A 56,919-nucleotide genomic window follows, 5' to 3' on the forward strand; every position below is an offset into this window, starting at 1 on the left:
GCGACGGCGATCCCGATGCCCGCCCGGCCGGCGCGGTCCTCGACGCCGCCCAGAGAGACGACCCCGGGCTCCGCGGCGAGCACCTGCCACATGCCCGCCTCGACGTCGGCCGGTACCACGGTGAACGTGTGCAGGTACTCGACCGACTGGGCCAGGCACGCCGCCGGCGACTCGAGGGCGGGGTCGTCGCACCCGAGCGCCTCGGCCATCCGAGCGCGCAGCGCGGCGGGCTCGCTCGGCAGCCCCTGCAGAAGTGTCGGGTCGATCGTCCCGGCGGGAAGCTCGTCGGTGGCCGCGTCGGGGGCGATCCAGGCGCGGGACGCGTCGATCCCGCGGCCGTCCTCGGTGAGTGCCTCGCCGCGCTCCTGGCGCACGGTGACGGCGCCGTCGGCCTCGGTGAGCACCTGCGTCCTCGACGTGACGAATGCCGTCTCCTCCGCCTCGCTGTCTCCCTGTGCGCCCCAGCCGGCCGTGACGATCTCCTGCACCGTGAGGGCGGCGCTCGGGCCGGGAACGCTCGAGGCGTCGGCCGCTGCCGCGAGCACCGACAGGTCCTCCTGCGGGGCGACGCCGGAGGCCGGGCTCAGCTCGGCGCCCTCCTCGGCGAACTCGAGCCGCGGAGGCCCGGCCTGCGCCGGGGCGGGGGGCTGCAGGGCGACGACCGCGACGACGGCTGCGGCCGCGGCCACCGCCATGGCGGGCAGGAGCCGCCGCGGCGTGAGCGGCGCACGGTGCATCCGCGGTGCGGCGACCTCGCCCCGGACGATGCTCCGCGCGAGGTCCCGTGCGGACTCGCTCCGACCGGGAGCCGTGTGCGCCGGCGCCAGGCCGGCGCGGCGCGCCTCCACCTGCAGCGCGGCGACGGCGTCGGCAGCGCGTTCCATGGTCGTTCCGGTCATCCCGGGCCCCCTTCGGTCGCCCCGCCCAGCAGGCGGCGGTCCTCGTCGTTCAGGTCGTGGTCGACGTCGTACGCGTGAGCGCGCAACAGTGCGGCGATGTGGCGACGCACCCGCATGAGCCGGGTGGTCAGCGCGGTCACGGAGCATCCCAGGACGGCCGCGGCCTCGGCGGGCGACAGCCCGTCCCAGACCACCAGCCCGAGGACCTCGACGTCCCGTGGGCTCAGGCGCCGCAGGATGCCCGCCGCCTCGTGCGAGTCGACGACCCGCTCGGCGACGTCGGGTTCGACGATCGGCAGCCCGGCCATCACCGCCGCGTGCATCCGCACGCCCAGGTTCAGCTGCCGCGCCTTCGCACGCTGCGCGTGAGCCAGCACGTGCCGGGCGAACCCGAACACCCACGCCCGACGCTCGGTGCTGTCCGACGGCGCCGCCGCTCGACGCCGCCAGACCGCAGCGAACGTCTCGGCCGCGACGTCGTCGGCCGTGTGCGGGTCGGTGCGCCTGGCCGCGTACGCATGGACGGCCGCGTGCAGGACGACGACGAGCTCCTCGAACTCGGAGTCGTCCACCACGCCTCCCCGAGCCCGCGCGATCCTCCCGGCGCCGAGAGCGCTCGGATTGGGGACCAGGGTAGCCGCGGACACGGGGAAGCTCCGGTGTTTCTCAGCAGGGCCGCGACGACGAGACGGTGATCCGGTCCGCCTGCCGCGGCCAGCCGGAGACCGTCGAGACGCGCTCGCCGGGCGACACGCACATGCCGAGGCGGCCGGAGTACAGGAACGCGCTCGTCGAGCTGTTGTTCCAGTACGAGCCCACGACCGAGACGTAGCTGGGGATCGTGCCTCCGCTGGCCGTGCCCCAGAACGAGCCGGTGTACGAGCCGCCGCTCCAGACGCACATGCGCCCGGACGCGCACTGGTTCAGGGACATCGGGCTCGCGACGTCGGCAGGGGCGGCCGAGCTCTGGGCGGTTGCGGTGAGCGGCGCGACGGTGAGGGCGAGGGCGGCGCCGACGACGGCGGCTGCTCGCCGCAGGCGGGAGCGCCCGGCGGATCTCGGGGACGCGGGCAGGGCGGAACGAACGGACATGGGGGGCTCACTCTCAGGGCAGGTCTGACTGGACATTCCCAGGATGCCCTCCGGGATCACACCAGCCCGCTGTGAGTTAGGTCACACCCTGTGATCCGGGAGGGGTACCCGGGAATGAGTCAGTTACGGGGTGTCATACCCGTCGTGGGCCGGCGCAGGGGGCCGGCCGACGAGCACGTGTGGTGAGGACGACGGCGTCCCACCGCGCTCAGCGTGCGGTCTCGTACGCCGCGAGCTGGTCGATCCGGCGCTGGTGGCGCGCGTCCCCCGAGAACGCCTCAGCGAGGAACGCCTCGACGAGCTCGATCGCCTCGTCCACCGAGTGCTGCCGGGCGCCGATCGCCACGACGTTCGCATCGTTGTGCGCCCGCGCGAGAGACGCCGTCGTCGTGCTCCAGGCGAGGGCGGCGCGCACGCCCCGCACCTTGTTCGCCGCGATCTGCTCGCCGTTCCCGCTGCCCCCGATGACGATGCCGAGCGTGCCCGGCTCGGCGACGACGGCCTCGCCGGCGGCGAAACAGAACGCCGGGTAGTCGTCGAGCTCGTCGTACGCGTCGGCGCCGTGGTCGACGACGTCGTGGCCCGCCGCCCGGAGGTGCTCGGCGAGGACGGACTTCAGCTCGAAGCCGGCGTGGTCGGCGGCGATGTGGATGCGCATGGGGCCATCCTGCCGCACGGCCGCACGGGTGTCCGGACGCACCTTAGGCTCGGACCATGACCACCACCGAGGCCGCACCCTCGCCGGCCGCCGACGACCCGACCGCCGCCGCCGACCCCGCGGTCCGGCCCCAGGACGACCTGTACCGGCACGTCAACGGCACGTGGCTGCGCACCCACGAGATCCCGGCCGACCGGGCCCGCGACGGCGTCGTCTTCGACCTGCGGGACCAGGCGGAGCTCGACGTCCGAGCGATCGTCGAGGAGTCCGGGGCCGGCACCCTGGACGCACCGGACGCGGACGAGGCGCGGAAGATCGCCGCGCTGTACCGCTCGTTCATGGACACCGAGGCCATCGAGGCGGCCGGGGTCGCACCGCTCGCCCCCGACCTCGCGCTCATCGAGAACGCCACGGACCGCTCCGCGCTCGCCCGCGCGATGGGCACGCTGCAGCGCACCGGCGTCGGCGGCGCCCTCGGGATGTGGGTCGACACCGACGCCGACGACCCGACGGCGTACCGCGCCTACCTCTACCAGTCGGGTCTCGGGCTGCCGGACGAGTCCTACTACCGCTCCGAGGAGCAGGCGACGACCCGCGAGGCGTACGTCGCCCACGTGGCTCGGATGCTCCGGCTCGCCGGTGTGGCCGCCGACGCCGAGGCGGACGCCGTCGCCGGCCGGATCATGGACCTCGAGACGCGCCTCGCCGCCGCTCACTGGGACCGGGTGCGCGACCGGGACGCCGTCGCGACGCACAACCCCACGGCGTGGGCGGAGCTGGCCGACGTCGCGCGCGGGTTCGACGCCGACGCCTGGGCGGAGGGGCTCCGCGTACCCGCCGACGCCTTCGACGTCGTCGTCCTGCGGGAGCCCTCGTTCTTCGCCGCGCTCGGCGAGGCCTGGACCGACGTCCCCCTCGAGCAGTGGCGCGAGTGGCTGACGTGGCGCGTGGTGCGCTCGCGCGCGCCGTACCTGACGGACGAGATCGTGACGGCGAACTTCGACTTCTACGGGCGGACGCTGACCGGCGCGCAGGAGCTGCGCGAGCGGTGGAAGCGGGGCGTCGCGCTCGTCGAGGGCGCCCTCGGCGAGGCCGTGGGCAGGATCTACGTGCAGCGCCACTTCCCGCCGACCCACAAGGCGCGCATGGACACGCTGGTGGCGAACCTCGTGGAGGCGTACCGGCGGTCCATCACGTCGCTCGACTGGATGGGTCCGGACACGCGGGAGCGCGCGCTGGCGAAGCTCGCGGCCTTCACGCCGAAGATCGGCTACCCCGTGCGGTGGCGCGACTACTCCAGCCTCGAGCTGGTGCCCGGCGACGTCGTCGCGAACGTGCGAGCGGCGTCGACGTACGAGCTGGACCGCGATCTCGCGAAGATCGGCCGGCCGGTCGACCGTGACGAGTGGTTCATGCCCCCGCAGACGGTGAACGCGTACTACAACCCCGGTATGAACGAGGTCGTGTTCCCGGCAGCCATCCTGCAGCCGCCGTTCTTCGACCCCGACGCGGCCGACGCCGCGAACTACGGCTCGATCGGCGCCGTCATCGGTCACGAGATCGGGCACGGCTTCGACGACCAGGGCAGCCGGTACGACGGCGACGGTCGCCTCGCGGACTGGTGGACCCCTGAGGACCGCGCGGAGTTCGAGACCCGCACCGCGGCGCTCGTCGCCCAGTACGACGCCTTCTCCCCCGCCCAGCTCGACGGCTCCCGCCACGTGTCGGGGGGCCTCACCGTCGGCGAGAACATCGGCGACCTCGGCGGCCTCGCGATCGCCGTCGACGCGTACGAGATCGCCCTGGGACGCCGTCCCGACCGGGCCGAGCTGCGGGAGCTGTTCGCGTCCTGGGCCGTCTCGTGGCGGGAGAAGGGGCACGACGCCGAGGTGATCCGGCTGCTGACGATCGACCCGCACTCGCCGCCCGAGTTCCGCTGCAACGGCGTCGTGGCGAACCTCGACGCGTTCGCCGAGGCGTTCGACGTGCAGCCGGGCGACGGCCTGTGGATCGACCCGCAGGACCGCGTGCGGATCTGGTGAGGCCGTTCGCGGCCGCGGCTCAGGCCCCGCGCAGGTCGACGTAGGCGAGGTCGCGCTGGATCGCCGTCCAGGCGGTGGCTCCCCGCCCGCTGGGGACGAGTCGCGGCACCGTGTACCAGTTGGTGCCGATCTCGGGGTACAGCACCTCCGGCACCTCGAGTCCCGGTCCGACGCGGTACAGGGTGTCGCCGTGGTTGGCCCCGGCGTACACCCGGCCGCGATGGCTCGTCATCACGCCGTACCCCGTGAGCTGACCCGAGGCGAGAACCGACTCGGCCGCCAGGTCCCATGCGACCCAGTTGCCGCTGACCCTCTTGTAGGAGAGGTACAGCACGCCGTCCAGGACGGCGATGCTCTGGATGCTCGGATGGTTCGGCGCGGGTGCGATCCGGTCGACGACCTCCATCGTGGACAGGTCCACCACCGCCACCTGGCTCGTGGGCTGGGTCGGCGTGATCCCTCCTCCGCCCCAGGTGTCGCCGGCCACGTACGCGTAGGCGCCGTCGAGAGCGATCGACGTCAGTCCCTGGTCGGGCAGGACGTCGGTACGCACGTCCATGGACCCCGAGACCGGGTCCAGGATCGTCAGTGCGCCCTGCAGCGCTCCGGTCCCGGGGGCGCTCGCGACGAGCACGAGCCCGGAGCGCGGGTCGCGCACGACGGACCAGGGCCGCTGCTGGTCGTGCAGGATCCGCCCGAAGCTGCGGATGCTCCCGCGCGCCGTGTCGAGATGGATCAATTCCGTGCTGGGGTAGAGCGCGGCGATGACGCCGTCGCGCCACGGGATCATGTCCTTGGGCTCGCCCGCGACGTGGTGCCGGCGGCTCGTCCCGCGCCGAGGCTCGTGCACGGTGATCGAGAAGTGGCCACCGGCGCAGACCGTGCCGTCCGGACCGAGGCTCAGCGACTGGAGGAGCTCGGGTCCCGCGGCCTCCGGGGCGTCCACGAGGTCGCTCACCTCCAGGGCCCCGGTCGCTGGGTCGAGGGTGTAGACGAGCCCGCTGCCGCACGCCCCGAGGATCGTCCCGTCCGGGAGCACGTGCAGGCCGCGACCCTCGTCGCCCTCTGGCCCGGTGCCGACCACGACCATCGCGTCGCCCTGGCGCTGGAGCACGTCTCCCGTGCGACGGCCGAACGCCGTCAGGGTGCCGTCCGGGCCGATCGCCAGCGAGTCGACGAGGTACTGGTCGGGGGCGGGGAGGTCGACGAAGCCCGTCCCGTCGCGATCGATCTCGATGACGCCGTCACCCACGGCGGCGTAGACCTTGCCGTCGGCCACCGCGAGGGCGCCGAGGCCGGTGCTCAAGGTCGTCCCCGCGGGCAGGATGTCCACGCGCTCGCCGCTCACCCGGTCGATCCGCATGACCCGCCCGGGAATGGTGCCTGCGTACACGTACGTCTCGTCGGCCACGAGGAGCCGCGCGTACTGCGAACCGGGGTGCGCCTTGCCGAGGTTGCGCAGCTCGCGGGTCGCGGGGTCGAACGACCAGACCTCACCGCGCGGATAGGTGCCGAGGTACACGACGCCGTCGGGCGCCGTCGTCGCCTGGAAGACGATCGTGCCCACCGGGCCGATCGTGCCGAGTGTGGTGGCAACCCTCGTGGCGGGGTCGTACTCGACGACGTCGCCGAACGAGTACGTCCCGATGTAGACCTTGCCCCCGGAGAGCGTGCACGCCCACGCGCCGTCGCCGCGTTCGAGCGGGACGACGTCGGTCACCTCCCGGGTGCCGATGTCGAACGTCACGACCTTCGGCGGCGTCTGTCCGCGCGTGACGAACCATGCGGTCACCCCGTCCGTGGCCATCCCGACGATCGCCGCGCTCAGCGAGGCGGGGCCGAACAGCCGCGGATCGCGCGGCCCGGCGTGCGCGGTCTGCGTGGAGAGGAGTCCGGAGCCCCCGGCCGCGAGCGCGGCGACGCCTGTGTACTGGAGGAACCGACGGCGGTGCAGCGTGCTCATGACGTGCTCCTTGCTGTCCGAGGTGGGAGGCGTGCGGGTCACGCGCGAGGGTCGATGTCGATCCGCACGAGGTTCCGCTTGTGGAGGCCGAACAGCGCCGAACGGGACGGGTCGAGCGCGAGCTTGGGCTCGCCCCCGAACCACTCGCCAGCGAGCCCGGTGACGATCGCCGTCGCTGTGAAGGTCCGCAGGTCGAGCCTGTAGACCGCGTCGCCGTCGGTGCAGTAGGCGACGTCGCCGACGACGAACAGCTCGCTGCCCTTCGCGCCGACCTGCACGGTGCGCGTCACCTCCCGCCGGCGCACGTCGACCTCGAACACCTCCCCGCTGCTGGCCATCCCGTACAGGTAGCGGCCGGCCAGGCTCAGGCTGGTGATGGTGCGCACGTTCGCGAACGGCTCGAGCTCCCACAGCAGGGTGCGGTCGGTCAGGTCGAACGCGGCGACCCGCGCCGTCGGCGTGACAGGTGGCAGGTCCAGGCCCTCCTGCGTGGTGGTGCCCAGGTAGGCGACGCCGGCGCGCGCCGCGAGCGAGTACACGGTCTGCCGCTCGACCACCGGGCGCAGCGTCTCGAACGTGCCCTCCCGCGGCGAGTAGAAGGAGAGCGCGCCGTTGACGTGCCCCGGCTCCGGCTGGGTCGCCATGAGCACCACGCCGGTCCTCGGGTCGTACGCGAGGTCCCGCGGCCGGTCCTGCTGGTTACCGGCGCGCGCGAGGAGGACGGCGTCCTCGTCGCGCGCCCGGTGCGAGTAGAGGGCGGCCTGCGTGTAGATCCCCAGGTACGTGGTGCCGCCCACGGTGAGCATCGTCTTCGGCTCGCCGGCGATGTCGAGGTGCGTGACGTCGCCCGTGCGCAGGTCGTGGACGTCGGCCCCGTTCTTGCCGCCGACGTAGACGCGCCGCCCGTCGGAGTGCACCGACATCGGCTGCTCGGGAGCCGTTCGGAACCCGCGGTCGACGAGGTTGCGGTACTCGAGGGCACCCGTCGCCGGGTCGAAGACGAAGACGGCGCTGTCCTGGATGCCGTAGATCTTGCCCTCGTGGGCGAGGAGCCGGTGGGTCAGCGCCTCGAAGTACGGGACGCCGAGGACCTCGACCTCACCGGTCGCCAGGCTGGCGCGGTAGAACGTGCCGGACGGACGACCCGCGGCGTAGACGTACCCCTCGTGCAGCAGGACCACGACGGCGTACTTCTCGCCCGGTGCGGACAGCTTGACGAGCAGGTGGTCGGTCGGGTCGGCCTTGTTCACGACGACGACCTCGGCGAGCGAGTTCATCCCGCCCGCCACGTGGGTGTCCGAGACGGACAGGCAGGAGACCCAGTCCCGGTCGGCGAGCTCGGCCGGGAGCAGCTCGCGACGTTCACCCGTGGCGCGGTCGATGGCGATCAGGTGCGCGTTCGAGCCGATGCCGCAGTAGACGTAGCGCTCGTCGGCGGCGATGCCGCGCACGTACTGCTCGCCCGGCGCCGGCTCGCCGAGGTCCCGGCTCACGCCGGTGGCCGGGTCGTACTCCCACACCCGTCCGGGCTCGGAGCACCCCAGGTAGACGATGCCGTCGGGCGCCGCCGCCGCCGTCCAGATGAAGTGGTCGGGGTAGTCGCCCACCTTGACGGCCGTCCCGGTGAGCGTGTCGAGGCGGTACAGGTCCGACTCGGCGTGGGTGCCGACGTAGACGTCGGTGCCCACGGCACACATGGCCCAGATCCCGATCCCGGTGGGGATGTCGATGTGTGCCGTGACGGCGTCCTGCACCAGGTCGTACGCGCCGACCACGTTCGGTGACAGGCCGCGCGAGCCGGCGTACAGGACGTCGCCGACGAACACCCCGTTGCCGAGCGGGCTCGCCACGCTGGCCGGGCCGAGATCGGTGAGCGTTCCCTCCGGCGGGGTCTCGCCCCCCGCGGCGTGCGCCCGCCCCTGCGGGAGGGATGCTGCGGCCGCGCCGACGGCCGCGACCTGGAGTAGCTGCCTGCGTGTGATCACGTGTGCCTCCCTGACCGCCGAATGATCCCCGCACCGTATTCGGGAGGTCCCTAACTGTCTATAGCGCCGGACTCAAACAAGGTTCGCTGCTGACCCGACGACGTGGGCACAGTGAGCCGGGCAATGACCTCGACGCGACCTCCTCGGCAGGGAAGGATGCTCGGGTGACCAGCGACACGAGCACCGCGACCGAAGCCTCGACCGGCCCTGTCATCCCCGCGCCCGACGGCTACCGTCAGGTCGAGCTCGACGTCGAGGCCGATCGCGACGCCATCCGCGACGTCGACGAGTGGGGGTTCGCGTTCACCACGCCCCCGGAGGTCCTCGAGCAGCTGGCGTTCCCGCTGGAGGCGGGCCGCACCGTCGGTATCCGGACGGATGCCGACGGCGAGCTCGTCGCCGTGCACGGCTCCTACGCGTTCGAGATGCCCGTCCCCGGTGGCGCGCGCCTGCCCACCGCGGGTCTCACGTGGGTCGCGGTGCACCCGCAGCACCGCCGTCGCGGGCTGGCGAGGGCGATGCTCACCGCGCACCTTCGTCGCACGCGTGAGCGCGGCGAGCCGCTGTCGGCCCTGTTCGCGGCGGAGGAGGCGATCTACGGCCGGTACGGGTACGGGCGGGCGGCCTTCGCCGCGCGCGCGACCCTCCCGCGCGGCACCGTCCTGCGGGACGTGCCCGGGGCGGACGCGCTGCGGGTGAACCTCGAGCGGTTCGACGCCGAGCGCCACGCTGCCGTCGCGCTGGCGGTGCACGACGCCGTCGACCGGCCCGGCTGGATCACGCCGACGACCGACGCGCTGCGCGCGAACCTGCTCAGCGACATCGCGCAGTGGCGCGACGGCGCGGAGACGCGACGCATCGCCGTCGTCCGGGACGCTGCGGGATCGCCGCGAGCGTTCGCCACGTTCGCTCGCAAGGAGCACTGGGACGAGGTCGGACCCGCGGGCACGGTGCGCGTCAAGCTGTCAGCGGCGCTCGACGGCGCGGCGGCGCGCGCGCTGTGGGGCGTCCTGGTCGACCTCGACCTCATGGCGCAGGTCGAGACGGGCATGCTCGCCACCGACGACCCGGTGCTCACGCTGCTCGTCAACACGCGGGCGGCGAAGGTCCGCACGGCCGACAACCTGTGGGTCCGGATCGTCGACGTCGCCGGTGCCCTCGCCGGTCGCCGGTACGCGGCGCCGCTCGACGTCGTCCTCGAGGTCCGCGACGACCTGCTCGGCGAGAACGCCGGCCGATGGGCTCTGCGCGGTGGCCCGGACGCGGCGTCGGCCGAACGGACTGACGCGGCGGCCGACCTCGTGCTCGACGTGCGGGACCTCTCCGCCGCCTACCTCGGCGGGCCGACGCTGGTCGCGCTCGGTGCGGCGGGGCTCGTCCAGGAACTCACCCCCGGGGCGCTCGCGGCGGCGTCGGCCGCGTTCGCGTCGCCGCTCGCACCCGCGTGCAACTGGGTGTTCTGAGCCTCAGAACTCGGTGAGGGCCGCTCGCGCCAGCACGAAGCCGTGCCCGGTCTCGAGCGAGAGGCACCGCAGACCGGTGCGCTCGCTCGTGCAGGCGTAGCCGCCGACGGCGCTCGACTCGCCGTAGTCGAGCACGGCGGCGTCCGGGGCGCTCACGGGCGGGACCTCGGCGACGCACGGGACGTCGGTGCCCTCGGCGTCGAGCTCCACGACGCCGCCGACCGTGCCGGTGCAGCCGTCGGCCGGCGGCGGGGTGAACGTGTAGTCACCGATACGGCACGTGACGCCGTCGCCGGACATGTCGCAGCCGATGTTCCCGCTGGGCGTCACGAACGACGCGATCTCGACGGCGCCCTCCGGTGGCGTGGCCGACGGCGTGGGCACGGCGCTCGCCCCCGCGTCACCGCTCGCGGTCTCCGTCGGGTCGTCGCCCGGGTCGCCGCCGGGGCCCTGCCCGAGGAGCAGCACGAGGAGCACGATCAGCAGGACCACGTCCACGGCGGCAAGTATCGCGACGGTGATCACCCGTCGTCGGCGCTGGTCGGCCACCTGCATCCCCTCGTCGTCGGCGCGCCCCTGCGCGGCCCTTACGGTACCCGCCGCGCCGGAGCGCCGGCACCGGGGGTGCGAGCGTTCGCCGTCACTCGTATGGTGAACAGGCCCCGCGCAACCTGCGGAGCGATACGGAACTGGATCCACCACCTCTCACGCAAGGAACCGATACCGACGTGGACATGAACGCAACCCCCCGATCAGGTGCGACACCGAGGAAGGACGCACGATGAACGTCACACAGGCAGCAGGACGCTCCAGGCGACGCGTCCTCGCATCGGGGGTCGCCGCGCTCGCGAGCGTTGCTCTTCTCGCGGCCTGCGGCGGCGGGGGCGACGGCGAGGAACCGACCGGCGAGGACACGGCCGGCGAGGAGACGGGTGCGTCGGGCGACTGGCCCGACCTGTCGGGCACGACGCTCGACGTCGTCTCCGACTGGTCCGGTGCCGAGCAGGCCAACTTCGAGGAGGTCCTCGCGGGCTTCGAGGAGGCGACCGGCGCCACGGTCCAGTACACGAGCGCCGGCAACGACGTGGCCACCGTGCTGGGGACGCGCGTCGAGGGTGGCGACCCACCCGACGTCGCACTCATCCCGCAGCCGGGGCTGATGGACCAGTTCGCCGCGGACGGCGCGCTCATCGAGCTGCCGGAGGACGTGCTGGCCTCCGTGCAGGAGAACTACTCGCAGTCGTGGCAGGACCTCGGCACCGTCGACGGCACGCCGTACGGCGTCTGGTTCAAGGCCGCGAACAAGTCGACGGTCTGGTACAACGCCACCGTCTACGACACGGCAGGGGCGAGCGCACCCGAGACGTGGGACGACTTCGTCTCGACGCTCCAGCTCGTCTCCGACTCCGGCACCCCGGGGCTCGCCGTCGGCGCCGACGTCGGCTGGCCGCTCACCGACTGGTTCGAGAACGTCTACCTGCGGGTGGCGGGCGAGGACATGTACAACCAGCTCGCCGACCACGAGATCCCGTGGACCGACCCGACGGTCGTCGACTCCCTGACGATCCTCGGCGAGCTGTGGGGCAACGACCAGCTCGTGCTCTCCGGCGGCGCGCAGCGCACGTTCCCGGAGTCGGTCACAGCCGTCTTCGGTGACCCGCCGCAGGCCGGCACCGTGTACGAGGGCGACTTCGTGGCCGGCAACATCGCCGCCGACACGGAAGCCGTCGTCGGGACCGACGCGCTGTTCTACGCGTTCCCGTCGATCGAGGACTCGCCGCCGTCGGTGATGGGTGGCGGCAACGTCGCGATCGCGTTCACCGAGGACGAGGGCACGATGGCGCTCATGCGCTACCTGGCCTCACCGGAAGCGGCGAACATCTGGATCGAGCTCGGCGGGTTCACGTCGCCGAACATCAACTCGGACTCGAGCCTCTACCCGGACGAGACGTCGCAGGCGATCGCCGAGCAGCTCACCGGCGCCGAGGCGTTCGTGTTCGACCTGTCCGACCTCGCTCCGAGCGCGTTCGGCGGCACCCCGGGCCAGGGCTTCTGGCAGATCATGATCGACTTCTACAACGACCCGTCCGACCCGGCCGGAACGGCGCAGCAGCTCGAGGACGCAGCGGCCTCGGCATACGGAGGCTGAGTCCATGGCCGTCGCGGTGACGGCGGGCACGCCCCGGCCTGGTTCCGCCAGCGCCGGGGCGCGCTCACGCAACCGGCTCGTCGCGGCGCTGTTCCTGGCGCCCGCCACGATCGCCCTCGTCGCGCTCGTGCTGTACCCGATCGGGTACTCGGTGTGGCGGTCGCTGTTCAGCGCCCGCGGCGACGAGTTCGTGGGGTTCGGCAACTTCGTCGACATGTTCACGGACCCCGCCACGTTCCAGGCGATCCGGAACAACATCATCTGGGTGCTCGTCGCGCCGCTGGCCTGCACGATGCTCGGCCTCGTGTTCGCCGTGCTCATGGAGCGGATCGGCTGGCGGACGGCCTTCAAGCTCATCGTCTTCATGCCGATGGCGATCTCGATGCTCGCCGCCGGCGTCATCTTCCGCACCGTGTTCGACGAGAACCCCCAGACCGGCGTCGTCAACGCCGTCGTCGTCGCCGTCCGCGACACGTTCTCGCCGTCGGCCGACTACGCGGGGGCACGCCCTCGCCCGGAGACGGGGCTCGTGCAGGAGGGCACAGCGGTCGCCACCGACGGCCCCGTCGCGACCGGGACGGTGGTGGACTTCCCGCTCGTGGGGATCCCCCCCGACACCGTCCCGGCGGACGCGGCCGAGGCTGTCGCCGCCGAGCCGGGGGGCGACGACGTCGTCACCGGCACCGTGTGGCTCGACTTCATCGCCGGTGGGGGCGGGACGAACGGCGAGGTCGGGGACGGCAAGCCGGGCCTGACCGGTGTCACCGTCCAGGCGCGCGCGCCCGACGGCACCGTCACGGCGAACGCCACCACCGAGGCCGACGGCCGGTTCGAGCTCTCCGGGCTGGACCCGGGGACCGAGTACGAGATCGTGCTCCCGGAGTCGAACTTCACCGAGGGCGCGGGCGGGATCTCGTGGCTCGGTCCGAGCCTCATCACGCCCGTCGTCATCCTGTCCTACGTCTGGATCTGGGCCGGCTTCGCCATGGTGATGATCGCGTCCGGCCTCTCGGCGACGGACCGGTCGCTGCAGGAGGCCGCGCGGGTCGACGGCGCGAACGAGTGGCAGGTCTTCACGAGGATCACGATCCCTCAGCTGTACCCCGTGCTCATCGTCGTGATCGTCACGCTCATCATCAACGTGCTGAAGATCTTCGACCTCGTGTACGTCATCCCACCGGGCGAGTCGAAACCGGCGGCGAACGTCATCGCCGTCCAGATGTGGAACGTGTCGTTCGGCGGTGGGAACAACCAGGGCCTCGGCAGCGCGCTCGCGATCTTCCTGCTGGTGCTGGTGCTGCCGGCGATGATCATGAACATCCGCAACTTCCGGAAGGGAGGCCGACCGTGACCGCCGACGCCGTCACCACCGCCGACGCGGCCCCGGTCCGGGCCACTCCCCCGGGTGCGCGGAAGAAGCAGAGCGCCGTCTCCCGCGTGCTCGGGAACACCGTCGTCAACGTGGTGCTCGTGATCGTCGCGCTGTTCTGGATGATCCCGACGATCGGGCTGTTCATCGCGTCGCTGCGCACGTCGACGGCGAACACGTCGAGCGGGTGGTGGACCGTCTTCACGGCGCCCGCGCAGCTGACGATCGAGAACTACGCGAACCTGCTGCAGAACTCGACGATGGTCGCCTCGTTCTGGAACAGCGTGGCGATCACCGTGCCGACGACGATCCTCGTGGTCGTGATCGGGGCGCTGGCGGGTTATGCGCTCGCCTGGGTCGACTTCCGGGGCCGCGACGTCGTCCTCGTGGTGATCATCGCGCTGCTCGCGGTGCCCCTGCAGGTCGCGTTCATCCCACTGGCCCGCATGTTCGGCCAGCTCGGGGTCTTCGGCTCGATCGGCGGCGTCATCGCGTTCCACGTGGCGTTCGGGCTGCCGTTCGCGATCTTCCTGCTGCGGAACTTCTTCACGCAGGTGCCGAACGAGCTTCTCGAGGCGTCCCGGCTCGACGGCGCCGGCGAGTGGCGGATCTTCTCGCGGATCGTGCTCCCGCTCGGGCTGCCGGCGATCGCGTCGCTGGCGATCTTCCAGTTCCTCTGGACCTGGAACGACATGCTCGTGGCGCTGATCTTCTCGTCGCCGTCGTCGCAGCCCCTGACGGTGGCGCTGCAGTCGCAGCTGCGCCAGTTCTCGTCGAACCTCGACATCCTGGCGTCGGGCTCGTTCCTGTCGATGATCGTCCCGCTGATCGTGTTCTTCGCGTTCCAGCGGTACTTCGTCTCCGCGCTGCTGGCCGGCTCGAACCGGTAGGTGCCCCGGCCGCCCGCGTGGAAGAACCGTTGCCCCGTCGGCAACGGTTCTTCCACGCTGACGCAGCGGCTCAGTCGAAGATCGGCCCCTGCGTCCTGGTGCGCTTGATCTCGTAGAAGCCGGGGAACTCCGCGACGAGCACGCAGCCGTCCCAGAGCCGCCCGGCCTCCTCGCCCTTCGGTGCGGGCGTGATGACGGGCCCGAAGAACGCCGTCCCGTTGAACGCGACGATCGGGGTGCCGACCTCCTCGCCGACCTGGGAGATGCCCGCGTCGTGCGAGGCGCGCAGCGAGGTGTCCAGCTCGTCCGAGTCGGCGTAGCGCGCGAGGTCGGCCGGGAGACCCACCTCGGCGAGCGCCTCGGCGATCACGGCGTCGTAGTCCTTGCGTGCGCCAGGGTGGATCCGCGTGCCGAGCGCCGTGTACAGCGGCCCGACGACGTCGTCGCCGTGGAGCTCGCGTGCGGCGTTCACGACGCGCGCCGGTCCCCACGCGTGCTCCAGGAACGCCCGGTAGCCGGCGTCGATGTCCTTGTCCTCGTTGAGCACCGCGAGGCTCATGATGTGCCAGCGGACGGAGATGTCGCGGACCTTCTCCACCTCGCGGATCCAGCGGGAGGTCATCCACGCCCAGGGACAGAGGGGGTCGAACCAGAAGTCGGCGACCGCTGCCGCTGTGTCCTGCTCGTCGGTGAGTCGCTCCTGTGTGGTCGTCATCGCCGTCCTTCGTGGTTCGGGGTACGCGGCGCCGTCATCGGACACCGGCTCGTCAACGCCAACCCTGACGAGCAGCGGTCTGTTCCCGTGACAGGGTCCAGCCGGGCCGGCGGAATCCGCTCCCGGGCGGCCGGGACCGCGTGAAAGGATGCGCGGGGCGCCCACCCGGCGCACCGTCGTCGGACCAGAGCAGGAGTACCCAGTGCCCGGAGAGAACCTCACCCGCGTCGAGGCGCAGCAGCGCGCCGCCACCGTGCGTTCGCGCAGCTACGACGTCGAGCTCGATCTCGCGCGCGGGGACAAGGTCTTCGGGTCCCGCACCACGCTGAGGTTCGACGCCGAGCCGGGGAGCACCACGTTCGTGGACCTCATCGCGCCGACCGTCCACTCGGTGACACTCAACGGGCGCGAGCTCGACGTGGCAGACGTGTTCCACGACTCCCGCATCACGCTGGACGGCCTCGAGGCGAGCAACGAGGTCGTCGTCGACGCCGACTGCGCGTACATGCACACCGGCGAAGGCCTCCACCGGTTCGTCGACCCCGTCGACGGCGAGGTCTACCTGTACAGCCAGTTCGAGGTGGCTGACAGCCGCCGGGTGCTCGCGGTCTTCGAGCAGCCCGACCTCAAGGCGACGTTCGCGTTCACGGTGCTGGCGCCGTCGCACTGGGTCGTCGTCTCGAACTCCCCCACGCCGCAGCCGGAGGTCGTCACCGAGGGCGACGGGCACGACGGCGGCACGAGCCGCTGGTCCTTCGAGGCCACCCCGGTGCTGTCCTCGTACGTGACGGCGATCATCGCCGGCCCGTACCACGGGGAGTTCAGCGAGCTGACGAGCTCCGACGGCCGCACGATCCCGCTGGGCGTGTACTGCCGCGCGTCGCTCGCGGAGCACCTCGACTCGGGCAACATCGTGGACATCACGAAGGCCGGGTTCGCGTTCTACGAGGAGGCGTTCGCCCTCCCCTACCCGTTCGCCAAGTACGACCAGCTCTTCGTCCCGGAGTTCAACGCGGGCGCGATGGAGAACGCGGGCGCCGTCACGTTCCTCGAGAACTACGTGTTCCGTTCCAAGGTGCCCGACGCGATGGTCGAGCGCCGCGCCGTCACCATCCTGCACGAGCTCGCGCACATGTGGTTCGGCGACCTCGTGACGATGCGGTGGTGGAACGACCTGTGGCTCAACGAGTCGTTCGCCGAGTACGCGTCGACGCTCGCGACGGCGGAGGCCACCTCCTGGACGCAGGCGTGGACCACGTTCTCGTCGCTCGAGAAGTCGTGGGCCTACCGCCAGGACCAGCTGCCGTCCACGCACCCGATCGTCGCCGAGATCACCGACCTCGAGGACGTCGCCGTCAACTTCGACGGCATCACCTACGCCAAGGGCGCGTCGGTGCTCAAGCAGCTCGTCGCGTGGGTGGGGCGGGACGAGTTCCTCGCCGGCGTCCGCGCGTACTTCGCGAAGCACGCCCACGGCAACACGGAGCTGCGGGACCTGCTCGCCGAGCTCGAGGCGACGAGCGGGCGCGACCTGACCGCCTGGTCGGCGCTGTGGCTCGAGAAGGCCGGCGTCACGCTGCTGCGGCCCGTGGTCGAGACGGACGACGCGAACGTCATCACCTCCTTCGCGATCGCGCAGGAGGTGCCCGCCGAGTGGCCCACGCAGCGACCGCACCGGCTCGCCGTCGGCGGTTACGACGTGGCCGACGGTGGCAGCCTGGTACGCCGCCTGCGTGTCGAGCTCGACGTCGCCGGCGCGCTGACCCCGGTCCCGGAGCTCGTCGGCGAACGGCTCCCCGATCTCGTGCTCGTCAACGACGATGACCTCGCCTACGCCAAGGTGCGCCTCGACGACGCCTCGCTCGCGACGGCGCTCGAGCACCTGCGTGGCTTCGATGACTCCCTGCCGCGCTCGCTCGTGTGGGCGGCCGCATGGGACATGACGCGCGACGGCGAGTGGCCGGCCACGCAGTTCGTGGACCTCGTCCTGCGCAACATCGACGCGGAGACCGACTCCACGGTCGTGCTGGTGCTCCTGCGCCAGCTCGCGCAGACGATCGAGACGTACGTCGACCCGTCGGCCCGCGAGGAGGTCGGTTCGCGCGCGGCAGCACGGCTGTGGGAGCTCGCCCAGGGCGCGGCTCCGGGGTCGGACGCCCAGCTCCAGCTGGTCAAGGCGTACGCCGCCCGGGCGCGCGGGGAGGAGGCGCTCGCCGTGGTGCGCGGCCTGCTCGACGGCGAGATCGTGCTCGCCGGCCTCGCCGTGGACGTCGACCTGCGCTGGGAGCTCCTGACGGCCCTCGCCGCCGGCGGCGCCGCGACCGAGTCCGACGTGAGTGCCGAGCTCGAGCGTGACGCCACGGCCACGGGTCAGCGCGCCGCCGCCGCCGCACGTGCGGCGTTCCCGACGGCGCAGGCCAAGGCGGACGTCTGGGCGGCGGTCGTGGAGGCGGACGAGCTGCCGAACGCCGTGCAGTCTGCCGTGATCGCCTCCTTCGGCCGGAGCCATGACCGGTCGCTCCTCGTGCCGTACGTCGAGGGGTACTTCGCCTCGCTCGAGCGGATCTGGGCCGAGCGCACGAACGAGATGGCGCAGAACATCGTCACCGGGCTGTACCCGAGCCTGCTCGCGGACATCGACTCCAGCCACGGCGTCGACGTCCTGGCCGTCACCGACACGTGGCTCGACCAGCTCGGCGAGCGCACTCCGGCGCTGCGGCGGCTCGTGGTCGAGGCGGAGGACGGCGTCCGGCGCGCGCTGCGGGTCCAGGCAGCCGACCGGGCGTACCGCGCGGGCTGACACGCCGACCCGGTTGAGCCGGCGCGTGCCGGCTCAACCGTTGGCAGTCCGCCACTCCTGCGCGAGCATCGCGTAGCCGAGCCCGTCCAGCCAGGCGCCGGACCGGTGCAGGGAGTCGGCGACGGTGTGGCTCTCGCGCCGCATCCCGACCCGCTCCATGAGGCGCCAGGACGGCGCGTTGTCCGCGAAGCACTGCGCCTCCACGCGGCGCAGGCCGAGGTCGGCAAAGCACACGCGGAGGAGTGCTCGGACCGCCTCCGTCGCGTACCCGTGGCCGTGGTGCGCCGGGTCGAGGGCCCACCCGAGCTCCGCCTGCGCCTGCTGCGCGCGGTCGGCGACCTCGTGCTGCGCCCATGCGTCCTCGAGACGCAGCATGAGGTCCCCGATGACGGTGCCGTCCCGCTCCACGACGAGCGTGCGGGCCAGACGGTCCGCCTTCGTGATGTAGGTCCGGAACTCCTCCCAGTCGTCGGTGAGGAGCGGCAGCCACTCCGCCACGTCCGGGAGGCGACGGTAGCGCCAGAAGGCCGCGGCGTCGTCGTCCGTCGCACGCCGCAGCGAGAGCCGCTCGGTCACGATCGGCCAGGTGAGCTCATCCAGGGTTCGAGGCACGAGCGCCAGTATCGCCGCCCGCCGCCCCGTTCAGGGCCAGGTGAACATCAGCGCGCCCGCGTCCACGGTGTCGCCGGGCGCCACGCGCGCCTCCAGCGCAGCGGCGTCGGCCTGCATGGCGACGACCGGCGAGACGGCGCTGCGCCCGCCCGCGCGGACCGCCGCCGGCGACCACGTGAGGAGATGGCCCCCCGCGGCGACCTCGTCGCCGTCGCCGGCGAGGACCGTGAAACCCTCCCCGTGCAGCTCGACGGTGTCCAGGCCGAGGTGGACGAGGACGGCGTGCGCCCCGACGGCGACGACGACGGCGTGCGGGTGGATCTTGACGATCCGGCCGTCGCACGGGGCGAGCACCGCCACGTCGGCGTCGCCCACGGGGTCGAGCGCCAGGCCGGCCCCGACGATCGACTGGGCGAACACCGGGTCCGGCACGTCCTCCGGCGCGATGACGCGACCCGCGAACGGGGCGCGCACCAGGGTGGGCATCAGCCGAGCTCGTCGGCCCGGGTGCGCAGCTCGCCGTTGATCGCCGCCACCAGCGAGGCGAGACGCGCCGACGCCGCCAGATCCTCGACCCGGACGACCTGCTCGGCGGCGTCCGCGAGCGGGACCTTCCAGTTCGGGTACTCGGTGTGGGTCCCGGGCTGGTTCTGGGCGCGGCGTTCGCCGACCGCGTCGGCCAGGGACACCCCGAGCAGGCGCGACGGTGTCGCCACCAGGTAGCGGTGCAGCGCCTCCACGACCTCGCGCTCGGTCGGGTGGTCGGCGAGAAGGCCGCGCCGCCGCAGGGCGCTGAGCATCGCCTCGCGCTCCGCCCGGGCCGCCTGCCGGACCACCTCGACGGGCTCCGTGAGCAGGCCGAGGCTCGCGCGCAGGTCGACGTGGTCGCCGTCCAGGTACCCGGCGGTCGGCGGCAGGTCGTGCGTGGTCACTGTCGCCAGGGCCAGCTCACGGTAGTGCTCGGGCGGCAACGGACCGCCGTCGTCGTCCTTCTCGAACCACAAGACGGACGTGCCGAGGATGCCGCGGTCCTCGAGGTAGTCGCGCACCCACGGCTCCACGGTGCCGAGGTCCTCCCCGATGAGCAGGGCGCGAGCCCGGTGCGCCTCGAGCGCGAGGACGCCGACCATCGCCTCGTGGTCGTACCGCACGTACGTGCCCTCGTCCGGCTGGGCGCCCTCCGGGATCCACCACAGCCGGAACAGCCCGATCACGTGGTCGATGCGCAGGGCCCCGGCGTGCCGCAGCACCGTCCGCACCATGTCCCGCAGCGGTGCGTAACCGGACCGGGCGAGCGCGTCCGGGCGCCACGGGGGCTGCGACCAGTCCTGGCCCTGCTGGTTGTACATGTCCGGCGGTGCGCCCACGGTCATGCCGGGGGCGAACAGGCGCCGCGACGCCCACGTCTCGGCGCCGACCGGATGCACGCCGACGGCGAGGTCGTGCATGACGCCGACGCGCATCCCCGCACTGCGGGCGACGCGCTGCGCGGCGGCGAGCTGGGTGTCCGCCACCCACTGCAGCCACGTGTAGAACTCGGCTCGCTCGCGCAGCTCGATGCGCAGCCGCGCGACCAGGGGCGAGGTGATGTCGTCCGCCTCGGCGGGCCGGTCGCGGCCCTCGAAGTGCTCGGCGATCGCGCACCACAGCGCGAAGTTCGCGAGCCCGCGCCCCTGCTCCGCCCGGAACTGGGCGAACGCCCGCTCACGCGCCGGGGTGCGGGGCGCGGCGAACAGGACCTCGAGCGCCGCCTTCTTCGCCGCCCACGACTCGTCCCGGTCCAGCAGACCAGGGTCGGAGTTGGCGTCGCGAACGCCCTGCTGCGCCCACTCCACCAGCGCCCGCTGCGAGCTGGGCAGGTAGCCGGCCTCCCTCACGTCCTCGGGACGCACGTACGACGGGTTGACGAACCTGCGGGTGGACGGCAGGTACGGGGACGGCTCCTGCGGGGCGACCGGCTCGGCCGCGTGCAGCGGGTTGACGAGCAGGAAGTCCGCTCCGAGCCCGCCGGCCAGGCTCGCCAGCTCCGCGAGGTCGGCGAGGTCGCCGATCCCCCACGACGCCTCGGAGCGCACCGAGTACAGCTGTGCCATGAGGCCCCACGCCCGCCCGCCGAGCTCGGTGGGCAGGTCCGGTACCTCGAGGCGGTCAGGGGTGACGGCGAGCGGCGTCCGGGCGCGCAGCACGACGCCCGGGCCGTCCGCGCCGTCCGGGCGCGCCTCGCGCGCTCGCAGCTCGTGCCAGCCGAGCGGGAGGTCGGCCGGCAGCGCGAACGTGGCTCGACCCCGGGACTCGCCGTCGACGACGTGCGGCGGCACCCACGCGTCGACCTGCTCCAGCGCGCGCCTCGAGCCGTCCTCGCACACCACGTCCACGGCGACGGCCGAGCCGTCGCGCACGTGCACGAAGAACTCGCTCTGCCGCCCGGCGCGCGCCACGACGCACAGGGGCAGGAGCCGCCGCCACGGGGCGTTCTCGTGCTCCGTGAGGGCAGCAGCGACCTGCTCCTCGCTGAACGCGGCCACACCCATCGCGGCGAGCACCGACCGGATCGTCGATGCCTGCACGGTCCGCAGCACGCCGTGGTAGCCGTGGAACTCGGTGGCGATGCCGTGCGCCTGCGCGAGCGCCGCGAGCCCGGGGCTCGGGAGCTCCGGCACTCCTCCCGGGTCCTGCTCGCTCGTCATGCGTGGTCCGTCCGTGTGAGGGCTGAGCACCTGCGTGCGCCTGCGATCTTGCCAGAGCGAGGGACCGTGCGCGCTCGCGGCCCGCCGCGTCGCATAGCCTGGCGGGATGTCGCATGTGTTCGCCCAGGGAAACGGGGAGGCTAGCTCCCTCGCCACCGACGGACTGCGCGCGCTCGTCATTGTTCTGATCGGCGCAGCGGTGCTCGCGCTGCTGCGGTTCCTGCTCTCGCGCGTCATGCGAGGACTGCGGAAGGCGCCGTCGCTGGTGGTGGAGAAGACCGACACGGCGCTCGTCACCCTCGGCTCGGTCAAGCCCAGCGAGGCCAAGAAGAAGCGGCTTTCGACGCTGGAGAGCGTGATCCGCTCAACGATCACGGTGCTCGTCGTCACAGTGGTCTTCTTCATGGTGCTGGCCGCGTTCGGCGTCGACATCACGCCCCTTCTCGCGTCCGCGGGGATCGTCGGTGTGGCGCTCGCGTTCGGGGCGCAGTCGCTCGTCAAGGACATCGTGTCCGGCCTGTTCATGCTGTTCGAGAACCAGTACGCCGTCGGTGACCGCATCGAGCTCGGCACGGCGGGCGGCACGCTCGCGACCGGAGTCGTCGAGGCTGTGGAACTGCGGATCACGACGATCCGGGACGACGACGGCCGGCTCTGGTACGTGCGCAACGGCGAGGTCCTGCGGGTGGCGAACGAGTCGCAGGGCTGGGCGCTCGCCGCCGTCGACGTCGCCGTCGCCGTGGACCAGGACCTCGACAAGGTCCGCGAGGAGGTCGCCCGCATCGTGCAGGGCGTCGTCGCCGAGTCGGGGATGGCCGACGTCGTGCAGGATCCGACGCCGACGATCCGGTTCTCCGCCCTGTCCGCCGGCGCCGTGACGATCGAGGTGCGACTGCGCGCGAAGCCGGGGCAGAAGTGGCGGCTCGCCAGCGAGCTGCGGCACCGCATCTCGCGCGGGTTCACGGAGGCGGACATCCGCCTCGCGTAGCTCAGCCGCCGCGGGCGGTCAGCGCAGCGCGTCGATGTCCGCGGCGAGATCGTCCGCCTCTGGGCCGACGACCACCTGGACCACCCGCCCGGACCGCACGACGCCGAACGCCCCGTGGGTCTTGAGGGCGTCGTCGTCGACGAGGCTCGGATCCGACACCTCCACCCGGAGGCGCGTGATGCACGGTTCGAGATCCACGATGTTCGTCCGGCCCCCGAGGTCGACGAGGAAGTCCTCCGCCTTGCTCATGCCATCTCCGATCTCGTCGACGCCAGCCACACCAGTCTAGGCGGGCACCGGCGCCCGCACGCGCCCGGCGCGGGTGTGCCGCCCGGCCGGGCGGCGCGCTCCGGGGCACAATGGCCGCGTGGACACGGTGCGCGGGATCGGGGTGAGCCCGGGCCGTAGTCTCGGCCCGCTCGTACGGACGACGCCGGCGGCACCGGAGCCGAGACGCGAACGCGTGGCCGACGCCGACCGCGACGCGGCGGCCGACTCGATCGCCGTGGCGGCCGAGGCCGTGAGTGACGAGCTGCGGCGTGCGGGGCAGACCGTGAGCGGCACCGGCAAGGAGATCCTCGAGACCACGGCGCAGATGGCGACGGACCCGGCGCTCGTCGGCCCGGCGCAGGCGAAGGTGCGCGACGAGGGTCTCGCGCCCGCCCGGGCGGTGTGGGAGGCGGCGTCGGACGTCGCCGCGACGTTCGCCAGCATCGGGGGCTACCTGGCGGGGCGCGTGCGCGACGTGGAGGACGTGCGGGACCGGATCATCGCGGAGCTCACCGGGGCGGGCATGCCGGGCGTGCCGTTGCGGGCCGAGCCGTTCGTGCTGCTCGCCGACGACCTCGCCCCGGCCGACACGGCGCTGCTCGACCCGGAGCACGTGCGCGCGATCCTCACCCGCGGCGGCGGGCCGACGTCGCACACGGCGATCCTCGCGCGCTCGCTCGGCATCCCGGCCGTGGTCGCTCTCGGCCGCGCGGCGCAGGTGCTGCGCGACGGCGTCGACGTCCTCGTGGACGGCACCAGCGGCGTCGTCGTCGTCGATCCCGACGCCGCCGGCCGTGCGTCGGTACGCCCCCGCCGCGCGGCACGGCCGTTCGACGGCGTCGGCCGCACCAGCGACGGGCACCGCGTCGAGCTGCTGGCGAACGTGGGCGACGCGGCCACGGCGCGCGACGCCGCAGCCGCCGGAGCGGAGGGCGTGGGCCTGTTCCGGACGGAGTTCGCGTTCGCGAACGCCGAGGTGGAACCGTCCCTCGAGGCCCAGGTGGCCGCGTACCTGCCGGTGTTCGCCTCGTTCGCCGGGCGCAAGGTCGTCATCCGGACGCTCGACGCCGGCGCCGACAAGCCGCTGCCGTTCCTCACCGGCGAGTCCGAGGCGAACCCGGCGCTGGGAGTGCGGGGACTGCGGACCTCGTGGGAGCACCCGGACGTCCTCGACCGGCAGCTCGCGGCGATCGCGGCGGCGGCGGGCCGCGCGGAGGCCGACGTCTGGGTGATGGCACCGATGGTCGCGACCGTCGAGGAGACCGACGCGTTCGTCGCGGCGTGCGCACGGCACGGGCTGGAGCGGGCCGGCGTCATGGTCGAGATCCCGGCCGCGGCCCTGCTCGCGGGCCCGATCCTCGCCCGGGCGTCGTTCGCGAGCCTCGGCACCAACGACCTCGTGCAGTACACGATGGCCGCCGACCGCATGCTCGGCGACGTCGCGCGGCTCACGACGGCGTGGCAGCCCGCCGTCCTGCGGCTCGTGGAGGCGACGTGCCTCGGCGGCGCCCAGCAGGCGCGCCCGGTCGGCGTCTGCGGCGAGGCGGCCGCCGATCCGGCCCTCGCGTGCGTGCTGCTCGGCCTCGGCGCGAGCAGCCTGTCGATGGGTTCGCGCGCGCTCGGCGACGTCGCCGCCGCCCTGGCCCGCACGAGCCTCGACGAGTGCCGCCGCCTAGCCCGGATCGCAACCGACGCGGAGAGCGCGGAGGCCGCTCGCGCGCTCGTGCTGGCCGAGGTGGACTGGGCTGACGAACTAGGGTGAGGAGTCGTGAGCACCGACCCCCGCGAGCTGAACCTCCGAGCGGCGACCGCGTTCACGCGGCCCAGCGCCACGTTCTACGAGGACGTGGGCGGCGAGGCCACGTTCGTGGCGCTCGTCGAGGCGTTCTACGAGGGTGTCGCCGCGGATCCCGAGCTGCGCGCCATGTACCCGGAGGAGGACCTCGGCCCGGCCGCCGAACGGCTGCGCCGCTTCCTCGAGCAGTACTGGGGCGGGCCGACGACGTACTCCGAGCAGCGGGGACACCCACGGCTGCGGATGCGCCACGCGCCGTTCCGGGTCACGCCCGACGCGCGCGACAGGTGGCTCGCGCACATGCGCGTCGCCGTCCTCAGCCTCGGGCTCTCGCCGCTGCACGAGGGCCAGCTGTGGGACTACCTCGAACGGGCCGCGCACTCCATGGTCAACGCCTCCGACGACGCGCCGAGCCCGGCTCGGGACGCCCGGTGAGCGACGCGTTCGCGGAGGTCCTGCGGGTCCTCACGCTCGAGCGCACGGGCGACGACGAGTTCGTGGGCGCGTCGCTGCCGCAGGTCAACGAGCGCGTCTACGGCGGCCAGGTGCTGGCGCAGGCGGTGCTCGCCGCGGGCCGCACGGTCCCCGGCGGCCGCGACGTGCACTCGGTCCACGGGTACTTCCTGCGGCCCGGTGACATCGACGTGCCGATCACGTTCGCCGTCGAGCGGCTGCGCGACGGCGGCTCGTTCTCGGCACGGCGCACGCACGCACTGCAGGACGGCGTCCCGATCCTGTCGCTCATCGCGTCGTTCCAGGAGCGCCAGAGCGGCGTCGAGCACGAGGAACCCTCCGGTCTGACGGTGCCGCCGCCCGAGGACCTCGCGAGCAACGGCGACCTGTTCTCCGCCATCGACCACCCGATGGCGCGCTTCCTCGCCCGCACGGCCGCGTTCGACATCCGGCACGTGGGTCCGCCCCTGTACGTCCAGCCGGACCCCGAGCCGACGACGCACCAGGCGCTCTGGATGCGCCCGACCGGGGCGCTCGAGGGCGAGGCCCGCTCCGACCGGCTGCTCAACGCCGTCGTGCTGGCCTACGCCTGCGACCAGGTGATGCTCGAGCCGGTGCTCCGCGCGCACCACCTGGCGTGGCGGATGCCGGGCATCTCGGTGGCGAGCCTCGACCACGCGATGTGGTGGCACCGGGACGTCGACGTCAGCGACTGGCTCCTGTACGTGCAGGATTCCCCCAGCGCACGGGGCGGGCGCGGCCTCGGCACGGCGCGGGTCTACACGCGCGACGGCGCCCTGGTCGCGACGATCGCGCAAGAAGGCATGGTCCGCGCGCCGCGCTGAACCGCGCCCGGCTCCCCGCCCTCCGCCGTCCACGCCGCCCCACCCCACCCCCACACGTTCGCGAGAGGATCTTTGCGCGACCGCGAGAGGATCTCTGCGCAGAGATCCTCTCGCGGTCGCGCAAAGATCCTCTCGCGAAGGTCAGCTCCGGCGGCGGAACGGGATCGGTGCCTCGACGAACGGCTCCCACGCCGCGCGCTGCTCCTCGGTGATCCGCCGGGGACGCGACGTCGCGGCGTCCACGAGGACGATCGTCGTCGACGCGCGGGCGTACGGCTCGCCGCCGGAACCCGGGCCCGTCCGCTCGAGGCGAGCGGCGCCGTCGTGCACCTCGTAGCAGACGTCGAGGCTGGCCCCGCCGAGGTGGCCGATCCACATCTCGACGCGCACGGGGATCCTGGTGAACGCGAGCGGGCGCAGGTACTCGATCTCCTGGCGCGCGACGAGCGTGTGCGCGTCCGCGTGAGGGCCGGCGTGGAGCACCGCCGTGGGCCAGGACTCGCCGAGCTCGGCCTCGGGGTGCACCCAGAACGCCGTGATCCGCGCGTCCTCGAGCAGTCGCAGCATGTCCACGTTGTTGACGTGCGCGTAGGCGTCGAGGTCCGCCCAGCGCAGGGCGACGGGCACGTGCAGGCGGGTCATCGGACTCCTTCTCGCTGGGTCGGCGCAGCCGATTCTCGCACCGAGGGTGCGCCGGCTCAGCCCCCCGCCTCAGCCCGCGGCCCGGAGCGCGGCGCCACGGCACTCCTCCAGCGCGGCCAGCTCCTCGCGCACCGGGCCGCGCACACGCGACTCGGCGACGGCGTCGACAGCCCTGTGCAGCCGGCGCCGGACCCGCTCCGCGCGTCGGCGTCCGCCGATCGCCGCGCCGGCTCGGGCGGCCAGGGCGAGCAGGATGCCGAGCACGACGGCGCCGAGCACCGCCAGCGTCGGCCAGGGCCAGCCCTCCCACGTGGGCGTCGGCGGCTCGGGCAGGCGGAGGTACGCGAGACCGGCGAGGACGCCGAGCCACAGCAAGCCGGCGATCCCGGCGGCCAGCACCACCCACTGCGCCACGCCCACCGCCCGCCACCACCGGGGCCGGCGGCCCACCTCGAGGTCCGTGCCCGCCACCGCGACGTCCAGCGCGTCGGCGAGCGGCTCCCCGCCCTGGACGCGCTCCCGCGCGCTGCGCGCCCACGCCTCGGGGACGCCCGTCGTCGCGTCGCGCACATACGCGCGGATCGCCGACGACGACGACGCGCGGCTCGCGGGCGACGGGGCCGGCAGCGAGGTGCGGCGCAGGTCGGGCCGGTCGCCCCCGCCCGAGGTCGCCGCGGCGTCGCGCCGCAGCCCGAGGCGGCGCAGCGGATCGGGCCGGAACCGGCCGACCCAGCGCGTCACCGGCCACCCGGTCGCCGCCCGCGCGTCGCGCACGGCGGAGCGCCGGACGGCGTCGACGACCGTGCCGACCCCCGCGGCATCCGCAAGGGCGGAGGTCTGGGCCGAGTCGGACGGCGCCAGGACGCCGGGCGGTGGGGCGGCGCCGCACTCCTCCCGGATGCGGCCGGCCACGGAGCGCACGTCGGCCACGAGTCGCGCCGTCGCCGCCTCGCGTCGCGTCGCCGCCTCCGTGAGCAGGCGGCGCAGGTCGTCGAGCCCTGCACCGGTCCGGGCCGACACGCCGAGCACCCGGGCGCCGTCGAGCCCGTCCTGCGCGACGAGGCGGCGCAGGTCCGCCAGGCACGCCGCCTGCTCCTGCGCGGACAGCCGATCGATCTGGTTGAGCACGACGACGACGACGGCGCCGTGGCCGGCCAGGGGCTGCAAGTACCGTTCGTGCAGGACGGCGTCCGCGTACTTCTGCGGGTCGACCACCCACACGAGGAGGTCCGCCCGTTCGACGAGTCGCTCCGCGCGCAGCCGGTGGTCGGTGACGACCGAGTCGTGGTCCGGCAGGTCGAGCAGCACGAGCCCGCCCGGCGCGCTGGCCGAGCGGCGCCGGCGCCACCGGCCCGTCGCCTCGCTCAGCGGGCCGGCCGCGAGCGCGCCGTCCACGGTGTGCCGGCGGCGGACCTCGAGCCAGTCCAGCAGCGGGTCGGCGCCGCCGCCCCAGACGGCGGCGAGCGCGTGCGACGTCGTCGGACGCTGGACGCCGACGGCGGCCAGCTCGGTCCCGACGAGGGCGTTGAGCACCGACGACTTGCCCGACCCCGTCGCCCCCGCGAGCGCGACGACCGTGTGCTCGGCGGACAGGCCGCCGCGTTCGAGTGCCCGGCGCGCCACGGCGCGCGCGTCGTCGACCAGGTCTGCGGGCAGGCGCCCGGCACCGGCGTCGGCGGCCTCGGAGAGCGCGGCGACGCGCTCCGCCAGTGCGACGCTCACGCGCCGGTCCGCCGTCCACCGAACAGGCGTCGCCAGAATCCCGGCCCTCGGTGGGGTTCCGTGGCGGCCCGCTCCGGGTCGGCCCCGTCCGCCCCACGCAGCCGCCGAGCGGCGTGCCGGCCCGGGGCCGCCGCTCCGCGGGCCGCGCTCCGTGCCGCACGCTCCGCGCGCGCGGCCGCCTCGACGTCCTGCGCCGCCGCCTGCAGCGCCCGGGAGTCGGTTCCGAGGCGGTCCGCGCCGAGCGCGTCGAGCGCCCGGGTGTACCGCCCGCGCTCGGCGTCCAGGACGCGGTCGACCCGTTCGGCCAGCCGCTCGCGCGCCTGACGGGCGAGCCGCCGGACGGCGTCGTCGCCGAAGACCGCCTCGAGCAGCTTCTGTGCGACGACGGCCGTCCCGCCGGCGATGCCGATCTCCGCGCCGGTGAGTCCGCCGGTCGAGGCGAAGACCACGACCATGAGGCTCACGCCCAGCCCGTTCAGCCCGAACGACAGCGCACGTGCCGCCCCGCGCTTGTGCGCTCCCTGCTCCCGGACGAGCTCGAGCACGTCGCCCTGCCAGGCGCGGATCTCCTCGGCGACGGCGTCCGCAGCGCCAGGCGAGGACCTCCCCAGGTCGAGATCCACGAGCGGCGCGCCCGCCGGGTCCGCCCGCCATGTCGCGAACGCACGCTCGGCGGCGCCGTCGGACGCGTCGAGCACCACCGCCTCGAGACCGTGCGCGATCGCCGAGCTGACCTGGGGCGCCTGGGCGGGTCGGCCGCGGAAGAAGCCGACGACGGCGTCGCGCACCCTGCCCACACCACGTTCCACGCCGCGGAAGAACTCGCCGGTGCCGACGAAGTCCTGCCAGCGGGCGAGCACCTCGCCGCGGAGCAGCACGCCGTCCGACGTCGCCGCGTCCACCTGGCGGGCGGCCTCGGCGTAGGCGAGGCGCACCACCTCGCGCAGGCGGGCGTCCGCCTCCGCCTGGTCGGCGGCCGCGGCGGCGAGTCCCACGGTACGGCGGACGAGGTCGTCGACGACGCCGTCCCGCGTCTGCTCGACCACCCGGTCGCGTTCCGCCTGGTCGGAGCCGAGGTCGGAGAGCCAGGCGGCGACCGGCGCGACGGCGTCCTCCGGGAGCAGTCCCTCCACGAGCGACACCTCGGGGACGACGAAGAGGGGCGCGTCGCCGAGGCCGTGGGTCTCCATCATGCGACGCAGGTCCGCGGCGACGGCCTCGGCACCCGGGTCGACACGGTCGACGACGAGGGCGACCTGGGCACGCCGTTCGACGGCGCGCAGGAGCAGGTCCCAGGGCACGGCGTCGGCGTACCGTGCGGCCGTGGTGACGAACAGCCACAGGTCGGCGGCGGCGAGGAGCTGGGCCGCGAGCTCGCGGTTGCCAGTCTCGACGGAGTCGACATCCGGGGCGTCCACGACCGCGAGACCGGGCGGGAGGGCATCGCTCGCCACGAGGCGCAACGAGCGCGAGCCCCCCGGCGGCGCGGCGCCCGGCTCCCCCGTCACCCGGGGAAGGTGCGGCAGCACCCGGTCGCCGGCGAACCAGACCGCGTCGTCGGGGTGGTGGACGAGCACCGGGGCGCGGGTCGTGGGCCGCAGCACGCCCCCGGCGCTGACGTGCTCGCCGAGCAGCGAGTTGACGAGCGTCGACTTGCCGGCGCCGGTCGACCCGCCGACCACCACGAGCAGAGGTGCCGCTCGGGACCGCAGCCGTGGGAGCAGGTAGTCGTCCAGCTGGTCGCGGGCAGCTGCGGCGTCGGCACGGTCGGCGGCGACGCCCGGCACCTCGAGCGGGAGGCGGAGCGCGCCGAGCCGGCCCCGGAGCGTCTCGAGCGCGGCCAGCAGGTCGTCGCTCTCGAGACTCCCAGGGCTGCGCACGCCCGGGCGGTCGTCGCCCGCGCCGGGCGCGGCCGGGCGGTCCTCACCCGCGTCGGCGACCCCGGCGGCGGAGTCCGCCGGGGCGACGTCGTCCCCCGCGACAGCGCCGTCGTCGCCTCTGCTCATGCGCGCAGTCTGCCCGAGCCCGCCGCACGGGGCGCGAGGGCGCGACGAGCGACGCCCTGCCGAGACTCAGTCGCGCGTGAGCTTGCGGTAGGTGACGCGGTGCGGACGCGCCGCCTCGGGACCGAGCCGCTCGACCTTGTTCTCCTCGTAGGCCGCGAAGTTCCCCTCGAACCAGTGCCACTGCGCCGGGTCGGCCTCGTCGCCCTCGTACGCGAGGATGTGCGTCGCGACGCGGTCGAGGAACCACCGGTCGTGGGAGACCACGACGGCGCAGCCCGGGAACTCGAGCAGCGCGTTCTCCAGCGAACCGAGGGTCTCGACGTCGAGGTCGTTGGTCGGCTCGTCCAGCAGGAGCAGGTTCCCGCCCTGCTTCAGCGTGAGCGCCAGGTTGAGCCGGTTCCGCTCGCCGCCCGACAGGACCCCGGCAGGCTTCTGCTGGTCCGGACCCTTGAACCCGAACTGCGAGACGTAGGCGCGTGACGGGATCTCGACGTTGCCGACCTGGATGTAGTCGAGCCCGTCCGAGACGACCTCCCACAGCGTCTTCTCCGGGTCGATGCCCCCGCGCGACTGGTCGACGTAGGAGATCTTGACCGTCTCGCCGATCTTCAGCTCACCGGCGTCGAGCTCCTCGAGCCCGACGATGGTCTTGAACAGCGTGGTCTTGCCGACGCCGTTCGGGCCGATGACGCCGACGATCCCGTTCCGCGGCAGCGTGAACGAGAGCCCGTCGATGAGCATCCGGTCGCCGAAGCCCTTGCGCAGGTTGGTCGCCTCGATGACCACGGAGCCGAGGCGCGGGCCCGGCGGGATCTGGATCTCCTCGAAGTCGAGCTTGCGGGTCCGCTCCGCCTCGGCCGCCATCTCCTCGTAGCGCGCGAGTCGGGACTTCGACTTGGCCTGCCGACCCTTGGCGTTCTGTCGCACCCACTCGAGCTCCGAGGCGAGACGCTTGGCGAGCTTGGCGTCCTTCTTGCCCTGGATCTTCAGGCGCTCGGACTTCTTCTCGAGGTACGTCGAGTAGTTGCCCTCGTACGGGTACAGGCGGCCCCGGTCGACCTCGGCGATCCACTGGGCGACGCGGTCGAGGAAGTACCTGTCGTGCGTGACCGCGAGGACGGCGCCGGGGTACCGCGCGAGGTGCTGCTCCAGCCAGAGCACCGACTCGGCGTCCAGGTGGTTCGTCGGCTCGTCGAGCAGCAGGAGATCGGGCTCCTCCAGCAGCAGCTTGCAGAGCGCGACGCGGCGCCGCTCGCCTCCGGACAACAGCGTGACGTCGGCGTCCGGGGGCGGGCAGCGCAGCGCGTCCATGGCCTGCTCGAGCTTGGAGTCGATGTCCCACGCGTCGGCGGTGTCGATCGCCTCCTGCAGCTTGCCCATCTCCGCCATGAGCGCGTCGTAGTCCGCGTCCGGGTTGGCGAACTCCTCACCGATCTCGTCGAACCGCTGCTTCTTGGCGAGGATGTCCGCGACGGCCTCCTGGACGTTGCCGAGCACCGTCTTCGACTCGTTCAGCGGCGGCTCCTGCAGAAGGATCCCGACCGTGTACCCCGGCGAGAGCCGAGCCTCGCCGTTCGACGGCGTGTCGAGCCCGGCCATGATCTTGAGGATCGTGGACTTCCCGGCCCCGTTCGGGCCGACGACGCCGATCTTGGCGCCCGGCAGGAACGACATCGAGACGTCGTCGAGGATGAGCTTGTCGCCGTGCGCCTTGCGTGCGCGGACCATCGAGTAGATGTACTCGGCCACTGTTCTCCCAGCGGGTTGAGCGGGTGGGTTCCAGCGCACCAGCCTACGTCGTCTGCCGACGGACACCCCCTCGGCGTCAGAACGGCGGCTCGCTCGCCCCGGCGTTCGCCAGCGCCGGCTCCTCCGCGTCCGCCGCCGGCTCCGCCGAGTCCGCGGGTTCGCCACCGCCGGCCGTGCCGCCCCACGGGTCGTCCGCCCGCGGGTCTCCCGCATCCGGGGACGGCTGCGCCCCGTCCTTCTCCCGGACGGTCTTCGCGTACGTGGCGATTCCGTGGGACAGCTCGACGGCGACGGCGTTCGCGCGGATCTCCTGATCGGTCACCTCCGCGCCCTGCCCGTTCAGGTAGGTCTCCGCCCCGAGCACGCCCCGCACGAGCACCGGCGTCCCAGTGCGGACGGACGCCGCGACGTTGTGCGCGAGCTCTCCCCAGCACTTGACGGTGAACCACTGCGTGGGCTCGTCGGCCCACTCCCCCTGCGCGTTGCGCGAGCGACGGTTGCTGGCCAGCCGGAACTTCGCGTAGTCCTTGCCGTTCCGGGACAGCGTCGCCGTGTTCCCGGCGCGCCCGCTCACCGTGATGTGGATGTCGTTCTTCATGGCCCCTCCCAGGTCCTGCGGCGAGGTGTCGCGCCGCATCGCCAGGATGACCGGGGCCGGCGGTCGAGCGCCGTGAGCCTGTGGACGCCTCAGCCGGAGGCGGGCGGAGCCGTCGCCGGGGACAACCCGTGGGCGTCGGAGGTGAGGGCGGTCCGGGCGCGGGCGAGCTCGCCGAGCACCCGCTGCGCCGGGTCGACCAGGCGATCCGCGACGACCCGCGTGAGGGCCCGCTGAGCCGCATCGCGGTAGGCGACGGCCGCCTCGGCGCCCTCGCGCTCGTTCCGGGCGCGACGCTGCCGAGCCAACCACCCGCGCTCGGGAGGTCGCGGCACCACGACGTCGGCCAGGGCCGCCGAGGCGGCGTCGCGCAACGATTCCGGTCCGGCGACGGCGGAGCGGACCTCCCGTGCCCACGCGTCCGGCAGACCGTCCGTGGCGCGGGCGAGCCACGCCTCGCGCACGGCCGCCACCCGGGCGAGGGACGGCGCGCGCACGTCGGTGAGCACGACCCCGCCGCTGGCGTGCGCCGCGGCCACGGACGAGGCCAGGGCCGGCACCCCCAGCACCGCGCCGAGCCGGTCCGCGACGTGCGCGGCGCTCTCCGCCTCGCGCGGCTTCGCACCGAGCGCGGCGAGCATCCGGCGGGCCACCGCGCCGGCCTCGGCGCTCGCCGTCCGTTCCGCCATGGTCCGGCGAGCGACGACCTCCGCGAGCACGGCTCGGACGGCGGCGACGCCGTCACCCGTCCTGGCCGACGCGCCGAGCACGCTGACCTCGTCGAGCCCGTCCGCCGCGAGCAGCCGCTCCACGTCCGCCCGCACCTCGTCGAACGCCGCGGGCGTCAGCGTGTCCGACTGGTTGACGACGACGAGCATCGCGTCCTGCCGGGCGGCGAGCTCGCGGAGGTACGCGTCGTGCAACGCGTTGTCCGCGTACTTCTGCGGATCGACCACCCACACGAGCAGGTCGACGAGCGGCAGCAGCCGGTCGACCTGGCGGGCGTGGCCGACCTCGATCGAGTCGTGGTCCGGGAGGTCGAGGAGGACGAGCCCGCGCAGCTCGGCCTGCTCGTCGGCGTCGAGCGCGCTCTCGCGCCCGATGCGCCGGGTGGGCGCCACCTCGAGGAAGTCGAGCAGCGCGTCCGCCGGCTCACCCCACACGCACGCGCTCGCCTGCGCCGTCGTCGGCCGCTTCGCCCCGACGTCGGCGAACTCCAGCTGGGAGACGGCGTTGAACAGGGACGACTTTCCCGAACCCGTGCCGCCGACGAGGGCGACGACCGTGTGGTCGACGCCGAGGTCGAGCCGGGTCGCGATCCCGGCGAGGTCCCGTTCGGTCCGCGCGACGACGTCGGGAGCGAGCCGGACGCGCGTCGCGGCGAGGATCTCGTGCAGCTCGTCGAGACGCGCCCTGAGGCGCCGGCCCTCTTCCGTCGTGGTCGTGGTGCTCATGCGTGGGCCCTCAGCTCGCTGGCGCGCAGGCGCAGTGCCGACGCGGCATCCGGTGGGATCTCCGCCACGGCCAGGCTGCCGAACGTCTCGCCCTCTGCGGCGATGACCGTGCGGGCCCGGTCGACGAGCAGCGTCGCGGCGCGGTTGATGCGCACGTCGGCGGCGTCCGGCCAGATCGCGCGTGCGGCGCGGGCGGCCCCCTCGATCCCGACGGCGGCGAGCGCGACCAGCAGCACGCGGCCCTCGTCGTCGAGCAGCGCGCCGTCGAGCTCGGCCGCCGAGTGCGGGAGCTCCGGCTTCTCGACGACGGCGCGCACCTCGCCCACCCAGCCGTCCCACGCGGCGACGATGCGCGCGCCGCGGCGCTCGACGGCGTCGCTGCGGGTGAGCCGGGCTGCGAGCTCGCGACCGCCGAGCGCCGGGTCGTCCCACGCCTCGCGGATCCGCAGCTCGACGTCGAGCGCGGCCGCGCCCACCAGGTCGATGAACGCCTGCCGGGCGTCCGCCGCAACCCCGCGCAGCGCCGTCGTCCGCTCCGGGGTGGTGCGCCGCAGCCGGCGCGCGGCCAGCCGGCCGCGGGGCAGGTCGACCAGCGGGGCCAGCGGGGCGCCGGAGCTGGCCACGGCGAGCCAGTGGGTGACGGGCGCCCCCTCGGCGACACCGCCCGAGGTGACCTGCTCGGCGAGCGCGTCCGCCGGCTCCGCGGCCGCCGCCCGCGCCGCCGCGGCGAGCGCGTCGACGGCGTCGAGCTGGGCCTCCACCGCTGCCGTGAGCGTGGCGATCTCGGCCCGCAACGGCGCCCAGACGCCGCGCAGGGTCCGGGCGATGACGCCGCGCCCGGTGGCCCGGCCGGCCAGGAGCTCGAGCCAGCCGACGACGTCCTCGACGTAGCGCGGCTCCAGCGGTCCGCTGTGGGGGCCGGCGTCGGGGACGACGAACATCGGCACGGACCCGAACCCGGCCTCGTCGAGCCGGTGCAGCAGGTCGGCGCGGACCTCGACGAGCACGTCGGCGGACACGCGGTTGAGGACGACGGCGAGCGAGACGCCGCGCTCGTCGGCCGTGCGCAGGATCCCCCACGGCAGGGCGTCGCCGTACCGGGCCGCCGTCGTGACGAAGAGCCAGAGGTCGGCGGTCTCCACGAGCTCGAGGCCGAGGTGCCGGTTCTCGGTGTGCACGGAGTCGAGGTCCGGCGCGTCGAGCAGCGCGACGCCCTGGGGGATGCCGGCGGCGGTGACGAGCGCCGTGTGCTCGACGACCGGATGGTCGGCGACGAGCTCCCGGTCGTCCGGGTGGACGACGAGCACCGGCTGCTTCGTGGTCGGCCGCAGGACGCCGGCCTCGCTCACGACCTCGCCGGCGACCGTGTTCACGAGCGTGGACTTCCCGGCGCCCGTCGAGCCGCCGACGACGACGATCGCCGGCATCGCGAGCTGGCGCAGCCGCGGCAGGAGGTGGGACGTGATCTGCGCGCGCACCCGGTCACGCAGGAGTCGCGCCTGGGCGGCCCCCTCGAGCTCCAGCGGGAGCGGGGTGTCGGCGAGGTTCCGCTCGAGGTCGACGACCACGTCGAGCACCGGCGCGACCCTCGCCGAGGAGGCGCGGGACGTCGGCTCGACGTGGTCGGCGTGGACCGCGGGCGTGCTCACCCCCACAGACTGCCGTTCGGCTGCGCGTGCCGCCAAACGTGCGCGCCGGGCGGCAGGGGGCAAATCGACGCGATCGCGCCGACCGTCCGCGCCTCCGGTGCCTGCGTCAGTACGCTGGGGCTGCAGCCCCGATAGCTCAATGGATAGAGCAACGGCCTTCTAATCCGTAGGTTGCAGGTTCGAGTCCTGCTCGGGGCACCGTCCGATCGCTACCGCTTGCGGGCGCTGACCACCGCGAAACCGAGCTCCTCGGCGGTGTCCGCCTCGAGCATCCGGCGCACCGGGGCGTCCGGCCCGTCTCCCAGCGCGCGGCACCAGCGCACCCAGTCGTCGCGGCCGCCGTCCTGGAGACGCGCGACGACGCCGTCGACGAGGCCGGTCAGCTCCCAGTGCCTGGCCCACCACTGCGGAGCGTGCCAGCCGGCGGTCTCCCAGCCGACGACGTCCGTCACGTAGCCAGGCGGGTCGCTCTCGTACGGGTCGGTCCGCAGGGCCGGCGTCGTCATCCCGACCGCGCCGCCGGGCCGCACGACGCGGAGCAGCCCGGGCAGGAAGCGCACGTCGGTGCCCAGGTACTCGAACGCGTCGATGCTCACGACGGCGTCGAACTCGTCGTCCGCGAACGGAAGGTCGCGCGCGTCGCCGTTGACGGCGCTCACGCGGTCGGCGACGCCCGCCTCCTCGAGGGTGGCGTGGAGCTCGTCCGCCTCGACCCACAGGTCGAACGCGACCACCTCGACGTCGAGCTCACGAGCCAGGAACACCGACGTGGCACCCTTCCCGCAGCCCAGGTCGAGCACGCGCGCCCCCGGCTGCAGCTCGACGTCGGCGAGGAGGTCCTCGAGCTGCCACAGCGGGTGCGGCCCCATGTCGAGCCCGAGCACCCAGGCGGGGTCGTACCCGGCGGAACGCGGGTAGCGGTCAGGGCGGACGAGCTCAGCCGTCGCAGGTGTCATGCCCCGAGCATGGCCGCGCGCGTCGGTCGACGGCACGGTGTTTACCGCCGGGCCACCGCCCGAGAGAGTCGCGTGTCGGCGCCGGCGGCTAGATTCGCAGACGTGAGCGCGGCCACCTACACGTTCGACGCGGCCCTGTGGTGGTGGAAGCCCGACTCCTCCTGGGTCTTCCTCACGGTGCCGCCGGAGCACGCCGACGAGATCCTGGAGCTCACCGGCGACTCCCCTCGCGGGTTCGGCGCCGTGCGGGTCGAGGTGCGCATCGGCGCCACCACGTGGCGCACGTCCGTGTTCCCGGACGACAAGCGCGGCAGCTACGTGCTGCCCGTGAAGAAGGGCGTCCGGGCCGCCGAGGGGCTCGAGGTCGGTTCCCTGGCCACCGTCCACCTGGCCGTGCTGCCGACCGGCGGGTGAACGCACGGGCCGCGCTGCCCTGAGCGAAATCGGGTTCCCCGCGCGGCACCGGCGCGCCTAACGTGACGTGCGTGTTCACGCCACCGCCGGAGATCCCGGACGAGCGAGCGGCCCGCGCCGTGCGCGTCGGGTGGGATCTCGACGTCGTCGACGTCGCCTACGCCCCCGTCGGGTTCGGCAGCCACCACTGGAACGTGCGCACGCGCGACGGCGGACGCCACTTCCTCACGATGGACGACCTGCGAGCGAAGCGGACGCACGCCGACGAGCCGCTCGCGGAGCCGCGCCGCCGGCTCGTGGCCGCCCTCGTCACCGCGCGGCACCTCCGGGATGCCGGGCTGGAGTTCGTCATCGCGCCCGAGCGCTCCGTGCTGGGCCGCGTGTGCCTGGACGGCGAGGACGAGTTCGTCGCAGCCCTGTACCCGTTCGTCGAGGGCCGCACCCACGCCTACGGCGCCTACCCCGATCCCGCCGCACGGGACGCCGTCGTCCGCCTGCTCGTGAGGCTGCACGGCGTCGGGAGGACGACGGCGCCGCTCGCGCTCCCCGACGACCTGACGATCCCCAGCCGCGCCGGCCTGGAGGGAGCGCTCGCGGGCCACGCCCCGCCGTCGGCACCCGGTCCGTTCACGGATGTCGCCGCCGAGGCGCTCGCCACGCACGCGGCGGCCGTGCTCGACGGGCTCGCCCGGTACGACGCCCTCACTACCCGGCTCGATGCGAGCCGGTTCGTCCTGACCCACGGCGAGCCGCACGCCGCGAACACCATCACGACGGCGTCAGGCCCCGTGCTCATCGACTGGGACACGGCGGCGTTCGCCCCGCCGGAACGCGACCTGTGGTCGCTCGTCGACCAGGACCCGGGCATCGCCGACGACTACGAGGCGCGCACCGGCACGGCCGTGGAACCGGCCGCCGTCGAGCTGTACCGCCTGCGCTGGGACCTCGCCGAGGTGGCGTTGTACACCGCCCAGTTCCGCGCCGCTCACGTGGCGAGCGACGACACGCGCACCGCCTGGGACGGTCTCCAGGAGTCGCTCTCCGTGCTCGCGACCTGACGGTCAGATCGTGCCGGGGAGCTCGGCCGGGTCGACCCGCCCGCGGGCCAGGACGGCGCGGGCCTTGTCGGTCGAGTCCCAGGTGTTCCACAGGAGCACACCGACCACCCGGTCGCCCTCCAGGTAGTACACCACCCCCTCGGGCTGCCCGTCGCCGCCGGGCGGCGTCCGCCAGTCCTCGACGGTCCCGAGCCGCGCGTCGAGTCGCCCCACGGCCTCGAACCCGTCGGCGAAGAGGTCCGAGTAGAACGACGGCGTGAACGTGTACTCCTCGGCCGCGCCGGCGAGGTTGCGACCCGCCTGGCGGCCCATCGTCTGCGCCGCCTCGACGTGCTCCACACGGGTGCGCCCGAGGATCTTGTCGGGATACCGGGCGACGTCCCCGGCCGCGAACACGTCTCGGTCGGACGAGCGCAGGAAGGAATCGACGACGACGCCGCCCCGTTCCGTGCGCAGGCCGGCCGCCTCGGCGAGAGACAGGTCGATCTCGATGCCGAGTCCGAGCACGACGGCGTCCGCCTCGATCGCGTCGCCGTCGGAGGTGGTGAGGACGACGCCGGAGCCGTCGTCGCGGACGCGGCCTGATGCGAGCGTCGTCCCACCACGAACCTCGACCCCGGCGCCGCCGAACGCGGCGTCGAGGTGCGCGGCGAGCGGCGCCGGGTACGTGGCAGCGCCGACGAGCGCCTCGGGAAAGACCATGGTGACGCGGGTGTCGTTCTGCGCCAGGGCCGCCGCGAGCTCCGTGCCGATGAAGCCGCCGCCGACGACGGCGACGTGCCGTCCGTTCCCGGCGAGCTCCCGCAGGCGCTGGTAGTCGCGCACCGTGCGGAACGGGATGACCCGGTCGTGCTCCGGCAGGCCGATCCGGCGCGGTGTGCCGCTCGTCGCGAGCAGCGCCCGGTCGTACCGGTACTCCTCGCCGACGTCGGTGCGTGCGACGTGAGCCGCCGTGTCGAGCTCGACGACCCGTTCCCCCAGGCGCAGCACCGCCCCGGTGTCCTCCGCCGTCCGTAGCCACACGTCGTCGAACGGCGTGCCCGAGTCCAGCCACAGCTTCTTGGTCAGGTACGGCCGCTGGACGGGCGCCGTCGGCTCCGCGCCGACGATCCCGATGGAGACCTCGCCGTCGAGGTCGCGGATCCCCCGCGCGGCGGCGTCCGCCGCCATTCCCCCGCCGATGAGCAGGTACGTGTAGGAGTGCATGCCCCAAGGCTCGCCCCGCTCCGCGCGGTCCGCACGCTCAGGCGGCGCGTGGCTCCGGCTCCGTGCCGGCCTACAGGTCCTCGTACCGCGCCCGAGCCCACTGGAAGACCCCGTACGCCACGAAGCCGACGGCGACGACCGTGAGGAGGACCTGCCCCAACGGCTGGCCGGCGATCGTGCGGAACGCGGCGTCGAGGCCGCCCGCAGCCTCGGGGTCCTCGGTGAGCGCGGCGCGGACCAGCAGGCCGCCCACGACGGCGAGGGCGATCCCGTTCCCGACGTACCCGGCCACGCCCACCCGCTCGACGACGGCCCGGGCGGTGGGCGACATGGCGCCGTCGAGATGGTCGGTGAAGTCGCGCCGGACGCCGCGGACGACCTGGTACACGCCGATCGCGACGACCGCGAGGCCACCGACCGTCACGATCGCTGTGCCTCCGGGGGACGCGAGCACACCGCCGGCCGCCGCCTCACCTCCGCCCGATCCGCCGCCACCGGTCGTCCTGATGGCCAGGATCCCGAACACGACGAACGCGACGGCCTTGCCGGCCGCCCCGATCCGCGACGCGAGGCGCCGTCCGCCGTCCTGGTCGCGGTAGCCCCATGCGGCCTCCGTCAGCTGCCACAGCGCGAGCGCGAAGAGCCCGATCCCCACGACCCACAGCAGGATCGTTCCCCCGGGAGCGTCGGCGATGAGCGCCATCGCGCCGGCCTGATCGCCTTCGGCGGGCGCGCTGCCCCACGCCATCCGGAACGCGATCCAGCCGACCAGCACGAGGACGACGCCGTAGGCGACCAGGCCGACCCGGGCCAGGGCCGTCAGAGCGGGGTGGTCCGCGGCCCGGCGTGCGCCGTCCGACGCACGATCGGCGGCGCTCATGCGGCGCGGCGCTCCCGCACCTGGCGCTGCGCGCGGGCGAGCAGCGCGTCCATCCCGCGCAGCCGCAGCGGTGTGACCGCCTCGTCGAGGCCGAGCGTGTGCGGGAAGTCAGCGGGGATCGCGAGGACCTCCGCGGTGGTCAGCCCGTCGAGCCCTTCCGCGAGGATCGCCGCGAACCCGCGCGACGTCGGCGCACCGGGCGGCGCCGAGGCGAAGAAGCGGACGTGGTCGCCGTCGACCTCCACGAACACGGAGATCGGCGACTGGCACTCCGGCACGGGTTCCAGCAGCTCCGGGTGCTCGGCGTACCGGGCGGGCAGGTCGGGCAGCCCCTGCGAGAACTCGAGCAGCAGCTGCAGGCGGTCCTTGACCCCGAGGGCGAGGAAGTCCTCCTGGATCGCGGCGAGCGATCCGGGCAGGGCCGGGGAGGCCGACAGCGTGGGCTGGGTCATCTCCCCATCCTCCCACCGCACGCGATGGGAGCCGTGCTCAGACGGCGGCAGCTGAGCGCGCGTGCGGCACCGCGCCGGGCTCGGCGCCCTTGACGATCGGCACGCGGACGGCGTTGCCCCACTCGGTCCAGGAACCGTCGTAGTTCCGGACGTCGGCGAGCCCGAGGAGATGGGTGAGGACGAACCAGGTGTGGCTCGAGCGCTCCCCGATGCGACAGTAGGTGATCACGGGGTCGCTGCCGAGCCCGAGCCCGCCGGCGCCGTAGATCGCCTCGAGCTCCTCGCGCGGGCGGAACGTGCCGTCCTCGGCCACCGCACGCGCCCACGGCACGTTGCGCGCCGTCGGGATGTGCCCGCCGCGCAGCGCGCCCTCCTCCGGGTAGTCCGGCATCGAGACGCGCTCGCCGGTGTACTCCTGCGGCGAGCGGATGTCGACGAGCGGGTTGCCGAGGTGCGCGAGCACGTCGTCCCTGAACGCGCGGATCGTGGCGTCGTCGCGCTCCACGGCCGGGTACTCCGCAGCCGTCGGCTCCGGGGCCACGGTGGTGATCGGCCGGCCCTCGGCGATCCACCGGTCCCGGCCGCCGTCGAGCAGGCGGACGTCGGTGTGCCCGAACAGCGAGAACACCCAGAGGGCGTAGGCGGCCCACCAGTTGTTCTTGTCGCCGTAGATGACCACTGTCGTGTCGCGGGAGATGCCCCGCGAGCCGAGCAGCCGGGCGAAGCCCTCGCCGTCGAGATAGTCGCGGATCTCGGGGTCGTTCAGGTCGAGGTGCCAGTCGATCTTCACCGCACCCGGGATGTGCCCGGTCTCGTAGAGGAGCACGTCCTCGTCCGACTCGACGACGACGAGCCCGGCAGCGCCGAGGTGGTCCGCGAGCCACTGGGTGCTCACGAGCCGCTCCGGGTGCGCATACTCGGTGAACTTCGCCGTGGTGGTGTCCGTCTCGACGCTCATCGTGCTCCTCCGCCAGTCCTCGCCCTGCCGTGCCCAGCGTAGGCACCGCTCGGCATCGCGGCGGACGCCGATCCGCCCGTCCACGATCCGAGACGTGGCCGACGCCGTCGGCTCGCTCTAGGCGTGCTCCCGCCACTGGCCGCGCTCGGTGAGCACGCCGCGCAGCACGCTCGGCCGGTCCGTCACGAGGCCGTCGACGCCGAGGTCCAGCAGCCGGTGCATGTCCGCCTCGGCGTTGACGACCCACACGTGCACCTGCATCCCGTGCTCGTGCGCGGCGCGCAGGAACGCCGGCGTGAGGACGTGGAGGCCCCGCCAGTTCTCCGGTACCTGCGCGACGGCGGCGCTCGCCACCGTCCGCAGCGCCAGCCCGCGTGCCGGGCGGGGAAGCCACGACGCGACCCACAGCCGCACGGCGTCGGCCAGTCCCGTCCCGGTCGCGACGCCGTCGCCCAGCCCGGCGCGCAGACGGCGGACGCGGCCGGCGTCGAACGAGGTGACGCACACGCGGTCCCCGGCACCGGCGGCGAGCACCGTGCGCACGAGCGGCCCGACGGCGTCGTCCGACTTGGCGTCGACGTTCACGTGCAGCCGCGGAAAGTCGCGCAGCACGTCCGCCAGCCGGACCAGCCCTTCGCCGCTGGCGTCCCGCAGCGCCGACGCCTCGTCCCAGGTCACCGCCGCGACCGGCCGCGGATCGCCCATGACCCGCTCCAGCGTCGCATCGTGCGCGAGCACGGCCTCGCCGTCGGCAGTGATCCGCACGTCCGTCTCGAGATAGCGCAGGCCGATCTCGAGCATCCGCTCGATCGCGGCGCGGGAGTTCTCCGGTGCCTCGGCGAGGCCGCCGCGGTGCGCGAGGGCGAGCGGCGGAGGCGCGAGGTAGGGCACACGTCATTCTCTGCCAGAACCCGTCGAGCGTGCGTGTCCCACGTTCCGGACGCGCGCGTCCGGAGGCCGGATATTCGCGTGACCCGCGTCACCCGGGCCTGATGTGCTGCTCCGCGTCGGCGCTCGCCGGCATCCCCCATCCACCGGAGGTTGTGTCATGCATCCGCAGACGGTCTACGAGATATCCCGCGAGGTACGCCGAGAGCTGCTCCTCGAGGCCACGGAGCGCAGGAGCATCGTCTCCCGCGTCCGCCGGGCAGCGGCCGCGCGCCGCTCCGCACACGTCGCCACGCGCACGTGCTCGGCCGAGGACTTCGACCTCGTCGCCGAGCGGTGACGGCGATGACGACCCGCGCCGCGCGGGTCGACTCACGCGGTCGGGCCGTGCGCCCGGGGCCGGAGGCCAGCGGTCTCCGACCCCGAGCGTGCGGCCCGACCCGCGAGCTCGCCCCTAGGCTGGCGGTGTGAGTCAGCCTTCCGCCAAGGACCCGATCGTCTGGATCGACTGCGAGATGACCGGTCTGGACCTCGCCACCGACGCGCTGGTCGAGGTCGCCGTCATCGTCACCGACTCCGAGCTGCACCCGCTCGACGGCGGGATCGACGTCGTCATCGCTCCCCCGCCCGGGGCGCTGGAGGCGATGGGCGACGTGGTCCGCGAGATGCACACGACGTCCGGGCTGCTCGACGAGCTCGCCGGCGGCGTCGAGCTCGCCGAGGCGCACGCGCTCGTGCTCGACTACGTGCGGCGCCTCGTCCCCGACCCGCGCCGCGCACCCCTGGCCGGCAATTCGGTCGGCACCGACCGCGGCTTCCTCGAGCGGGACATGCCGGACCTCGTGGGGCACCTGCACTACCGGATCATCGACGTCTCCTCCATCAAGGAGCTCGCGCGGCGCTGGTACCCGCGCGTCTACTTCAACTCCCCGCCGAAGGCGGGTGGGCACCGCGCGCTGGCCGACATCGCCGAGAGCATCGACGAGCTCCGCTACTACCGCGCGGCCCTGTTTCCCGGGGAGCCCGGGCCGGACAGCGCGACCGTCAAGAAGGTGGCGGCGCGCGTGACGCGGACACCCACGGCGGCCACTCTGGCCCCGCCGGCCGAGCCCGGCGTGGCGGGGGCGGACGGCGTCGACGCCGTCTCTGGCACCGGGCCGGGGCCGCTACACTAGGCGAGCGCTTCTGGCGCACATGGTGGGTGTAGCTCAGCTGGTAGAGCGCCGCGTTGTGGTCGCGGATGTCGCGGGTTCAAGTCCCGTCACTCACCCCACGGGGGGCCCGGGAATCTCAACGATTCCGGGTCCCAACGCGTTTCCTCCAGGTAACATTCGTGGTGACCGTGGCGGCTCGACCGCTCGCGGCCCAACGTCACGCCTCTTCCTGACGGTCACGCTACGCGTGTCAGGCTGTCGGCGCTGAGCGGGCTCCCCCGCCTGTGGATGTCTCCGACCCCTGGGTCAGACCCTCTCGCCGAGTGGTGCTTTTCAAGGCCCTTCGGGCAGATCGGGCGTAGCCCGCCGGCCGGGACGGGTGCGCGGGCCGTGAGTTGGCCCTCACGATACGGTGTGATGCCATGGAACTCAGTGCCGAACTCCGTGAGATGGCTGCTCGTCAGCAGGAGGGACTGGGCGCCGTGCCCTGGGCTTCCGAGGCGGATCGCTGGGCAGAGCTGGTGTTCTGCGTGACCAATGCCTTTGTCGATGACCCGGTGCAGTGCCGGCAGCTGACCGAGAGCCTCCGAGATCTGCAGCTCGTTTCGCCGTCCGCATTGATGGGCGCGAAAGACACTCCGACGCCGGCTCACGCGGTGATCCGGCATGTCCTGGGCCAGCACGGCATCGGGAAGGAACAGACCGAGCGCATCATCCAGACCCTCGCGGACATGGCCTCAGCCGTGATGAACGGCTACGAGGGCAAGATCCAGCGGTTCTTGCGGGCGGAAGCGGAGAGTATCCGGGACGACCTGACCACCCTGCTCGCAGGACCCCGGACACCGAGTTCCGAGCTCCGCCGGGGGATCACTCACTGGCTACAGAACGCAGCGGGCCTGCCTATCTCCGTCGAGGACGAGAGCGTTCGGCAGTTCTGCGCGAACCGCGGAATCACCGTTCAGCAGCTACAGCAGGCAGCCGACGAGGTCGACTTCAACCTTGCGCTGGTCGACGACCTGATCCGCCTGGAGAAGGCCGAACCATGACCATGGCGGGCTCGCTGCAGCGACTGACGCCAGCGATCCGCAGAGCCGCGCAGGTGTACCGCCCGCTGCCCACCATGCCGCGACTGCAGTCACCTCTCCGCCGGCCGACACCGATGATCACCCGACCCATGCAGGCTCACCGGCCACCAGCGATCACTCCGCCCCGCTTCCAGCAGCCGGCGCACCTCGGCGACGCACCTCCTGCGTATCGTCCGAACCCGGTGCCGTCTGGCATGGCCGACTTCTCGCGTGGCTTCGACTACGCGGTACGTGATGCGATTGTCAGCACGCAACCTCCGCCCGAGGGGCCGATCCCGTTGATCCTCGTCACAGGGGGGCGTCGAGTGGAGGCGCCGTTGCGCCCCGTGGCCGCCACTGCGATGCCGGAGCCCGTGGCGGGCAGGATGGTCGACTTCGTTCCCGGGCTCCAGTCCACGCTGCGGCAGGCGTCGACGGCGTTGCGCCCGGCGGCTGCTACTGCGATGCCGCAGCCCGTGGGTGACAGAATGGCCGACTTCGCTCCAGGGCTCCAGTCCGTGGTGCGGCAAAGCTCGACAACCTTGCGTGCGACTGCCGCTGCTCCCCTGCCGTCACGAGTGGCGGGAACCATGGCCCCGCGACGTGGGGGTCGGATGCGCACGGCCGCCGACCAGGCGGCCAGGCGGCACAGTTGGCAGACAGCGCCGCCCATGCCGCCCTCGGCGGCAAGCTCTGACCCGGACCTGACCCCGTGGGAGCAGGCCCACCTCGGGTCCGGAACTCTGACACCGTGCCGGGACACGCGCTACGGCCTCGTGTACCTGTATCAAAGCTCAGGGTACTGGCGCCTTCACGACCGCCACGGCAACCAGGTCGACGGCGGCGAACGACCGCTGGAGGAGCCGTTCCTGGACCCGATTGACTTCTGGGACCTCCCATACGGTGTCGGCAAGGCGCTAGCGAAGCGGGCGATCCGCAGCCTCGCAACCGACGTCTCCACGGCGAGCCTGAGGGCTTTCATCAAGGACACCCGAGGCGGCATCCGGATACCCCCCGTCCGCCCGCGCCCATCCCGCATCCCGGTAGAAGCGTGGGCCACGGTCGAGCACCACATCTACCCGCAGGCGGACGAGTTCGCCCACCATTGGAGCCGAGTCGGAATCGATCCGCACGCCCACGTAGTGCGCATCCCAGAGAACATCCACCACCAGCTCCACAGCGGAGGCCGCTTCCCCGACGCCAACGACATCGCGCGCCAGGTCGGACCCGGCGGCCTCTGGAACGAGAACTGGCGCGCGTTCTTCAAGAAGTACCCGCAGGCGACCCTCGAGCAGATCCAAGCGGAGCGCACCCGGCTGATCCGCGGCTTCCAACTACCGGTCAAGCAGCACTACTATCGCTCCGCTCCGAGATAGCGCGTCTACCCGCGGCGGCGACCTCAACCCCGCCGGGGCAAGGATGGGATCGATGTGGCAGCCCGGCAGGTCATGGCATGACATCGCGAAGTCGGGGTCGCCCGGGTCGAGCACGGCCCCGAGTCGGCCGAGCACCGAGGTGTCGCCGCTGAGGAAATGCGTACCTTGCCAGCGGATGTGCCTATTTGAGGGTGTTCAATGTTTTCTGGAGGTCGTCGCGGGCCTTCTTCCAGTTGGCGATAACGCCATCAAGCGCGGCGCCATCGGGGACCCCATAGGCGACAGCGCACAACTTTCGCAGCCTTTCTATCTCCGCGTCGCGCTGGGTGTTGGCGGTGTCGATCGTGTCACCGGCCCGAGCGCTGTCGCAGCAGTTAGCCCGCTCCGAGTATGACCCTACGACGTCGTCTCCCGTCAGCAGGGCCGGGTAGCCGCCGCTGTCGCGGATGACGTAGTCCAGGAACATCGTTCCGTTCGGATCGGCTGCGTCTGGGCTGGGTCGCTCCGTCACCGCGGAGATGCGTGCCAGGCGCTTGGTGATCTGGTCCGCCGCATCCGTGCGGTGCTGCGTCGCGGCGTCCAGCAGGGCGTTCGTGCGGTTGAGCCCTCGTTCGACGCTCGTCCGGAACGCCGCATTCAAGGTGGGGTTGGGCCCGGTGCCGAAGCCGCTCTCGGCGCCGGTGCGCAGAGTCTCAAATTGGTGGATGATGATCTCGATTCCCGCCGCTGCCAGGAACGCGGGGAAATGCTGCAAGCCGGTCATCCATCCGTTGCTGTCCTGATCGGCGAGTCCAACGTCGATCTTGGTGGCCGCCATCGTCACGGTGGCACCTTGGGTCGGGTCGACGGCGTTGTCCAGCCACGTCACCCAGTCGTGATACGCGGTATCGTTCGGCGCGCTGCCCTGGTTCCACGTGCCCTTGATGCCGTCGTCGACGAGTTCCAGGATCGCCGACGCCTGGTCTCCGAGTTCGCGGACGTATTCATCTGAGAGGGCCTGAACGATGATGCTACGGATCCGGTCGGCACTCGGCAGGTCCGGCGGATTGGTGTTCGAATTCTTGACCTGCTGGAATATAAAGGACAGAATAGAGCCGCCGATCATGACCACGCCGCCGACCGCGGGGTTGGCACTCATCGCCATCATCCCGGCAAGGGATGCGAGGTTCCCGATCTCGGACATGATGTCCCATCCGCTCACACCGGCGAGGGGATGGACACCGAGGGCGAGTTCCGCTGGAGGTGCCGCGGTACGCGGCGGCGCCGCGGGTACGGGGGCGTCGATCACGAGGCGCTGGCTGTCGAGCCGAAAGCCCACGCCCGGCGGGAGGACGGCCAGTTCGCCGTCGGGCGTCCGCAGCCAGTACGCGAAGGCGTGTTGGGGCAGGTCGTCGACGGCGTTCGCGAGGAAGCCGCAACCGTCGGCGACAACGTCGGAGGGGTGACCGAGCCGCTTGCGCCAGAAGGCGATCGCCGTATCGTGCTGGATCGCCGCGCGTTGCCGAGCGGCGGCTGTGAACTCCGATGGGAGGTCGTGAAGACCGAGGATGGTCGGAAGTGCGTCGAGGTGACGGACGTCGCGAGCGTCGCGGATCACGCCTGCCCCAATGCGCAACGAAGCAACGTAGGCGTCGGCACGGGTCTGGTCGGCCCAGCCGGCTAGGAGGATCGCGGTACCAGGCATGCTGTCACCCACCTGTGTTCTTGAGCATTACATGGATCCGACTGAGTGCGATCTCGAGGACCGCGACCGCCTCCAGGCTGGTCAGAGGGCCGGCGGCCCCCCACGCCCCCGCGGGCTTCTGGGTCGCCTTGACGAAGGCGTAGACCGCTCGGTACCGCGGCACCGACGTGGTGGCGATGTACGCGTCCTCGGCCTGAATCCCCAGCGCCGGGGCGACCTGCACGAGGAAGGCCTCGTAGCTGCTCTGTTCTTGGGGGTCGGCTGGCGCGAGCAGGAGCTTCAGCTCCCGGACGACGGTGACCTGCGCCAGGATTGACTGCGCGTACGCGTCGGCGAAGGCGGAAATCCGATCGCACAGCTGACCTGCCCGGAGGGCCTTCCACTCGTCGGCCCGCTGCTGCAGGAGAGCCTTCAGCTCCGGAGACAGGTCTTCGACGTCCGTGCCCCCGTCACTCGGGTCGCCCTGCTCCCGTGCCTTCTGCAACAGCACCGCGGCCACGATCGCCGTGACAGAAGTGGTGGTGGCGACGACGAGTCCGAGGATCCAGGACCACAACTTCAGTCTGGTGTAGAGGGGGCCCTTGTTCTGCGTGGCGTCGGCAGCAAGGTCCTCGACGGTCTCGCGGACCGCCGACGCGGACTCCTTCAGCTCCTGGGACTGGTCAGGCGTGAGATCGGCCAGCTCCTGCTCGTCGCTGCTGAGATCCTCCGCCTCGACGCGAGCGTGAGCTCGAGCGACGGCAGTTTGATTAGCGAGCGACTCGCCCGCCGAGCGGGCGGCGCTGGAGGTGTTCGCAGCATCCTCGAGAGCCTGACGGTCCGCTGCCTGCAGCCCCCGCTCCGTGGCAAGAGCGTCGAGAAACTTGGCGAGGACGTCAGGTGTGGACTCATCGCCGAACTCCTCGCCGGTAAACTCGTTCGGATCCTCGACAACGGGCTCACTCATCGCGCCCACCCCTTCGGTCCTGCGCTGACCCGCGTGACATCGGTGATCGTAAGGGCGCCGGGACCATCCCGACACCGGAAGCGGCCGCCATTGGCCAGGCGCACGGGGCGGTGGCAAGGCCGACGAGCCTGAGGGCTTCTCAGATGGTGCGTGTGAGGGGTGTAGCTCCCACCCCTTGAAGGAGACTCGCCGTGAGGATTGATTGCAGTGTCGAGGATTGACTCGGGGCGGTTTTATACGGCCGTCCCGACGCCTAAGGCTCACCCGCGATCGAGCGGCTCAACCCGCAGCGGCAGCACCGCCTACTTCGAAAGCGGCCCGCCACAGGCAAGCCGTTGCAGTTCCGCTCCAGAGATGTGGCGCCGCCGAACCCACCGGAGATCCCCCGCCTGGCGGGGCATCCTCGGGCGTCAGCGTCATGGTTGTCCCATCTGGTAGCCGGCGACGGCATCGGCGGCGGCCAGGGTCCGGCGGCCGAGTGGCTGAAGATCGATCTCGGTGCAGTGCAACCCGCTCGCGACCCGCTCGATGACTCCCCACTCCCAGATGGCGGTGGGGTCGAGGCCCGTGCGAGCGGCGAGCCGCCAGGCCCGCTCCCGCGGGTCGCCCCGGAGCAGCTCGACCGGGTCGCCTCGCATCACCGTGCCGATGTCGCACTCGGGTTCGGCCAGCAGACCGTCAGGATCGACGAGCTTGAACTCCCCGCCCGCCTGGAGGGCGTTGAGCTGGTGCACGTCACCGTGGACCAGCACCGCCCGCTCGTCGTCGTGAGCGGTCGCACGGCGGCGCGCACACGCGAGCGCGTCATCGATCGCCAGCTCCGAGCACGGATGATTGAGCCGCTCCCACGACTCGGTGACGAAGGCGGCCAGCCGCTGAGCCCTGTCGGCGCCGGTCGGGAGTCCAGAGTGCGGCGCCGGCCGCCACACCTTCGCCGCCGTGTCGCACAGGATCTCGTGACGTCTGGCGATGGGGACACCCAGCTCGAGGAGCGATGGACCCAGCCGCTCGAGCAGGAGCGCGCCCACGTCGGGGTCGTCGCGGAGCAGGGCGACGCACCCCTGGCCGTCGGCCAGGCGCAGCGCGGTGATCTCGTGGCGTGCCCTCGTCCCGACCAGGGGAACGAGAAGCTTCAGCACGACCGGTAGCCCAGCTCTCGTCGTCGCCTCCGCGACGTAGGCCTCGGTGGCACCGGCGAGCGGGCGACCGACGACGATGTCCCACTGCTGCTCGAGGTGGTTCACGAGCGCTGGAAGGTCCCCGAGCCAGCGTTCGGCACCAGCGGCGACAGCGTGATTTCGGAGAACCTCCGGGATGCTGATCACCTGACGCCCGTCCAGGCCTCGGTCTCCAACGCGCGGCGGTAGGCGACCAGTCGTTCGGTGACGGCGAAGCCGTGCCGGAGGTAGATCTCGTGCGCGCCCGTCGGGCTCTCACCGTCAACCGTCAGTGTCACCGGATCCAGCCGTAGCTCACGGCAACGCCTCAGCGCGTCGCCGAGCAGCGCGGACGAGACGCCGTTCCCGCGCCATCGCGGCACCGTGCCGATCGGTCCCAGCTCGACGCCGGACCCGTGCGCGAAAGCCAGCACGAATCCCACGACTCGGGAGTCGGCGTCCACCGCGAGCACACTCACGTCGTTCACGAGGGCGTCGTCACGAATCAGACCGACCCACGTCGACGGGGTCTGCGCCTCCACCATGCGCTGGTCGGCGTACGCGACGTCGTATGCGCGCTTGAACGACGATGTCCACGCCTCGTCCCAGCCGACCACGCGGAGAGGGCCAGGAAGCGTCGCGGCGCGGCGCGACAGGGCGTCATGGCGCATGGTCCACACCGGCACCGCCGCCTCGAAACCCTGGCTCTCGAGGGCCTGAGTCCTGGCACCGTCGTCCGCGGCGACCGACACCTGCAGGGTGTTCACCAGGGGCAGACTGGAGGCGATGCGGACGAGGCGTTCGACCAGAGTCGCGGCACGTGGCTGGGTTCTCGCTTCCCGCTCCCACCAGGCGCCGTAGCCGCGATGCCGCCCGGGATCAGGGGGCAGGACAGCCACGGCGGCGCTGGCTCGACCACCTGCCGCGTCAACGACGACGGTCCAGGACCGCAGCAGTCCCGCTGCCTCTGCGTAACCGATCGACTCCCGGCCGGCTGCGGCCACCAGGTCGACGAGCATCTGCGCATCTTCCGCGACCGCGCGCCGCCAGCTCACCACGTGATGCTACGCACCGGGCATCGGGCTTGCTCGCTGTATCGACATGCGTCAACATAGACGTACATCGATACAGCGGCGGAAGGTGCGCTCATGACGACGACCGAGACGGCGCCAGGGCGCGTTCCGGACGGCGACTGCGACCCGAGGCCGGCCCCCGTCCAGGCGATCGGGGCGGCGGCGTCGGCGTCGGTGTCGGCCACCCTCAAGGCGCTCGCGGAGCCGTTGCGCCTGCGGATGCTGTCGCTGCTGGCGACGGCGCCGACGGGCGAGGTGTGCGTCTGCGATCTCGCCGATCTCTCCGACGTGTCGCAGCCGACCGTGTCCCACCACCTGAAGGTGCTGCGCGAGTCCGGGATCGTGGCGTCCCAGCGGCGCGGGACGTGGGTCTGGTACCGGATCGCCCCGGGCTACGCACCCGCGGTGGCAGCGCTCCTCGACGCCTTCGCGCCGGCCGTGCTGCGGGCGCCCCAGGCAGAGACGACGATGGCCGGCCTGGCCGACGTCGACGGTGCCCTCGACCGTGTGGCCGCGAATCTCGCCGTGACGTTCTCGCAGGCGCAGCCGGATCTGGTGCGACATGTCGTGCGCGAGTCGTACACCGGCCTCGCTCGCTCGGCCGCCGTCCGGGCCCACCTGGTGCCCCTCGCGGAACGGTTCGCCCGCCAACGCCTCACCGACCTCACGCGCGACGGCCGCGACGGCCGGCCGCAGGTGCTGTTCGTCTGCGTCGCGAACGCCGGCCGCTCCCAGCTGGCCGCAGCGCTGCTGCGCCACCATGCCGGCGACCGCGTGGTCGTGCGCTCCGCGGGATCGACGCCCGCCGGCGCCGTCCACCCGAGTGTGCGACCTCTGCTGGAGAAGCTGGGCGTCGACCCCGCCGACGCGTTTCCGAAGCCGCTCACGGACGACGCCGTCCGCGCCGCGGACGTCGTCGTCACCATGGGCTGCGGTGACGTGTGCCCGATCCTGCCGGGCACGCGGTACGAGGACTGGGCGATCGCCGATCCCGCCCTCGCCTCCGCCGACGGGGTGGCCGCCATCCGCGACGAGCTCGACGCCCGCGTGCGCCGCCTGCTCGACGAGCTGGTGCCGACCGCGCCATGACATAGCCAGAGCAACCCCAGCACGAGGAGACCCCGTGAACCACGCCAACCCGTCAGTCCTGTTCGTGTGCGTCCACAACGCCGGGCGCTCGCAGATGGCCGCGGGCTTCCTGCGCGCCCTGTCCGGCGGCGCCGTGGACGTGCGCTCGGCAGGCTCCCTGCCCGCAGAGCACATCAACCCCGTCGCGGTCGAGGCGATGCGGGAGGTCGGGATCGACATCCGCGCCGAGCGGCCCAAGGTGCTCACGACCGACGCGGTGCGCGACTCCGACGTCGTCATCACCATGGGCTGCGGAGACGCGTGCCCGATCTTCCCGGGCAAGAGGTACGAGGACTGGGAGCTCGCAGACCCGGCCGGGCAGGGCCTCGCCGCGGTGCGCCCGATCCGCGACGAGATCCACACCCGCATCCGGGCGCTGCTCACGGACCTCGGCGTCGATCCGGTCGAGCCGACGCCGGCCGGCTGACCGATCGCCCGTCCCTCCGCGCCGCACGGGTCAGTCCGCGTCGGCGGAGCGCCCGTGCTCGATGCCGGTGGCGAACCCGACGCCGGTGGGAGCACCGACCCCGAGCGACACCAGCTGCGGCTCCGCCGGCGCACTCCCGCAGCACGACCCCGCGGCCTCCTCGCCGTCGGCCACCAGTGCCAGGTCGGAGGAGCAGACACCGGTAGCGGGCAGGTCGAGCTCGACGGCGTCCGCCGCGGACCGATCGCCGGCCAGCGCCGCCGCGATCGAGCGCACCTGCTCGTACCCCGTGGCCAGCAGGAACGTCGGCGCCCGACCGTACGACTTCATGCCGGCCAGGTAGAAGCCCTCGTCCGGATGCGCGAGCACTGCTTCGCCGTGGGGCGGCACGGTGCCGCACGAGTGATGGTTCGGGTCGATCAACGGCGCCAACCGGCTCGGGGCCTCGACCACCGGATCGAGATCGAGCCGGAGCTCGCGCAGCATGCCGAGATCCGGGCGGAACCCTGTCGCGTTGACGATCGCATGGACGTCCACCGCCAGGGGCTCCGCTCCGCTGCGGCCGCGCACGGCAACGGTCTCTCCCGCCGGGCGCATCTCCTCGATCGACACCCGCGTGCGGAGCGTCAGCCGTCCGGCGTCGACGGCGTCCCGCACGCGCATCCCGAGCAGTCCCCGCGCGGGCAGCTCGTCATCCGCGCCGCCGCCGAAGAGACGCCGCGCCGATCCCCCGCGGATCGCCCATGTGATCCTGGTCGCCGGCTCGGCCTCGGCCAGCTCCACCAGGCTCAGCAGCGTGTTGGCCGCCGAGTGACCCATCCCGACCACCAGGGTGTGCCGGCCGGCGAAGCGCGCGCGCTGGGCGCCCAGGACGTCCGGCAGGGGTCCGGTGACGTACGACACGGCCTCGACCTCACCGACGGCGGGCAGGCCGCTCGCGCCGAGCGGGTTCGAGTCGCCGTACGTCCCCGACGCGTCGATCACCGCGCGCGCCAACAGGTCCTCCACGCCGCCGCCGGCCTTCACGCGCAGTCGGTAGGCACTCCGGTCACGGCCCAGCGATCGCGACTTGTCCGCCCCGTCCCGCGTCACGGCAAGGACACGGACTCCGGTGATCAACCGTGACCGGATCGCCTCCACGCTCGCCAAGGGCGCCAGGTACCGGGACACCAGCTCCGCGCCCGTCGGCAGCGCGTCCAGATCGGGCGACACCCAGCCGGTCGGTGCGAGCAGTCGTCGCGCCGCCCCGTCGACGTTGTAGCGCCACGGGGAGAAGAGGCGCACGTGACCCCACGACGACACCGCTGCGCCCGGACCCTCCCCGGCTTCGAGCACCAACGGTTCGAGGCCGCGCTCCACCAGCTGCGCCGCTGCCGCCAGACCCACCGGACCCGCTCCGATCACGACGACCGGAAGCTGCTCCCGAGCGACCTCGTCCATCCTCGTCCCACCTCACATCGACAGTTCTCAATGGATCGTGCGCGCACAACGTATCCACGTTCTTCGATGCATGGCAAGATGGGCGGCATGCCGATCGCCCAGCTCGAGACAGCTGCCTCACCGGGGAGCGCTGCCTGCTGCGCGCCTCTCCTGCGCGAGGCGACCGACCCGGACACCGCGCGCGACCTCGCGCGCGTGTTCAAGGCGCTTGCCGACCCGGCCCGCGTGCAGCTCGTCTCGATGGTCGCCGCGCACGACGGCGGCGAGGCCTGCGTCTGCGACCTGACGGCACCCCTGGGGCTGGCGCAGCCCACCGTCAGCCACCACCTCAAGATCCTCGTCGACGCCGGCCTCCTCACCCGCACGCAGCGCGGGCGATGGGCCTACTACTCGGTCGTCCCTGGATCACTCGCGCAGCTCACCCGCTCGCTCACCGCGGCAACCGGCTGAGTCGACACCCTCCGCCAGCGAGAACGGGGCGATCAGCGCAGCTGGGTCGCGAGCGGGCACGCCCACGGGTCGCTGGCCCGCAGGCCGACACGGTTGAGGTACCTGACGACGATCCCGTACGACGCCCACAGGGACGTCTCCGTGTAGGGAACGGCCCGCTCGGCGCAGTACTCCCGGACGATCGGCTGCACGGTACGCAGGCTCGGTCGGGGCATGCTCGGGAAGAGGTGGTGCTCGGCCTGGTAGTTCAGGCCGCCCATGAGCTCGCCGATGAACCAGCCGCCCTTGATGTTGCGGCTCATGCGCACCTGCCGGTTCAGGAAGTCGATCTTCGCGTCCGGCGGGACGATCGGCATCCCCTTGTGGTTCGGCGCGAACGAGGCGCCCATGTAGAGGCCGAACAGGCCGAGCTGCACGCCGAGGAACGCGAACGCGACACCGGGCGACAGCACCCAGAAGACGAGCGCCACGAAGCCGCCCAGGCGCACGGCGAGGAACAGGATCTCGAGCCACCGCCGCTTCACCGGCGCCTTGGCGAGGACGCGCTTCGTCCCCTCCACGTGCAGGTTCAGCCCTTCGAGCAGCAGGATCGGGAAGAAGAACCACCCCTGCCGCGCCGTCAGCCAGCGCCCCCACGGTGTCCGACGCGAGTCCGCGATCGCGTCGGTGAACGCCACCGGGCCCGGCGCGATGTCAGGGTCGGACCCCACCTGGTTCGGCTTCGCGTGGTGGCGCGTGTGCTTGTGCTGCCACCACCCGATGCTGAGGCCGACCACGAGGTTCGCGATGAGGAGGCTCGCCCACTCGTTGCGGGGACCTGAGGTGAAGATCTGGCGGTGTGCGGCGTCGTGGCCGAGGAAGGCGGCCTGCGTGAACAGGATCGCGAAGACGACGGCGGTGAACAGCTGCCACCAGGAGTCGCCGATCATCACGAAGGCGACGGTCGTGGCGGCGAGCAGGCCGAACACGATGGCCATCTTGCTCCAGTAGTAGCCGTAGCGACGGCGCAGCAGCCCCTCCGCCCGCACCCGAGCCGAGAGCTCGGTGTAGTGGTTGACCTGCCGGTCACGAGGGCGGCCTCGCTCGGCCGCCTCGTCGATCGTGGTGAGTGTGGTCACGCTGACCCCTTCCATGGGGGTGGTGACGGAGCGGTGCGCGTGCGCTGGCCCGATCTCCGAAAAAGGCAGGACCGCGAGTCGGAACCACCGTCAGAGTGTTCGCCGTCTGCTCCCGAGTGGAGCCATACATCCGCCATGGCCGGCGGACCGATGTGACGCTCCGAGCAATGCAACTCGGCACGAGTCTACCTTGGCCCCTCGCGGCCCCCTTGGGCTGGAGCCGAGATCGCCGCTGGGCGGCGGAGCGGACGCCTCAGGCCGAGGCGTCGTTGCGCGGGTCCGGCCCGAGCTCGATCTCGCGCACGATCGCGTCGGCGATGCGGTCCAGCGCGCCGTCGGCCAACGAGGGGAACAGCGACGGCTCCACGAGCTCCAGCTCCATGAGCACGGGGCGCTGGCCCTCGCGTCGCACGAGATCCACGCGGGCGTACAGCAGCGGCCGCGAGCCCGCCGACCGGCCGGGGATGCGCTCCCGCGCGAACGCCAGGATCTCCTTCGCGGTGTCGATCTCGAGCTCGCTCGCCGCGAACGGGCTCATCACCTCGGGTTTGTACAGGCCGTCCGTGGGCTCGTCCGCACCCACGAGCATCGGACCCTTGTGCACCGCGTGCGAGAACTCTCCGTGCAGGAAGACCAGCGCCGTCTCGCCGAACGCGTCGACCTCCGGCATGTACCGCTGCACCATGACCGAGCGGCCGGCCTCGAGGAGCCGGTGCGCATGCATGATCGCGAGGCGGCGGGAGTCGGCGTTGGTCGCCGTGTACCGGCCGGTGTCGAGCGAGCCGGCGCTGACGGCGGGCTTCAGCACGAAGTCCTCGCGCGCCGGGAAGCGGTTGTGGAGGTCGCGCTTGCTGTAGCCGCGCTCAGGCTCGAGCCAGAGCGTCTCGACGACCGACTGCCCGTCCTTCGCGAGGTCCGCGAGGTAGTGCTTGTCGCTGTTCCAGGCGACGACGTTCGCCGGGTTCCGCAGCGTCGGGAGCGACCGCGCCCAGTCGAGGAACTCCCGCCGGCGGAGGCTGTAGTCCCAGGCCGAGCGGACGACGACGAGGTCGTACGCCGACCAGTCGGCCGCCGGGTCGTCCCACACCTCGACGCCGACGGCGAGACCCCGGTCCTCGAGCAGTCCGACGAGCGGGGCGTCCTCCTCGTCGAGCTCGGGCAGATCGGCACAGGTCACGAGGGCCACGCGCGCGGAGTGCGCACCGGAGGTGGAGGTCACGGGCAGAACGGTAACGCGACGCCGTCAGCTGTTCGGCGTGGCGACGGGCTCGGCCAGCGGGTCCGGGTGAGCCGAGTAGACCCGGCGCAGGGCGCGGTAGATCGCGTCGGCATCGAGGGACCCCACGAGCTCGCCATCGTCGCCGCGCACGCCGATGGTCGGCGCCGGGCTCTCCGCGAGCACCGACAGGGCGACGTCGAGCGTGTCCCCCACGGTGAGCGCCGGCGAGGCGCCGGGCGCGGCCGGCGACAGGTCCTCCGCCTCGATGCCGGTCAGCGCGAGGAGCCGCACGGCGCGGTCGGCCCCGATGAAGGAGCGCACCGTCTCGTTCGCCGGCGCGGCGAGCAGGGTGACCGGATCAGCCACCTGCTCGACGTGG

52 protein-coding genes and 2 tRNA genes (2 of these 54 running past the window's edge) are annotated in these 56,919 nt (G+C 72.8%); 21 read left to right on the forward strand and 33 right to left on the reverse strand.

What is annotated here, in order from left to right:
* The 4 genes from BCAV_RS13180 to BCAV_RS13195 all read right to left on the reverse strand — a co-directional run.
* A protein-coding gene (locus BCAV_RS13180) for a CU044_5270 family protein (protein ID WP_015883102.1) crosses the window boundary here: on the reverse strand, positions 1-899 show its 5' portion. 172 nt of this gene lie to the left of the window's left edge; the window shows 899 of its 1,071 coding nt (coding positions 1-899); the start codon lies at positions 897-899; its stop codon lies beyond the left edge, outside the window.
* Positions 896-1,471, reverse strand: coding sequence for an RNA polymerase sigma factor (locus tag BCAV_RS13185; RefSeq protein ID WP_015883103.1), 576 nt, complete (start codon positions 1,469-1,471; stop codon positions 896-898). The genes BCAV_RS13180 and BCAV_RS13185 overlap by 4 nt, the downstream gene beginning before the upstream one ends.
* Before the next feature lie 94 nt (positions 1,472-1,565).
* On the reverse strand, positions 1,566-1,991 hold the full coding sequence (locus tag BCAV_RS13190) for a peptidase inhibitor family I36 protein (protein ID WP_015883104.1): 426 nt from the start codon (positions 1,989-1,991) through the stop codon (positions 1,566-1,568).
* A gap of 208 nt (positions 1,992-2,199) precedes the next feature.
* Positions 2,200-2,649, reverse strand: coding sequence for a ribose-5-phosphate isomerase (locus BCAV_RS13195; RefSeq protein ID WP_015883105.1), 450 nt, complete (start codon positions 2,647-2,649; stop codon positions 2,200-2,202).
* A gap of 56 nt (positions 2,650-2,705) precedes the next feature.
* On the opposite strand from BCAV_RS13195, the gene BCAV_RS13200 reads away from it, so the two are divergent.
* Positions 2,706-4,691, forward strand: a complete 1,986-nt coding sequence (locus tag BCAV_RS13200) for a M13 family metallopeptidase (protein WP_015883106.1) — start codon at positions 2,706-2,708, stop codon at positions 4,689-4,691.
* A 19-nt stretch (positions 4,692-4,710) separates the two neighbouring features.
* Here BCAV_RS13200 and BCAV_RS13205 read toward each other — a convergent pair whose 3' ends face one another.
* On the reverse strand, positions 4,711-6,654 hold the full coding sequence (locus BCAV_RS13205; protein ID WP_015883107.1) for a PQQ-binding-like beta-propeller repeat protein: 1,944 nt from the start codon (positions 6,652-6,654) through the stop codon (positions 4,711-4,713).
* A 38-nt stretch (positions 6,655-6,692) separates the two neighbouring features.
* Positions 6,693-8,639 (reverse strand): outer membrane protein assembly factor BamB family protein, encoded by a 1,947-nt coding sequence (locus BCAV_RS13210; protein WP_015883108.1) that lies wholly within the window; start codon positions 8,637-8,639, stop codon positions 6,693-6,695.
* A 164-nt stretch (positions 8,640-8,803) separates the two neighbouring features.
* Here BCAV_RS13210 and BCAV_RS13215 point away from each other — a divergent pair, with 164 nt between their 5' ends.
* Positions 8,804-10,102: a GNAT family N-acetyltransferase gene (locus tag BCAV_RS13215; protein ID WP_015883109.1), complete on the forward strand. Its 1,299-nt coding sequence runs from the start codon at positions 8,804-8,806 to the stop codon at positions 10,100-10,102.
* Positions 10,103-10,105: 3 nt separating this feature from the next.
* On the opposite strand, the gene BCAV_RS13220 is transcribed toward BCAV_RS13215, so the two are convergent.
* Positions 10,106-10,651, reverse strand: a complete 546-nt coding sequence (locus tag BCAV_RS13220; protein WP_015883110.1) for a hypothetical protein — start codon at positions 10,649-10,651, stop codon at positions 10,106-10,108.
* 232 nt (positions 10,652-10,883) lie between these two features.
* On the opposite strand from BCAV_RS13220, the gene BCAV_RS13225 reads away from it, so the two are divergent.
* The 3 genes from BCAV_RS13225 to BCAV_RS13235 are packed head-to-tail and all read left to right on the forward strand — an operon-like array spanning position 10,884 to position 14,510.
* On the forward strand, positions 10,884-12,251 hold the full coding sequence (locus BCAV_RS13225; RefSeq protein WP_015883111.1) for an ABC transporter substrate-binding protein: 1,368 nt from the start codon (positions 10,884-10,886) through the stop codon (positions 12,249-12,251).
* Positions 12,252-12,255: 4 nt separating this feature from the next.
* Positions 12,256-13,602 carry an ABC transporter permease gene (locus BCAV_RS13230; protein WP_015883112.1) on the forward strand — a complete coding sequence of 449 codons (1,347 nt, stop codon included), beginning with the start codon at positions 12,256-12,258 and terminating at the stop codon, positions 13,600-13,602.
* On the forward strand, positions 13,599-14,510 hold the full coding sequence (locus BCAV_RS13235) for a carbohydrate ABC transporter permease (protein WP_015883113.1): 912 nt from the start codon (positions 13,599-13,601) through the stop codon (positions 14,508-14,510). The genes BCAV_RS13230 and BCAV_RS13235 overlap by 4 nt, the downstream gene beginning before the upstream one ends.
* 70 nt (positions 14,511-14,580) lie before the next feature.
* Here BCAV_RS13235 and BCAV_RS13240 read toward each other — a convergent pair whose 3' ends face one another.
* Positions 14,581-15,225, reverse strand: coding sequence for a mycothiol-dependent nitroreductase Rv2466c family protein (locus BCAV_RS13240; protein ID WP_015883114.1), 645 nt, complete (start codon positions 15,223-15,225; stop codon positions 14,581-14,583).
* 202 nt (positions 15,226-15,427) lie between these two features.
* On the opposite strand from BCAV_RS13240, the gene pepN reads away from it, so the two are divergent.
* Positions 15,428-18,025 carry an aminopeptidase N gene (pepN, locus tag BCAV_RS13245; RefSeq protein ID WP_015883115.1) on the forward strand — a complete coding sequence of 866 codons (2,598 nt, stop codon included), beginning with the start codon at positions 15,428-15,430 and terminating at the stop codon, positions 18,023-18,025.
* Between the two features lie 33 nt (positions 18,026-18,058).
* Here pepN and BCAV_RS13250 read toward each other — a convergent pair whose 3' ends face one another.
* Genes BCAV_RS13250 through malQ form a run of 3 tightly spaced genes read right to left on the reverse strand, consistent with a single transcriptional unit; the run spans position 18,059 to position 21,324 of the window.
* A complete protein-coding gene (locus BCAV_RS13250) occupies positions 18,059-18,637 on the reverse strand; it encodes a GNAT family N-acetyltransferase (RefSeq protein WP_043347202.1) in 579 nt (192 codons plus the stop codon).
* Between the two features lie 30 nt (positions 18,638-18,667).
* On the reverse strand, positions 18,668-19,123 hold the full coding sequence (locus BCAV_RS13255) for a PTS sugar transporter subunit IIA (RefSeq protein ID WP_015883117.1): 456 nt from the start codon (positions 19,121-19,123) through the stop codon (positions 18,668-18,670).
* A complete protein-coding gene (gene malQ, locus BCAV_RS13260) occupies positions 19,123-21,324 on the reverse strand; it encodes a 4-alpha-glucanotransferase (RefSeq protein WP_015883118.1) in 2,202 nt (733 codons plus the stop codon). The genes BCAV_RS13255 and malQ overlap by 1 nt, the downstream gene beginning before the upstream one ends.
* Before the next feature lie 106 nt (positions 21,325-21,430).
* On the opposite strand from malQ, the gene BCAV_RS13265 reads away from it, so the two are divergent.
* Entirely contained in the window at positions 21,431-22,312 is an 882-nt protein-coding gene (locus BCAV_RS13265) for a mechanosensitive ion channel family protein (RefSeq protein ID WP_015883119.1), read from the forward strand.
* An 18-nt stretch (positions 22,313-22,330) separates the two neighbouring features.
* Here BCAV_RS13265 and BCAV_RS13270 read toward each other — a convergent pair whose 3' ends face one another.
* Complete coding sequence (locus BCAV_RS13270) at positions 22,331-22,561, reverse strand: PTS sugar transporter subunit IIB (protein ID WP_015883120.1); 231 nt, start codon at positions 22,559-22,561, stop codon at positions 22,331-22,333.
* 118 nt (positions 22,562-22,679) lie between these two features.
* On the opposite strand from BCAV_RS13270, the gene ptsP reads away from it, so the two are divergent.
* From ptsP to BCAV_RS13285, 3 genes are read left to right on the forward strand one after another with little or no spacing between them, the layout of a single operon-like run.
* Entirely contained in the window at positions 22,680-24,344 is a 1,665-nt protein-coding gene (gene ptsP / locus BCAV_RS13275) for a phosphoenolpyruvate--protein phosphotransferase (RefSeq protein ID WP_043347206.1), read from the forward strand.
* Positions 24,345-24,371: 27 nt separating this feature from the next.
* The gene (locus tag BCAV_RS13280; protein ID WP_050761856.1) at positions 24,372-24,812 is read left to right on the forward strand and encodes a globin; all 441 of its coding nucleotides are present in this window, start codon (positions 24,372-24,374) and stop codon (positions 24,810-24,812) included.
* Entirely contained in the window at positions 24,809-25,675 is an 867-nt protein-coding gene (locus tag BCAV_RS13285) for an acyl-CoA thioesterase (RefSeq protein WP_015883123.1), read from the forward strand. Before BCAV_RS13280 ends, BCAV_RS13285 begins: the two co-directional genes overlap by 4 nt.
* A gap of 141 nt (positions 25,676-25,816) precedes the next feature.
* Here BCAV_RS13285 and BCAV_RS13290 read toward each other — a convergent pair whose 3' ends face one another.
* The 7 genes from BCAV_RS13290 to BCAV_RS13320 all read right to left on the reverse strand — a co-directional run bounded on the left by BCAV_RS13290 (position 25,817) and on the right by BCAV_RS13320 (position 35,492).
* Positions 25,817-26,317 (reverse strand): acyl-CoA thioesterase, encoded by a 501-nt coding sequence (locus tag BCAV_RS13290; RefSeq protein WP_015883124.1) that lies wholly within the window; start codon positions 26,315-26,317, stop codon positions 25,817-25,819.
* 69 nt (positions 26,318-26,386) lie between these two features.
* The gene (locus tag BCAV_RS13295; RefSeq protein ID WP_015883125.1) at positions 26,387-28,039 is read right to left on the reverse strand and encodes a GTPase; all 1,653 of its coding nucleotides are present in this window, start codon (positions 28,037-28,039) and stop codon (positions 26,387-26,389) included.
* Positions 28,036-30,045, reverse strand: coding sequence for a P-loop NTPase family protein (locus tag BCAV_RS23430; RefSeq protein WP_015883126.1), 2,010 nt, complete (start codon positions 30,043-30,045; stop codon positions 28,036-28,038). The genes BCAV_RS13295 and BCAV_RS23430 overlap by 4 nt, the downstream gene beginning before the upstream one ends.
* Before the next feature lie 66 nt (positions 30,046-30,111).
* Complete coding sequence (gene ettA / locus BCAV_RS13305) at positions 30,112-31,794, reverse strand: energy-dependent translational throttle protein EttA (protein WP_015883127.1); 1,683 nt, start codon at positions 31,792-31,794, stop codon at positions 30,112-30,114.
* 76 nt (positions 31,795-31,870) lie between these two features.
* Positions 31,871-32,392, reverse strand: coding sequence for a single-stranded DNA-binding protein (locus tag BCAV_RS21675; protein ID WP_015883128.1), 522 nt, complete (start codon positions 32,390-32,392; stop codon positions 31,871-31,873).
* 89 nt (positions 32,393-32,481) lie between these two features.
* Entirely contained in the window at positions 32,482-33,843 is a 1,362-nt protein-coding gene (locus BCAV_RS23220; protein WP_015883129.1) for a GTPase, read from the reverse strand.
* Positions 33,840-35,492 (reverse strand): GTPase family protein, encoded by a 1,653-nt coding sequence (locus tag BCAV_RS13320; protein ID WP_144016779.1) that lies wholly within the window; start codon positions 35,490-35,492, stop codon positions 33,840-33,842. Before BCAV_RS13320 ends, BCAV_RS23220 begins: the two co-directional genes overlap by 4 nt.
* Positions 35,493-35,617: 125 nt before the next feature.
* Between BCAV_RS13320 and BCAV_RS13325 the strand changes: the two genes are divergently transcribed.
* Positions 35,618-35,690, forward strand: a tRNA-Arg gene (locus BCAV_RS13325).
* A gap of 11 nt (positions 35,691-35,701) precedes the next feature.
* Here BCAV_RS13325 and BCAV_RS13330 read toward each other — a convergent pair.
* Entirely contained in the window at positions 35,702-36,448 is a 747-nt protein-coding gene (locus BCAV_RS13330) for an SAM-dependent methyltransferase (protein WP_015883131.1), read from the reverse strand.
* Positions 36,449-36,550: 102 nt separating this feature from the next.
* Here BCAV_RS13330 and BCAV_RS13335 point away from each other — a divergent pair, with 102 nt between their 5' ends.
* The gene (locus tag BCAV_RS13335) at positions 36,551-36,862 is read left to right on the forward strand and encodes a DUF1905 domain-containing protein (protein ID WP_015883132.1); all 312 of its coding nucleotides are present in this window, start codon (positions 36,551-36,553) and stop codon (positions 36,860-36,862) included.
* 71 nt (positions 36,863-36,933) lie between these two features.
* The gene (locus BCAV_RS13340; protein WP_015883133.1) at positions 36,934-37,920 is read left to right on the forward strand and encodes an aminoglycoside phosphotransferase family protein; all 987 of its coding nucleotides are present in this window, start codon (positions 36,934-36,936) and stop codon (positions 37,918-37,920) included.
* 3 nt (positions 37,921-37,923) lie between these two features.
* Here BCAV_RS13340 and BCAV_RS13345 read toward each other — a convergent pair whose 3' ends face one another.
* The 5 genes from BCAV_RS13345 to BCAV_RS13365 all read right to left on the reverse strand — a co-directional run bounded on the left by BCAV_RS13345 (position 37,924) and on the right by BCAV_RS13365 (position 42,307).
* The gene (locus tag BCAV_RS13345; protein WP_015883134.1) at positions 37,924-39,126 is read right to left on the reverse strand and encodes an NAD(P)/FAD-dependent oxidoreductase; all 1,203 of its coding nucleotides are present in this window, start codon (positions 39,124-39,126) and stop codon (positions 37,924-37,926) included.
* Positions 39,127-39,196: 70 nt separating this feature from the next.
* Positions 39,197-40,006: a DUF1206 domain-containing protein gene (locus BCAV_RS13350; RefSeq protein ID WP_015883135.1), complete on the reverse strand. Its 810-nt coding sequence runs from the start codon at positions 40,004-40,006 to the stop codon at positions 39,197-39,199.
* Entirely contained in the window at positions 40,003-40,458 is a 456-nt protein-coding gene (locus BCAV_RS13355; RefSeq protein ID WP_015883136.1) for a SufE family protein, read from the reverse strand. Before BCAV_RS13355 ends, BCAV_RS13350 begins: the two co-directional genes overlap by 4 nt.
* 37 nt (positions 40,459-40,495) lie before the next feature.
* Positions 40,496-41,416: a sulfurtransferase gene (locus BCAV_RS13360; RefSeq protein ID WP_015883137.1), complete on the reverse strand. Its 921-nt coding sequence runs from the start codon at positions 41,414-41,416 to the stop codon at positions 40,496-40,498.
* 117 nt (positions 41,417-41,533) lie between these two features.
* A complete protein-coding gene (locus BCAV_RS13365; RefSeq protein WP_015883138.1) occupies positions 41,534-42,307 on the reverse strand; it encodes a glycerophosphodiester phosphodiesterase family protein in 774 nt (257 codons plus the stop codon).
* A 157-nt stretch (positions 42,308-42,464) separates the two neighbouring features.
* Here BCAV_RS13365 and BCAV_RS13370 point away from each other — a divergent pair, with 157 nt between their 5' ends.
* The 5 genes from BCAV_RS13370 to BCAV_RS22985 all read left to right on the forward strand — a co-directional run bounded on the left by BCAV_RS13370 (position 42,465) and on the right by BCAV_RS22985 (position 45,898).
* Positions 42,465-42,644 (forward strand): hypothetical protein, encoded by a 180-nt coding sequence (locus tag BCAV_RS13370; protein WP_015883139.1) that lies wholly within the window; start codon positions 42,465-42,467, stop codon positions 42,642-42,644.
* 127 nt (positions 42,645-42,771) lie between these two features.
* A complete protein-coding gene (gene orn, locus BCAV_RS13375) occupies positions 42,772-43,479 on the forward strand; it encodes an oligoribonuclease (protein WP_015883140.1) in 708 nt (235 codons plus the stop codon).
* Between the two features lie 22 nt (positions 43,480-43,501).
* A tRNA-His gene (locus tag BCAV_RS13380) sits at positions 43,502-43,577 on the forward strand.
* A 303-nt stretch (positions 43,578-43,880) separates the two neighbouring features.
* A complete protein-coding gene (locus tag BCAV_RS13385) occupies positions 43,881-44,504 on the forward strand; it encodes a hypothetical protein (protein WP_043347213.1) in 624 nt (207 codons plus the stop codon).
* A 632-nt stretch (positions 44,505-45,136) separates the two neighbouring features.
* On the forward strand, positions 45,137-45,898 hold the full coding sequence (locus BCAV_RS22985; protein WP_015883142.1) for a DUF2380 domain-containing protein: 762 nt from the start codon (positions 45,137-45,139) through the stop codon (positions 45,896-45,898).
* Positions 45,899-46,079: 181 nt separating this feature from the next.
* Here the strand turns inward: BCAV_RS22985 and BCAV_RS13395 are convergent, their stop codons facing one another.
* From BCAV_RS13395 to BCAV_RS13410, 4 genes are all read right to left on the reverse strand, one after another.
* Positions 46,080-47,594, reverse strand: coding sequence for a hypothetical protein (locus tag BCAV_RS13395; RefSeq protein ID WP_144016780.1), 1,515 nt, complete (start codon positions 47,592-47,594; stop codon positions 46,080-46,082).
* Complete coding sequence (locus tag BCAV_RS13400) at positions 47,587-48,528, reverse strand: hypothetical protein (protein WP_015883144.1); 942 nt, start codon at positions 48,526-48,528, stop codon at positions 47,587-47,589. Before BCAV_RS13400 ends, BCAV_RS13395 begins: the two co-directional genes overlap by 8 nt.
* A 416-nt stretch (positions 48,529-48,944) precedes the next feature.
* Entirely contained in the window at positions 48,945-49,853 is a 909-nt protein-coding gene (locus tag BCAV_RS13405; RefSeq protein WP_015883145.1) for an aminoglycoside phosphotransferase family protein, read from the reverse strand.
* Positions 49,850-50,740 (reverse strand): GNAT family N-acetyltransferase, encoded by an 891-nt coding sequence (locus tag BCAV_RS13410; protein ID WP_144016781.1) that lies wholly within the window; start codon positions 50,738-50,740, stop codon positions 49,850-49,852. Before BCAV_RS13410 ends, BCAV_RS13405 begins: the two co-directional genes overlap by 4 nt.
* A 93-nt stretch (positions 50,741-50,833) precedes the next feature.
* On the opposite strand from BCAV_RS13410, the gene BCAV_RS13415 reads away from it, so the two are divergent.
* Together BCAV_RS13415 and BCAV_RS13420 are read left to right on the forward strand one after the other, a co-directional pair.
* Complete coding sequence (locus BCAV_RS13415) at positions 50,834-51,847, forward strand: metalloregulator ArsR/SmtB family transcription factor (RefSeq protein WP_015883147.1); 1,014 nt, start codon at positions 50,834-50,836, stop codon at positions 51,845-51,847.
* Positions 51,848-51,881: 34 nt separating this feature from the next.
* Positions 51,882-52,313, forward strand: a complete 432-nt coding sequence (locus BCAV_RS13420; protein ID WP_015883148.1) for an arsenate reductase ArsC — start codon at positions 51,882-51,884, stop codon at positions 52,311-52,313.
* Between the two features lie 30 nt (positions 52,314-52,343).
* Here BCAV_RS13420 and BCAV_RS13425 read toward each other — a convergent pair whose 3' ends face one another.
* A complete protein-coding gene (locus tag BCAV_RS13425; protein ID WP_015883149.1) occupies positions 52,344-53,753 on the reverse strand; it encodes an FAD-dependent oxidoreductase in 1,410 nt (469 codons plus the stop codon).
* Positions 53,754-53,840: 87 nt separating this feature from the next.
* On the opposite strand from BCAV_RS13425, the gene BCAV_RS13430 reads away from it, so the two are divergent.
* Complete coding sequence (locus BCAV_RS13430) at positions 53,841-54,203, forward strand: ArsR/SmtB family transcription factor (RefSeq protein WP_050761858.1); 363 nt, start codon at positions 53,841-53,843, stop codon at positions 54,201-54,203.
* 32 nt (positions 54,204-54,235) lie between these two features.
* On the opposite strand, the gene BCAV_RS13435 is transcribed toward BCAV_RS13430, so the two are convergent.
* The 3 genes from BCAV_RS13435 to BCAV_RS13445 form a co-directional block, all read right to left on the reverse strand.
* Entirely contained in the window at positions 54,236-55,336 is a 1,101-nt protein-coding gene (locus BCAV_RS13435; RefSeq protein WP_015883151.1) for a fatty acid desaturase family protein, read from the reverse strand.
* A 238-nt stretch (positions 55,337-55,574) separates the two neighbouring features.
* Complete coding sequence (locus tag BCAV_RS13440; RefSeq protein ID WP_015883152.1) at positions 55,575-56,540, reverse strand: ATP-grasp domain-containing protein; 966 nt, start codon at positions 56,538-56,540, stop codon at positions 55,575-55,577.
* A gap of 24 nt (positions 56,541-56,564) precedes the next feature.
* Positions 56,565-56,919, reverse strand: the 3' end of a protein-coding gene (locus tag BCAV_RS13445; protein ID WP_015883153.1) for an ABC transporter ATP-binding protein. It continues 686 nt past the right edge of the window; 355 of the gene's 1,041 nt are visible here — the last part of the coding sequence; the start codon falls outside the window, past its right edge — the gene reads right to left on this strand; the stop codon is at positions 56,565-56,567.

This window comes from Beutenbergia cavernae DSM 12333 (assembly GCF_000023105.1).
In the GTDB taxonomy this organism is placed as follows: domain Bacteria; phylum Actinomycetota; class Actinomycetes; order Actinomycetales; family Beutenbergiaceae; genus Beutenbergia; species Beutenbergia cavernae.

Excerpts from the sequence above, each read along its gene's own strand:
- BCAV_RS13195 (WP_015883105.1), bottom strand. The coding sequence starts at position 2,649 with ATGCGCATCCACATCGCCGCCGACCACGCCGGCTTCGAGCTGAAGTCC.
- BCAV_RS23220 (WP_015883129.1), bottom strand. The coding sequence starts at position 33,843 with ATGAGCACCACGACCACGACGGAAGAGGGCCGGCGCCTCAGGGCGCGT.
- BCAV_RS13350 (WP_015883135.1), bottom strand. The coding sequence starts at position 40,006 with ATGAGCGCCGCCGATCGTGCGTCGGACGGCGCACGCCGGGCCGCGGAC.
- BCAV_RS13355 (WP_015883136.1), bottom strand. The coding sequence starts at position 40,458 with ATGACCCAGCCCACGCTGTCGGCCTCCCCGGCCCTGCCCGGATCGCTC.
- BCAV_RS22985 (WP_015883142.1), top strand. The coding sequence starts at position 45,137 with ATGCGCACGGCCGCCGACCAGGCGGCCAGGCGGCACAGTTGGCAGACA.
- BCAV_RS13425 (WP_015883149.1), bottom strand. The coding sequence starts at position 53,753 with ATGGACGAGGTCGCTCGGGAGCAGCTTCCGGTCGTCGTGATCGGAGCG.
- BCAV_RS13330 (WP_015883131.1), bottom strand. The coding sequence starts at position 36,448 with ATGACACCTGCGACGGCTGAGCTCGTCCGCCCTGACCGCTACCCGCGT.
- BCAV_RS13415 (WP_015883147.1), top strand. The coding sequence starts at position 50,834 with ATGACGACGACCGAGACGGCGCCAGGGCGCGTTCCGGACGGCGACTGC.
- BCAV_RS13225 (WP_015883111.1), top strand. The coding sequence starts at position 10,884 with ATGAACGTCACACAGGCAGCAGGACGCTCCAGGCGACGCGTCCTCGCA.
- BCAV_RS13205 (WP_015883107.1), bottom strand. The coding sequence starts at position 6,654 with ATGAGCACGCTGCACCGCCGTCGGTTCCTCCAGTACACAGGCGTCGCC.
- BCAV_RS13290 (WP_015883124.1), bottom strand. The coding sequence starts at position 26,317 with ATGACCCGCCTGCACGTGCCCGTCGCCCTGCGCTGGGCGGACCTCGAC.
- BCAV_RS13265 (WP_015883119.1), top strand. The coding sequence starts at position 21,431 with ATGTCGCATGTGTTCGCCCAGGGAAACGGGGAGGCTAGCTCCCTCGCC.
- malQ (WP_015883118.1), bottom strand. The coding sequence starts at position 21,324 with ATGACGAGCGAGCAGGACCCGGGAGGAGTGCCGGAGCTCCCGAGCCCC.
- BCAV_RS13435 (WP_015883151.1), bottom strand. The coding sequence starts at position 55,336 with ATGGAAGGGGTCAGCGTGACCACACTCACCACGATCGACGAGGCGGCC.
- BCAV_RS13200 (WP_015883106.1), top strand. The coding sequence starts at position 2,706 with ATGACCACCACCGAGGCCGCACCCTCGCCGGCCGCCGACGACCCGACC.
- BCAV_RS13190 (WP_015883104.1), bottom strand. The coding sequence starts at position 1,991 with ATGTCCGTTCGTTCCGCCCTGCCCGCGTCCCCGAGATCCGCCGGGCGC.
- BCAV_RS13270 (WP_015883120.1), bottom strand. The coding sequence starts at position 22,561 with ATGAGCAAGGCGGAGGACTTCCTCGTCGACCTCGGGGGCCGGACGAAC.
- BCAV_RS13240 (WP_015883114.1), bottom strand. The coding sequence starts at position 15,225 with ATGACGACCACACAGGAGCGACTCACCGACGAGCAGGACACAGCGGCA.
- BCAV_RS23430 (WP_015883126.1), bottom strand. The coding sequence starts at position 30,045 with ATGAGCAGAGGCGACGACGGCGCTGTCGCGGGGGACGACGTCGCCCCG.
- BCAV_RS13400 (WP_015883144.1), bottom strand. The coding sequence starts at position 48,528 with ATGAGTGAGCCCGTTGTCGAGGATCCGAACGAGTTTACCGGCGAGGAG.
- BCAV_RS13255 (WP_015883117.1), bottom strand. The coding sequence starts at position 19,123 with ATGCCCACCCTGGTGCGCGCCCCGTTCGCGGGTCGCGTCATCGCGCCG.
- BCAV_RS13345 (WP_015883134.1), bottom strand. The coding sequence starts at position 39,126 with ATGCACTCCTACACGTACCTGCTCATCGGCGGGGGAATGGCGGCGGAC.
- BCAV_RS13370 (WP_015883139.1), top strand. The coding sequence starts at position 42,465 with ATGCATCCGCAGACGGTCTACGAGATATCCCGCGAGGTACGCCGAGAG.
- BCAV_RS13385 (WP_043347213.1), top strand. The coding sequence starts at position 43,881 with ATGGAACTCAGTGCCGAACTCCGTGAGATGGCTGCTCGTCAGCAGGAG.
- BCAV_RS13430 (WP_050761858.1), top strand. The coding sequence starts at position 53,841 with ATGCCGATCGCCCAGCTCGAGACAGCTGCCTCACCGGGGAGCGCTGCC.
- BCAV_RS13360 (WP_015883137.1), bottom strand. The coding sequence starts at position 41,416 with ATGAGCGTCGAGACGGACACCACCACGGCGAAGTTCACCGAGTATGCG.
- BCAV_RS21675 (WP_015883128.1), bottom strand. The coding sequence starts at position 32,392 with ATGAAGAACGACATCCACATCACGGTGAGCGGGCGCGCCGGGAACACG.
- BCAV_RS13230 (WP_015883112.1), top strand. The coding sequence starts at position 12,256 with ATGGCCGTCGCGGTGACGGCGGGCACGCCCCGGCCTGGTTCCGCCAGC.